Source organism: Bacteroides sp. GD17, assembly GCF_038448625.1.
In the GTDB taxonomy this organism is placed as follows: Bacteria; Bacteroidota; Bacteroidia; order Bacteroidales; family Bacteroidaceae; genus Bacteroides.
Map to the genome: position 1 here is coordinate 346,030 of NZ_JBCEZS010000003.1, position 57,671 is coordinate 403,700.

The 57,671-nt window shown below is 47.2% G+C and carries 40 protein-coding genes (2 of these 40 only partly in view); 22 read left to right on the top strand and 18 right to left on the bottom strand.

Annotated features, from left to right (window positions below; all coding sequences use genetic code 11):
• Positions 1-1,029: the 3' portion of a glycoside hydrolase family 9 protein gene (locus AAE250_RS06925; RefSeq protein ID WP_294598676.1), read on the top strand. 1,365 nt of this gene lie to the left of the window's left edge; the window shows 1,029 of its 2,394 coding nt (coding positions 1,366-2,394); the start codon falls outside the window, past its left edge; the stop codon is at positions 1,027-1,029.
• Between the two features lie 87 nt (positions 1,030-1,116).
• Here the strand turns inward: AAE250_RS06925 and AAE250_RS06930 are convergent, their stop codons facing one another.
• The 4 genes from AAE250_RS06930 to AAE250_RS06945 form a co-directional block, all read right to left on the bottom strand.
• Positions 1,117-3,072 (bottom strand): hypothetical protein, encoded by a 1,956-nt coding sequence (locus AAE250_RS06930; RefSeq protein WP_294598679.1) that lies wholly within the window; start codon positions 3,070-3,072, stop codon positions 1,117-1,119.
• Between the two features lie 13 nt (positions 3,073-3,085).
• Positions 3,086-6,097, bottom strand: coding sequence for a glycosyl hydrolase family 28-related protein (locus AAE250_RS06935; RefSeq protein ID WP_294598682.1), 3,012 nt, complete (start codon positions 6,095-6,097; stop codon positions 3,086-3,088).
• A gap of 265 nt (positions 6,098-6,362) precedes the next feature.
• On the bottom strand, positions 6,363-9,005 hold the full coding sequence (locus tag AAE250_RS06940; RefSeq protein ID WP_294598685.1) for a valine--tRNA ligase: 2,643 nt from the start codon (positions 9,003-9,005) through the stop codon (positions 6,363-6,365).
• Positions 9,006-9,073: 68 nt separating this feature from the next.
• Complete coding sequence (locus AAE250_RS06945) at positions 9,074-9,712, bottom strand: hypothetical protein (protein ID WP_294598688.1); 639 nt, start codon at positions 9,710-9,712, stop codon at positions 9,074-9,076.
• A gap of 143 nt (positions 9,713-9,855) precedes the next feature.
• Here AAE250_RS06945 and AAE250_RS06950 point away from each other — a divergent pair, with 143 nt between their 5' ends.
• Both AAE250_RS06950 and mazG read left to right on the top strand, forming a co-directional pair.
• Complete coding sequence (locus tag AAE250_RS06950) at positions 9,856-10,908, top strand: DUF3810 domain-containing protein (protein ID WP_294598691.1); 1,053 nt, start codon at positions 9,856-9,858, stop codon at positions 10,906-10,908.
• Positions 10,909-10,917: 9 nt separating this feature from the next.
• Entirely contained in the window at positions 10,918-11,712 is a 795-nt protein-coding gene (mazG, locus tag AAE250_RS06955) for a nucleoside triphosphate pyrophosphohydrolase (protein ID WP_294598767.1), read from the top strand.
• A 77-nt stretch (positions 11,713-11,789) separates the two neighbouring features.
• On the opposite strand, the gene AAE250_RS06960 is transcribed toward mazG, so the two are convergent.
• The 5 genes from AAE250_RS06960 to rpsA all read right to left on the bottom strand — a co-directional run bounded on the left by AAE250_RS06960 (position 11,790) and on the right by rpsA (position 16,115).
• Positions 11,790-12,266, bottom strand: a complete 477-nt coding sequence (locus tag AAE250_RS06960) for a hypothetical protein (RefSeq protein ID WP_294598693.1) — start codon at positions 12,264-12,266, stop codon at positions 11,790-11,792.
• 19 nt (positions 12,267-12,285) lie between these two features.
• Complete coding sequence (locus AAE250_RS06965) at positions 12,286-12,654, bottom strand: hypothetical protein (RefSeq protein WP_294598696.1); 369 nt, start codon at positions 12,652-12,654, stop codon at positions 12,286-12,288.
• A 47-nt stretch (positions 12,655-12,701) separates the two neighbouring features.
• Entirely contained in the window at positions 12,702-13,256 is a 555-nt protein-coding gene (locus AAE250_RS06970) for an RNA polymerase sigma factor (protein ID WP_294598699.1), read from the bottom strand.
• 54 nt (positions 13,257-13,310) lie between these two features.
• A complete protein-coding gene (locus tag AAE250_RS06975; protein WP_294598702.1) occupies positions 13,311-14,225 on the bottom strand; it encodes a ribonuclease Z in 915 nt (304 codons plus the stop codon).
• A 93-nt stretch (positions 14,226-14,318) separates the two neighbouring features.
• Entirely contained in the window at positions 14,319-16,115 is a 1,797-nt protein-coding gene (gene rpsA, locus AAE250_RS06980; RefSeq protein ID WP_294598705.1) for a 30S ribosomal protein S1, read from the bottom strand.
• 435 nt (positions 16,116-16,550) lie between these two features.
• Between rpsA and AAE250_RS06985 the strand changes: the two genes are divergently transcribed.
• From AAE250_RS06985 to AAE250_RS07000, 4 genes are all read left to right on the top strand, one after another.
• Positions 16,551-19,511, top strand: coding sequence for a SusC/RagA family TonB-linked outer membrane protein (locus AAE250_RS06985; RefSeq protein ID WP_294598708.1), 2,961 nt, complete (start codon positions 16,551-16,553; stop codon positions 19,509-19,511).
• 13 nt (positions 19,512-19,524) lie between these two features.
• Entirely contained in the window at positions 19,525-21,045 is a 1,521-nt protein-coding gene (locus tag AAE250_RS06990; RefSeq protein WP_294598710.1) for a RagB/SusD family nutrient uptake outer membrane protein, read from the top strand.
• A gap of 106 nt (positions 21,046-21,151) precedes the next feature.
• Positions 21,152-22,822, top strand: coding sequence for a DUF6377 domain-containing protein (locus AAE250_RS06995; protein WP_294598713.1), 1,671 nt, complete (start codon positions 21,152-21,154; stop codon positions 22,820-22,822).
• 27 nt (positions 22,823-22,849) lie between these two features.
• Complete coding sequence (locus tag AAE250_RS07000) at positions 22,850-23,674, top strand: alpha/beta hydrolase (RefSeq protein ID WP_294598715.1); 825 nt, start codon at positions 22,850-22,852, stop codon at positions 23,672-23,674.
• A gap of 3 nt (positions 23,675-23,677) precedes the next feature.
• Here the strand turns inward: AAE250_RS07000 and coaW are convergent, their stop codons facing one another.
• Positions 23,678-24,502, bottom strand: coding sequence for a type II pantothenate kinase (gene coaW / locus AAE250_RS07005; RefSeq protein WP_294598718.1), 825 nt, complete (start codon positions 24,500-24,502; stop codon positions 23,678-23,680).
• Between the two features lie 252 nt (positions 24,503-24,754).
• Positions 24,755-27,055 (bottom strand): DUF5686 family protein, encoded by a 2,301-nt coding sequence (locus tag AAE250_RS07010; protein WP_294598721.1) that lies wholly within the window; start codon positions 27,053-27,055, stop codon positions 24,755-24,757.
• Positions 27,056-27,296: 241 nt separating this feature from the next.
• On the opposite strand from AAE250_RS07010, the gene AAE250_RS07015 reads away from it, so the two are divergent.
• The 3 genes from AAE250_RS07015 (at position 27,297) to AAE250_RS07025 (ending at position 32,929) form a co-directional block, all read left to right on the top strand.
• A complete protein-coding gene (locus tag AAE250_RS07015; RefSeq protein WP_294598724.1) occupies positions 27,297-29,486 on the top strand; it encodes a glutamine synthetase III family protein in 2,190 nt (729 codons plus the stop codon).
• Between the two features lie 210 nt (positions 29,487-29,696).
• On the top strand, positions 29,697-30,398 hold the full coding sequence (locus tag AAE250_RS07020; protein ID WP_294598728.1) for a Crp/Fnr family transcriptional regulator: 702 nt from the start codon (positions 29,697-29,699) through the stop codon (positions 30,396-30,398).
• A 95-nt stretch (positions 30,399-30,493) separates the two neighbouring features.
• Positions 30,494-32,929, top strand: a complete 2,436-nt coding sequence (locus AAE250_RS07025) for a glycoside hydrolase family 20 protein (protein ID WP_294598731.1) — start codon at positions 30,494-30,496, stop codon at positions 32,927-32,929.
• Positions 32,930-32,976: 47 nt separating this feature from the next.
• Here AAE250_RS07025 and trxB read toward each other — a convergent pair whose 3' ends face one another.
• From trxB to AAE250_RS07040, 3 genes are read right to left on the bottom strand one after another with little or no spacing between them, the layout of a single operon-like run.
• Positions 32,977-33,924 (bottom strand): thioredoxin-disulfide reductase, encoded by a 948-nt coding sequence (gene trxB / locus AAE250_RS07030; RefSeq protein WP_294598735.1) that lies wholly within the window; start codon positions 33,922-33,924, stop codon positions 32,977-32,979.
• A gap of 23 nt (positions 33,925-33,947) precedes the next feature.
• A complete protein-coding gene (locus AAE250_RS07035; RefSeq protein ID WP_446715733.1) occupies positions 33,948-34,580 on the bottom strand; it encodes a LolA-like putative outer membrane lipoprotein chaperone in 633 nt (210 codons plus the stop codon).
• Positions 34,581-34,597: 17 nt separating this feature from the next.
• Positions 34,598-37,090: an FtsK/SpoIIIE family DNA translocase gene (locus AAE250_RS07040; protein ID WP_294598740.1), complete on the bottom strand. Its 2,493-nt coding sequence runs from the start codon at positions 37,088-37,090 to the stop codon at positions 34,598-34,600.
• Positions 37,091-37,366: 276 nt separating this feature from the next.
• Between AAE250_RS07040 and AAE250_RS07045 the strand changes: the two genes are divergently transcribed.
• From AAE250_RS07045 to AAE250_RS07090, 10 genes are all read left to right on the top strand, one after another.
• The gene (locus AAE250_RS07045; RefSeq protein WP_294598743.1) at positions 37,367-38,287 is read left to right on the top strand and encodes an Rpn family recombination-promoting nuclease/putative transposase; all 921 of its coding nucleotides are present in this window, start codon (positions 37,367-37,369) and stop codon (positions 38,285-38,287) included.
• Between the two features lie 100 nt (positions 38,288-38,387).
• Complete coding sequence (locus AAE250_RS07050; protein ID WP_294598745.1) at positions 38,388-39,017, top strand: DUF5063 domain-containing protein; 630 nt, start codon at positions 38,388-38,390, stop codon at positions 39,015-39,017.
• 10 nt (positions 39,018-39,027) lie between these two features.
• Positions 39,028-39,666 carry a 3'-5' exonuclease gene (locus AAE250_RS07055; RefSeq protein WP_294598748.1) on the top strand — a complete coding sequence of 213 codons (639 nt, stop codon included), beginning with the start codon at positions 39,028-39,030 and terminating at the stop codon, positions 39,664-39,666.
• 169 nt (positions 39,667-39,835) lie between these two features.
• On the top strand, positions 39,836-41,017 hold the full coding sequence (locus AAE250_RS07060; protein ID WP_294598751.1) for a class I SAM-dependent rRNA methyltransferase: 1,182 nt from the start codon (positions 39,836-39,838) through the stop codon (positions 41,015-41,017).
• A gap of 281 nt (positions 41,018-41,298) precedes the next feature.
• Entirely contained in the window at positions 41,299-42,561 is a 1,263-nt protein-coding gene (locus AAE250_RS07065; protein WP_294598754.1) for a nucleoside permease, read from the top strand.
• A gap of 12 nt (positions 42,562-42,573) precedes the next feature.
• Positions 42,574-43,155 carry a bifunctional nuclease domain-containing protein gene (locus AAE250_RS07070; RefSeq protein ID WP_294598756.1) on the top strand — a complete coding sequence of 194 codons (582 nt, stop codon included), beginning with the start codon at positions 42,574-42,576 and terminating at the stop codon, positions 43,153-43,155.
• A gap of 7 nt (positions 43,156-43,162) precedes the next feature.
• Positions 43,163-43,861, top strand: coding sequence for a 16S rRNA (uracil(1498)-N(3))-methyltransferase (locus tag AAE250_RS07075; protein WP_294598759.1), 699 nt, complete (start codon positions 43,163-43,165; stop codon positions 43,859-43,861).
• A gap of 23 nt (positions 43,862-43,884) precedes the next feature.
• Positions 43,885-45,429: a DUF4836 family protein gene (locus AAE250_RS07080; protein ID WP_294598761.1), complete on the top strand. Its 1,545-nt coding sequence runs from the start codon at positions 43,885-43,887 to the stop codon at positions 45,427-45,429.
• 14 nt (positions 45,430-45,443) lie between these two features.
• Positions 45,444-46,088: an ATP-binding cassette domain-containing protein gene (locus tag AAE250_RS07085; RefSeq protein WP_294598763.1), complete on the top strand. Its 645-nt coding sequence runs from the start codon at positions 45,444-45,446 to the stop codon at positions 46,086-46,088.
• A 219-nt stretch (positions 46,089-46,307) separates the two neighbouring features.
• On the top strand, positions 46,308-47,513 hold the full coding sequence (locus tag AAE250_RS07090) for an ABC transporter permease (RefSeq protein ID WP_294597765.1): 1,206 nt from the start codon (positions 46,308-46,310) through the stop codon (positions 47,511-47,513).
• Positions 47,514-47,552: 39 nt separating this feature from the next.
• Here the strand turns inward: AAE250_RS07090 and AAE250_RS07095 are convergent, their stop codons facing one another.
• The 4 genes from AAE250_RS07095 to AAE250_RS07110 all read right to left on the bottom strand — a co-directional run bounded on the left by AAE250_RS07095 (position 47,553) and on the right by AAE250_RS07110 (position 54,312).
• Positions 47,553-48,773: a glycoside hydrolase family 88 protein gene (locus AAE250_RS07095; protein WP_294597763.1), complete on the bottom strand. Its 1,221-nt coding sequence runs from the start codon at positions 48,771-48,773 to the stop codon at positions 47,553-47,555.
• A gap of 14 nt (positions 48,774-48,787) precedes the next feature.
• Complete coding sequence (locus AAE250_RS07100; RefSeq protein WP_294597760.1) at positions 48,788-50,437, bottom strand: glycoside hydrolase family 43 protein; 1,650 nt, start codon at positions 50,435-50,437, stop codon at positions 48,788-48,790.
• 126 nt (positions 50,438-50,563) lie between these two features.
• Complete coding sequence (locus tag AAE250_RS07105; protein WP_294597757.1) at positions 50,564-52,504, bottom strand: glycoside hydrolase family 97 protein; 1,941 nt, start codon at positions 52,502-52,504, stop codon at positions 50,564-50,566.
• A 206-nt stretch (positions 52,505-52,710) separates the two neighbouring features.
• Positions 52,711-54,312 (bottom strand): alginate lyase family protein, encoded by a 1,602-nt coding sequence (locus AAE250_RS07110; protein WP_294597784.1) that lies wholly within the window; start codon positions 54,310-54,312, stop codon positions 52,711-52,713.
• Between the two features lie 251 nt (positions 54,313-54,563).
• On the opposite strand from AAE250_RS07110, the gene AAE250_RS07115 reads away from it, so the two are divergent.
• Both AAE250_RS07115 and AAE250_RS07120 read left to right on the top strand, forming a co-directional pair.
• On the top strand, positions 54,564-57,377 hold the full coding sequence (locus AAE250_RS07115; protein ID WP_294597754.1) for a ligand-binding sensor domain-containing protein: 2,814 nt from the start codon (positions 54,564-54,566) through the stop codon (positions 57,375-57,377).
• Positions 57,378-57,577: 200 nt separating this feature from the next.
• Positions 57,578-57,671 carry the 5' end (the start) of a glycoside hydrolase family 88 protein gene (locus tag AAE250_RS07120; RefSeq protein WP_294597751.1) on the top strand. The gene runs 1,127 nt beyond the window's last position, so the window shows 94 of its 1,221 coding nt (coding positions 1-94); its start codon is at positions 57,578-57,580; its stop codon lies off the right edge, out of view.

A 57,671-nucleotide genomic window follows, 5' to 3' on the forward strand; every position in this document is an offset into this window, starting at 1 on the left:
AACACGCCTACAGACAACTTGAAAGCCGCCTCTTACTGTGCCCTCGCCGTGCCGCATTTTGAAAAGAAAGACCCGGTATTTGCCCGCTGGTGCCGCAATTGTGCCACGGAAGATTTCCGGTTCGCCATCGACCTGCTCGATACGCAACGGACGGAGAACAATGAGGCAGATTTATATGCCCTGGCAACCGTCACCGCCATGCGCCTGTACCGCCTGACGCAAGACCAGTACTACCTGGACTGGGCTGCCCGACTGGCACGTACCGTCATGGCCTGCCAACAGCTGGAAAAACGTAATGATTGGAAAACTCCCCTCAGGGGATTCTTCTACGAGTCCTCCCGGAAGAAGCGCATCCTTGCCTATTATCACCAAAGCCAGGAACATCTGATGGTCGAAGGACTTTCCATGTTGCTGACCGATGCTCCCACGCATGCCGATGCTCCGTCGTGGCAGGCTGCCTGCGAAGCATACGCGGACTATCTGCGGGACATCGCCCGGATGATTGCTCCTTACGAAGTGTTGCCAAGTGCCGTATACGAAGTGAACAACACGGACTACAGCAATCTGTATCACGAAGGAGATCAAGTAGGCTTGCCCAGTCTGGAAGAATACAATGCACAGGTACGCAACGGCATCCCTCTGTCAAAGGACTTTTATCTGCGCCGCTTCCCCGTTGCCTATCAGTTCAGAGGCTTCCACGCTGTAGTTATGGGAAAGGCAAAAGCCGCCTTTATCCTTGCCCGTCTGCTGGATGACCGACAACTGAAGGATATAGCAACCCGGCAATTGGAATATATCTTAGGATATAACCCATTTGCCATGAGTACGGTTTATGGAGACGGATATGATTATCCCCCACTCTATGGAGCTTACGCAGGAGATGTGGTAGGTGCAGTGCCCGTAGGTATAGAAACTTTCGAGAATGATGACGAGCCTTACTTCCCGATGCAGAATAATTGTACTTACAAGGAGATCTGGACGCATACTACAGCAAGGTTGATGTGGTGCGTGGCAGAGTTATTCAAGTAAGACTTTAGCAATACAAATAAAAAAGGTAATGACTTCACATTTCGTGAATATGTCATTACCTTTTTTGTTTATTACTTATTTAGCAACTTACTCATTCCACAAATCAGGAATAGCTTCATGCCCGCGGGCATTCTCCGGCTTACGGTCTATCGGAGCCTTCGTTCCCGAATGGACGTCATACAAGACCTTGGCTGTTTCCATCATAGCTTCCACTTGTTCTTTGTACGGACGATCAGTCACATCGACCAAACCACAGTTGTAGTTCTCACCGTCACGACGTCCCGTCAGGTCCTGATCGCACCACTGGAAGTAACCGGTACCGATCAGACCCGGATGTGCATAAGCATTTTCGGTATAGTAACGATAAGCCACTCCGCGTTGTTCCTGCGAGTCGACCTGCCACAAAGACTGAGCCATGCCTCTGTCTACCGTACCGAAGTGGTATTCACCGATAATCATCGGCAGTTTGGCTATCTTCAACGCACGGTCCAACATTGCCGGGTTGGGAACCAAATCGTAACAATTAAAGCTCAGTACATCGAACGATTCGCCGCACATCTCAAGGATTTCTTCATCCAATTCGAGGATATTACCGAAACGGATGCCGAGGTTCAGATGGTTCGGGTCATGTTTCTTCAGCAACTGATTGGTAGTGGCCAGGAAAGTGCGGAAAGTGGAAAAGACAAACTCCTTGCGGTTTTCAGCAGTATCGCCATTCTCCTCCAGATATTTCTTCAAGGCAGTTTTAATAGGACGGTCTTTGCCATCGAGGATCAAGCCGCACAGACGGGCTTCTTCGTCCAGCCAGGCAGGTTCGTTGCCAATGAAATAACCGATCAGCCAGGGATTGTTCTTGTAAGGAGCCACGAACTCGGCAAGAGATTTATCGACTTTAGCTTTAAAAACAGGATCATACACATCGCAAAGTCCCATCAAATCGTGCTCTATACCGATATCGCGCAGCGGTATGAGGAATGCCTTCCGGTTCATATTCATCACTTCGCCGCTCGACCAGTTGGCTATTGTATTCAAGCCCCATTTGTCCATACGTTTAAAGATCAGCTCTTTGGACTTCTCTGGGAAGTCATCGCCATAGCGACGGTACTGGTTCCAGAAACCGAAAGAGGCAGAGTTATTGCCGCGATAATTCCGGCCGGAGACTTTCGCCATCAAGTCGGCAGGAGGAAGCTCCTTGTACATGCCGTCACGTTTGTCGATATCGCGCACATTACCGCCACCACCGGGGCTGACGCAGTCTACTCCGACAGAAAGGAACAGATAGCCTTCCGGATCGACAAACCACCAACGGTCGCCAATCTTCTGGGTGTGGAAGAATCCGGTGGCTTTCACACGTTGCTGCTTGTAACCGCCAAACTTGGAGTAATTATAAGCATCGGTGGTCACCACTTCATTGTCTTCTTCTTCCCACTCCTTCTTCAGTTGCTCCAAAGAAGAAACCTTTCCGGCATATTCCACCAGATTGGACTGTCCGAACTCATCTACGGCAGGAATGTCGCCCATGTATACATCACCCGGATCTTCCGTAGCCAGGGTGATGGAACGGATCTCGATCGTGGGGTTGTGAATAGGCTTACGCATGCGGATGCCGATAGAATCAACTCCCTGAAGCGGGCCGCGTTTACCTCCCAGGTTGATCCAGCCGGTGTAGCGGGCATGGTTGAAGGTAGCTGCCAGGTCTACGGCTGCATCGGGCAACTCGGTGAAGTATTTCAATGGAATGGCAAGTTTGTTCCAGGCATTGGGTACATAGCACATGATGCGCAACTCGTTGTAACCGCTATCGGTAGTGAAACCAAGCTGGAAACGCTGGGCAGTGGTACTTTTGTACTCAATGACCACGAATTTATACGCATCCCAATCGGTAGGTAGTTGGGGATTGATGTCTTTCAAGGCAAACTTCTTGCCCGATACTTCTTTCGTACTGTCAAGCTCCACTTTAAACGTCTGTTCAGTCGGTGTACACTGGACGAACAAGGACGCTGCCAAGGCCGACAGGAGGATAGTTTTCACTTTGTTTTTCATTTCTGTAATCTTATTAGGGTTGAATAGTATATCTATATAAGGAGGAACGGGCGGCAATAAATAAGGTATTGCCATCCTTGCCTGCCACAACGATGGAGGTAGGGCGTTCGGGTACGCGAATCAGATTGATCTGTTTGCCTTGAGCATCGAAGACATAAATATGTCCTTCGGCCACGTACACATTTCCCCGTTTATCGACGGCAGAACCAAACTCGCCCTGACGGACGAAGTGGGTCAGATTCTGCAACGAGCCGTCGGGCTTGACGTCCATCCGTGCCAGCAGATGGTTGTACTCGTCCGAAGCATAGAAAGGCTTGCCTGGCACAGCTTCCAGCACAGAAGAGGAACGGGCAAAGTCGTACTGCTCGGGAATAATCGTTACGCCATCCGGAGCAATAAAGCAATACTCGGGCTTACGGACGGAGATTTCATCAAAATCGTGCAAGTCTCTCCAGCGGTGGGCCGGGTAGAGGCTCTTGGCAACAGACGGGACACTGCCCATCGGCACCCGTTGCAGCTTTTGAATCGTTTCTTCGGGATTGTCTGGACGGATGGAATAGACCCAGACGGCAAAACCGTTGTTTCCCCAATAGCTGTAGGTGGTTCCGGCAGCATCGGGCAGTTCGGTGATGGTTTCGGGACGACCATTGACGATATTTCCCGGTTGAGGATAGTATTTGAAAAAGACAAGCAGGTTATCTTGTGTATCGCAAGCAAGGGACAGCGGTTGCCAGGGGAAGTCGGCAACGAGCGATAACTGCTCTGTCTCGACATCCCATTTGTAGACGCGGCGCATCCGCTCTTCGCTGAAATAGACGTTGCCTTTGCTGTCGCGCGTCATACCTTCGGCATACTCAAATCCGGTAGCCAGCATTTCCAGCTTACCCGGTTCGGCCTGCAGGGGAACCAGACGGGGTTCTTTTCCCGTTATGGTCAGGCGGGTAAACTCCCAGGGACGGACGTCCTGACGGGTGTTCATGTCGTAGCAAACCAAGTCGGTAGTGAAACGCATCTGCGTAAAGTTATGAACGTTATAGAATTCGATATCTCGACAGTTCCAGGTTCGTATGGCGTATGGGAACGGAGTATCTACGCGAATCACCCTGAACAGATAAAGATTGGCAAACAGCATGTTACTGCAATCCTGCAATTCTATCTGCTGGCAGTCGGGACTTTCACGGGTTTCCTCTTCCAACTGAAGCGCATAGACCCGCCAGTTGGAAACGTTCTTGAAGCGAACTTCATTACGCACATGGTGCTCCACCGACATAGCGTAAATGCGTCCGGCGGTAGCGGTATTATTCACATAGACGCCATTCGTAGCATAGCTGCTTGCTGTCCAGATGTCCTTGAAGACACCGCCTCCACCATTGGTTATCCACAGGCTCCAATGCTGGTTGTCCCAAGACTTGTCTTTGCCTTGGAAGCATACGGGTTCCTCGGGAGAACTGATCTGCGGAGCGTTGCCGCGTCTCTGTTGCGGCCGGTTCAACGGTCCCTTTTCCATCGTGCCATGAACGCCGAGGAACTTCACATCGTTCATATAAGAATCGGCTCCCGCCATCCACTTACAACCCACTGCGCGGTAGTTGTACGCTCCCGTGTTCAGCCCGATACCGGAAACGAAGTTACTGCCGCCTTGCAGAGTCTCCAACAGAGGTACCGGACTGCCGAAGCCACTGAATGCCGGTGTACTTTCTTTCAGTTTCAGTTGAGTGGAAACGGGGTTCAGCCCAATAAGAGCCGTATTTTTCTTCAGCTTCAAGCTCTGGGAGACGATGTACCAACCTTGCGGCACATAAATCACATCGTATTCCTCTATCGCTCTTCTGAAGACTTCCGTATCGTCGCTCTCTCCGTCTCCCTTCGCTCCCAAATCGCGGATATTCACCCAACGGGAGATAGCGGGAGTAGCAGGAATATCATTTACCGGAGGCGGGGGCATCTTACTCAAGCGTTCCATCGCTATCTCCGTTTTGTATTCCTGAGTGGCGGACATGTCTTTGAGATGCAGTCCGTACGAGAAGTCGTTCACCCGATACAACCGGCCATCACCATCTATCTGCTTGCCTGACTCGCGGAAGCGGACAAACACCGGCACCTGGTTGCAGACCACGCGCTGCATGCTCAACTGGTTCGGGCTCAGGCCTTCGTTGCTGACAATGATTCCGGCGGTCTTCACTCCTTCCCAAACGCAATCTTCCATATAAATCTTGTCCGAGCGGTTCGGATTCAGTTCTATCACTACCGGAACGTTGCGGGCATGCAGGCGTACGATGGTCAGTCCGCCTTCCTGCGTACGGATGGCTGCTTTGCGCTGCCCTTCGAAATAGGTATTTATGATCATCATCTGCCAGCTGGGCGAGGTCTTGGTGGTATAGATACCATAGTCTCCACCGAAGAAGCGGACATCTTCCATTTCATTTCCCACGTCGAACAATCCCGCTTTGCCCTCCCCGATGTGGATATCGACGTGCGATACAAAACTATGCTGGGCAAAGTGCGTGCGCAATGCCACTGCATGCGGATTGCCGGCTTCTATCTTCAGGTCGACGTTGGAGATGGCACTGTAGAATGTTCCGGCTCCTGCATCCCTCGGTTCACTGCCGGGACGCACCAAGCCGCCCGTAAACCAGAACATGTAGTTTGCCCCACCTTTGTCCGTCGCCACTTCCTGCTGATAACCGGGAGAATTCCGGGCCAGAGATATCACCGGGCGATTCTTGCCGTAACCTATCAGGCGCACGGCATTGGGGATGTAGATCGTCTTCGAGATGCGGTAATTCCCTTCGGGCAGGAAGACGATTCCAAAGTTATACTTCTCCTTTACATCATTCAGCGCCCGTTGCAATTCGTCGCTGACGTCCATACTGCCATCCGCCTTTATCTGATAATCCGCGGGGGTAAAGTAAACCGCTTCCGGGTCGGCAGGGCGCTGGGTGTAGACAGATACACTCTTTGTAGTAGCGGCACAGGCGGCCGCTACTACAAACAGCAATAAAAAACAATTTAAAACTCTCTTCATAGGCTTTTCTTGGTAATGATTTATATTATATATCCTTTTCCTAGCATAACACATATTTATGCTAAGGTCTTTATATTAAAGGCAATTAGCTCCGGCGAGTTCCTAAACTAAAAAGAGCTTTTTTTAGCAAAAATAGAAAAATAACCGAGAATTCATTCATGCCCCGGATATAAAAAAGAAACCGGCCCTTGAAACTGCAGATGTTTCAAGAACCGGTTCATTATCATGATTTCTTTGGGAATCAACTCCCCCAGAAAAATTTTATTTATGCCTTTTTCAGTGCTGCAATACTTTCTTTCAGCGACTTGATGATACTTTCGGCATCAGCTTGCTTCTTACGCTCCATTTCAAGGACAGCAGCCGGAGCATTGTTCACAAACTTCTCGTTACTCAGCTTCTTCAATACTCCTTGCAGGAAACCTTCTTTATGCTTCAGTTCGGCTTCCATGCGGGCTATCTCAGCTTCCACATCAATCATATTGCCCAGAGGCACTGCATATTCCGTAGTGCCCACCATGAAAGCAGCAGCACCGTCGGCTTTGGCTGCTACCACCTGGATGGCAGAAAGATTGCACATCTTCATGATTACCGGATTCATACCTTCTACCGGATTGGCACCGACAATCTGAAGCTCGAGCGCCTCTTTCAAAGCGATGTTCTTCTGCGCACGAATCGTACGGACATTACCGATGATTTCCTTTGCCACCTCAAACTCTTGCAGGAGCGGTTCGTTTGCAACATTCGTTTCCACTTTCTCCATCTGATGAACCATCAAGCTCTCGCCCGGCTTGCGTTCACGCAACTGCTGCCAAAGTTCTTCCGTAATGAACGGCATGAAGGGATGCAACAGTTCGAGCAAACGTTCGAAGGAGTCGAGCACCATTCCATAGATAAAACCATTGACAGGTTGTCCGTAGGCAGGTTTTACAATTTCCAGCAACCAGGAAGAGAACTCATCCCAGAAGAGCTTGTAAACCACCATCAATGCTTCGCTCAAACGATACTTGCTGAATAAGTCGGCAATCTCGATAGAAGCAGCATCCAGGCGCAACGCAAACCATTGTACTGCAATATGGGCATCTGCCGGCATTTCTACCGATCCCATACCGTTTGTCCAACCTTTTATCAAGCGGAAAGCATTCCATATCTTATTGTTGAAGTTACGTCCCTGCTCACAAAGTGCATCGTCAAAGAGGATGTCATTTCCGGCAGGAGCCGAAAGCATCATACCCATACGTACACCGTCGGCACCGTACTTTTCAATCAATTCCAGCGGATCGGGAGAATTACCGAGCGACTTGGACATCTTGCGTCCCAACTTGTCGCGAACGATACCCGTGAAGTACACGTTCTTGAACGGCATCTGACCTTCGTACTCATAGCCTGCCATAATCATGCGGGCTACCCAGAAGAAGATGATATCCGGCCCCGTCACCAAGTCACTGGTAGGATAGTAGTATTTGATTTCTTCATTCCCCGGATTGTTGATGCCATCGAACAAAGAGATAGGCCACAACCAAGAAGAGAACCACGTATCCAGACAGTCTTCATCCTGGCGGAGATCTTCCATTTTCAGATCGGCATTGCCCGTCTTTTCTTTAGCCAGTTTCAGTGCTTCTTCGGCAGTAGCAGCTACAACATAACCGCCTTCAGGCAGGAAGTAAGCAGGAATGCGGTGTCCCCACCACAGCTGACGGCTGATACACCAGTCCTTGATATTCTCCAACCAGTTCTTATACGTATTCTTATATTTGGCAGGATAGAACTTCAGTTCATCATTCATTACCGGCGGCAGAGCCATATCGGCAAAGTGCTGCATCTTCAGGAACCATTGCATGGAAAGCTTCGGTTCGATGGCAACATTGGTACGTTCGGAGAAACCTACCTTATTCGTATACGCTTCGGTCTTCTCCATCAGTCCGGCAGCAACGAGGTCCTTCTCTATCTGCTCGCGTACGTCGAAACGATCCATACCTACGTACAGTCCGGCCGCTTCGCTGAGCGTCCCGTTATCATTGAAGATGTCGATGCTCGGCAGATTGTATTTCTCGCCCAGCATGTAGTCGTTCACATCGTGGGCAGGAGTAACCTTCAGACAACCGGTACCGAATTCAATGTCTACATATTCATCTTCGATCACCGGAATGACACGGCCTACCAACGGTACAATCACTTTCTTGCCTTTCAGCCAGGTGTTCTTCGGGTCGTTGGGGTTGATACACATAGCCGTATCACCCATGATGGTTTCGGGACGAGTTGTAGCAACTACGGCATAACGTCCTTCGGGGTCACCCTCTACCATATACTTCAGATAGTACAGCTTGCTGTGCTCTTCCTTGTAGATTACTTCTTCATCGCTAAGGGCAGTCAGCGCCTTCGGATCCCAGTTTACCATACGAACGCCGCGGTAGATCAGACCTTTATTGTACAAGTCTACAAATACTTTGAGTACACTTTCGCTGCGTTTCTCGTCCATAGTGAACGCCGTACGGTCCCAGTCGCAGGAAGCTCCCAGTTTGCGAAGCTGCTTCAAGATAATGCCGCCGTGTTCGTCGGTCCACTCCCAAGCATGCTTCAGGAACTCGTCGCGGGTAAGGTCGGTCTTCTTGATGCCTTGTGCAGCAAGTTTATTCACCACCTTAGCCTCGGTAGCGATGGATGCGTGGTCGGTTCCGGGCACCCAGCAGGCATTCTTGCCTTCCATGCGGGCACGACGCACCAGGATATCTTGAATGGTATTATTAAGCATGTGTCCCATGTGGAGCACGCCGGTGACGTTAGGGGGCGGAATGACGATGGTGTAGGGCTCACGACCATCGGGTTTCGAACTGAATAATTTGTGGTCCAACCAATATTGGTACCACTTTCCCTCCACGTCAGCGGGATTGTACTTACTTGCTAATTCCATGTTGTTTCTTTATCTATATATAATGTTCTTGTTCAAAAAATAACGGCTGCAAAATTAATAATTAAAATTCAAATCTGACCACCCTCGGGCTGATTCTGTGCACGAAAAGACAATTTAAATCCCTCATAAACAGCGATCCCATAGAATAATGCAGTCATGGAAGCCAGATTTTCCAGCATCAGCGAGGCAAGTTCTCCATAATCGGCTTTAAGCAAAACCTCCATATAGCTCACCTCATAATCCTGTGCTATATATCCTACGAAAGAGAAGAAATCTCCTAAAATACAGCTGATTAGTGCCAGAACTGCCCCGATAATACCAAAGACAGGACGTATTCCCTTGCCCTGCCGCATGGCAAAACCAACAAGGAAACCTACCCCGATAGCCATATATCCTATCTGATAGCCCGTAGAGACAGATATCAAAGCCCATGCCGCAGCTCCAAGAATACTGGCACCCACTGCATACAGCACACCTTTAGGAAGATTCTCTTCGGCAAGCAATTCTTCTCTTGTCTTTGTCACCGGAAAATCGTCCGGTTTGGGAGGAGCCATTTTCTCCAACACTTCATCTTTCTCAAAGTTCTCGCATGTTCCCTCAAATGCAGGAAGGTCCCCGGTGCGCTTGCAAATAAGTCCTTTTCCATTCACAAAGTCACGTAGTGCACAGTTCCGGCAATACATTTCAATTTCTTCTACTGTTGCCATATTTTAATCAGTTTATGTTGAACAAATGTTCCTGTTATGACAAACCATCGAGTAGTCATTAACAGTTTTTTTTGCAAATATAAAGGTATTTTTTCGCGTGACGTTTATTAAATGCATATTTTTGTTGGACAAATATTCTACGAATGATGAAACGGAAGCTGAAAGTAAGATACGTAGTGCTGGGAGCGTTGCTGCTCCTTGTATGGGTCACGCAGTGGATCCCTGCTTTGGGAAATATATATTCGCAAACGATTTATCCCGTCATCTCCTACGTACTGTCGTTCTTTTCCAATTTAGTTCCTTTTGCCGTAGGCGATTTGTTTATATTTCTCAGCATTGCGGGGATCATAGTATATCCCATTTACGGCCGCATCCGTAAAAAAACGCCGTGGAAGAAGTTACTGCTGCACGATGTGGAATATCTGCTATGGATATATGTATGGTTCTATCTGGCTTGGGGGCTCAACTATTCTCAAAGCAATTTTTATCAACGAAGCGGGATTCCCTACACGGCCTATACACCAGAGAATTTTCAAGCATTCGTAGACAATTATATTACTCAACTGAACCGTTCGTACACCCCGGTAAGCAGTATCGATAAGGACTTGATATGCAAAGAGACCGTCCGGCTATACAATCAGCTAAGCGACAGCCTCGCTGTGCATCGCCCCCCCCACCCGTCTCCGCGGGCAAAGACAATGCTCTTTACCCCGTTCATCTCAATGGTGGGCGTGACCGGCAGCATGGGACCTTTCTTCTGCGAGTTTACGCTAAACGGGGATTTACTTCCCGCCAATTATCCGGCTACCTATGCTCACGAACTGGCACACCTGCTGGGCATCACCAGCGAAGCGGAGGCCAACTTCTACGCCTATCAGGTTTGCACACGTTCGCAGGCAATGGGCATCCGTTTCAGCGGATACTTTTCTGTTCTCAGCCATGTGCTGGGCAACGCCCGCCGCCTGATGAGCGAAGAAGAATACACGCAGCTCTTCAACCGGATACGTCCCGAAATCATCGAACTGGCAAGGAAAAACCAAGAATACTGGATGGAAAAATACAGCCCGCTCATAGGCGATATTCAAGACTGGATATACGATTTGTACCTGAAAGGAAACAAAATACAAAGCGGGCGGAAAAACTATTCCGAAGTGATAGGGCTGCTCATCTCTTACGAAGAATGGAAAAAGCATTAAACAATTAATATCATGCATACAAGAAAAGAACAAATGGAAGCCTTCGGACGCTTCCTCGACATTCTCGACGAACTCCGCGAGAAATGTCCCTGGGACCGCAAGCAGACGAACGAAAGCCTGCGCCCCAACACCATCGAAGAGACTTATGAACTGTGCGACGCCCTGATGCGCGACGACAAGAAAGACATCTGTAAAGAACTGGGAGACGTACTGCTGCACGTAGCTTTCTATGCCAAGATAGGCTCCGAAACCGGCGATTTTGACATGAAGGATGTATGCGATCATCTCTGCGAGAAACTGATCTTCCGCCATCCTCACGTATTCGGTGATGTAAAAGCCGAAACTGCCGGACAAGTCTCCGAAAACTGGGAACAGCTGAAGCTGAAAGAAAAAGACGGGAACAAAACCGTATTAAGCGGTGTACCTGCCGCCCTCCCCTCGCTTATCAAGGCTTATCGCATCCAGGACAAGGCACGGAATGTTGGTTTCGACTGGGAGGAACGCGAACAAGTCTGGGACAAAGTGAAAGAGGAAATCCAGGAATTTCAGGCAGAAGTAGCCCACATGGACAAAGACAAGGCAGAAGCCGAGTTCGGCGATGTGATGTTCAGCCTCATCAATGCTGCCCGCCTCTACAAAATCAACCCGGACAATGCACTGGAACACACGAACCAGAAGTTCATCCGCCGCTTCAATTATGTGGAAGCACACAGCATCAAAGAAGGAAAAAGTCTCCACGATATGACGCTCGAAGAGATGGACAAACTGTGGAATGAAGCGAAAGCATTGGAACAAAAAAAATAGATCATCTGTTTGGGGTAAACAGATGATCTATCAGGCCTCAACAGATGGTCTGTTTTATGCAAACAGACCATCTGTTTTTATTTCTTCGACGGTTGTTTCTTATCCGGTCCGCCCTTCCCTTTCTGATTCATGCCTTTCAGCAATTCTCGATGGAATCGCATCTCTGCTCTCTGCACCAGATATATCTTTTTGCAAGAGAGAATCTTCTTGAATTTATCAAAGTATGTCTTGTCCAAACGATCGGAAGCAATGCGGGCATCATAAACCCCCTCCATGATTTCGGCATACTGGGCCTCGGTTGTCTTTTCATCTTTTCCTTTCCGAAGCAGATTCCATGCTTCGTCATTGAGTTGCTTCTTCCTGTCTTGCAACTCAAAGTAAAGGGGAAAGAATTTGGTTGCTTCCTCCTTGGTCAATCCGGCTTTTTCTGTGATAAAAGCCTTCTGCTTGGCACGGAACTCATCTTGAGTCAAGTGTTGGTCACATCCGTCGGTAGCCCAAAGCAAAGGCATCATACCGCATATCATCACAAATAAAACGATCAGCTTTTTCATTTTTCAATTAGTTAAGTAGTTATTCTGCTTCAGAATCGGCAAGATAAACATACAGTGAGTAGTCATCCAACATGGAGTTTTCCACAGCCATGTTGATATATTCCATTTCAGTGTCCGTATCATCGGCAGCCAAATTATTGCCGCCCGGTGTAGTACGGTCCGTAGAGGCTACGCGGATAATCAGTGCTGCGCCAATGAACATGGCAGTCATATACAACCAAGGTCTTACCCTCTCCCACATCGTAGATTCTTTCTGTACAACAGCAAGTTTCTCTTTTTCAGGAAGTCGGTTCATTACCTCTGAAGTAAGATTTTCGAAGTAGCCATCGGGGACGCGGAAAGGATTCTCCGTCCCTATCTTATTCTTTATTTTATCTTCTTCTTTCATAAGCTATCTCCTCTCTGTTTTGTTAGACAATGTTTCGTGGCAAAGGTTTAATACTCTTCACCCAAAAACTTTTCTATTTTTTTCACGGCATGATGGTAGGAGGCTTTCAATGCGCCTACAGTGGTACCGAAGATGTCGGACATCTCCTCGTATTTCATTTCCTGATAATATTTCAAGTTGAATACCATCCGTTGCTTTTCGGGCAAGGTGAGCAGGGCTTTCTGAAGCATCATCTGCGCCTTGTCGCCCGAGAAATAAGGGTCGCTTTCCAACTTCTGAAGTGCATCGGCCTCGGGATCATCTAAAGAGACCGTAGCAGTGGCCCGCTGTTTGTTCAGAAAAGTAAGACACTCGTTCAAGGCGATGCGATAGAGCCAAGTGGAGAGTTTGGCTTCGGCCCGGAAATAGTCGATATTCGTCCATGCTTTAATGAAAGTATTCTGAAGCAGATCGTTCGTATCTTCATGAGAGAGCACCATACGACGGATTTGCCAATACAGCTGCTCACTATATTGGGCGACAATCATCTCAAATCCTCGCTTCTGTGTGCTTTCCTTTTGCAAGAGCGTCAACACTTCGCGTTCATTATAGGAAGGAGTCATAAGTTTCTGTTCGCATTTGTTTGTTTAGACTGACAAAGATAGCAAAAGTTTAATTCATACTGACATACAAAGCGTTTCTTTAGCAAGCTGGGTATCGGAAAAAATGGCCGATGCTTCTTGCAACAATACGTTTTCATCTTCATAACGCGCCGAGAAATGGCCGATCAGCAGTTTCTTTACTTCTGCACTCCTGGCTATTTCGGCAGCTTGCGCAGCTGTCGTATGGAATGTTTCTTTGGCGCGTGGTGCATCTTCATTGGCAAAAGTCGCCTCATGGAAAAGCAGGTCGACACCCTTTATCTGCTCCACAATAGAAGGCATGTAAATGGTATCGGAACAATAGGCATAGCTACGGGGCGGTGCAGAAGGACGGGTCAAGAGCGTATTCGCAATGATATCTCCTTCAGGGGTTATATAGTCGGCACCGTTCTTTATGCGGTTCAGTTCATACGTCGGCACTTGGTAGAAATCGATCATCTCACGGATAATATGGTTAGGACGTTGCTTTTCGGCAAACAGAAAACCGCAACATGGCATGCGATGCCGTAAAGGGATAGTGGTCACCGTCAACGAACGGTCTTCGTAAATCACCGCCGGTTCTTTCGTCTCGAATTCATGAAAAAGCACTTTATACGTCATCTGCCGATTAAAGAAATCGAGCATCGGGGCGAGCAAAGCCTCCAGTCCCCAGGGAGAATGGATATGCAGTTCGGCAGTACGCCCCAGCAAGTTGAGCGTAGATATCAGTCCCAGCAACCCGAAACAATGGTCACCATGCAGATGCGAGATGAAGATATGATTCAGTCTCGAAAACTTGAGGCGGGATTTGCGGAACTGCAACTGTGCCCCCTCACCACAATCAATCATAAACAATTTATCGCGCACATTCACCACTTGCGAAGTAGGGAAATGCCGGGTAGTGGGTAGTGCCGATCCACACCCGAGAATATGTAGTTCAAATTTCTCCATGATGATGCAAAGGAACACAAATTACGCAAATTACACAAAAGAAAGGCGCTTGTTTTCACAAGCGCCTTACCTTATTTATATATAGAAAGCTGATTATTTCTTTCCGGCTTCCATCTGCTCTTTCAAAGCAGCCAAAGCATCGATGTCACCCAAAGTAGTAGAAGCAGCCTGGTTTTGGATTGCAGGAGCAGCCTCTTCTCTCTTGTTACCGGTAGTCTTCTTGGCAGCCTTCTTCTCAGCTCTTTCTTCTGCTTTTGCAGCATCTTCGAAGATACGGCTGTGAGAAAGGATGATACGCTTAGCGTCCTTGTTGAACTCGATAACCTTGAATTCCAATTTCTCGTCCATCTGAGCCTGTGAGCCGTCTTCCTTAACGAGGTGTTTCGGAGTAGCGAAACCTTCTACGCCATAAGGCAGAGCAACAACAGCACCCTTATCCAGCATTTCGATGATAGTACCTTCGTGTACTGAACCTACTGTAAATACAGTTTCGAATACATCCCAGGGATTCTCTTCGAGTTGCTTGTGACCAAGGCTCAAGCGACGGTTTTCCTTGTCGATTTCCAAAACCTGTACGTCGATGTCGGCACCAATCTGAGTGAATTCAGAAGGATGTTTAACTTTCTTCGTCCAAGACAGGTCAGAGATATGGATCAAGCCGTCAACGCCTTCTTCGATTTCTACGAATACACCGAAGTTAGTGAAGTTACGAACCTTAGCAGTGTGCTTGCTTCCGATAGGATATTTCTCTTCGATAGTTTCCCAAGGATCAGCTTTCAGCTGCTTGATACCGAGAGACATCTTACGTTCTTCACGATCCAGAGTCAGAACTACAGCTTCTACTTCGTCACCTACCTTCATGAAGTCTTGTGCAGAACGCAAGTGCTGGCTCCAAGACATTTCAGATACGTGGATCAGACCTTCAACACCCGGAGCGATTTCGATGAATGCACCGTAGTCAGCCATAACGACTACTCTACCCTTCACGTGGTCACCCACCTTCAGGTTAGTGTCGAGAGCATCCCAAGGATGAGGAGTAAGTTGTTTCAGACCCAGAGCGATACGCTTCTTCTCGTCGTCGAAATCAAGGATAACAACGTTGAGTTTCTGGTCGAGTTCAACCACCTCTTTCGGATCGCTAACGCGGCCCCAAGAAAGGTCGGTGATGTGAATCAAACCGTCTACGCCACCCAGGTCGATAAATACACCATAGGAAGTGATATTCTTAACGGTACCTTCAAGGACTTGTCCTTTTTCGAGCTTACCGATAATTTCTTTCTTCTGTTGTTCCAGTTCAGCTTCGATAAGAGCCTTGTGAGAAACAACCACATTCTTGAATTCCTGGTTGATCTTAACAACCTTGAATTCCATAGTTTTGCCAACGAATACATCGTAATCGCGGATAGGCTTCACGTCGATCTGAGAACCCGGCAAGAAAGCTTCGATACCGAATACGTCTACGATCATACCACCCTTCGTGCGGCACTTGATGTAACCCTTGATAATTTCTTCGTTTTCCAAAGCAGCATTTACGCGATCCCAAGAACGAGTAGCGCGGGCTTTGCGGTGAGACAGAACGAGCTGTCCTTTTTTGTCTTCCTGATTTTCGATGTATACTTCTACCGTATCACCTACTTTCAGTTCCGGATTGTAACGGAATTCACTCATCGGAATGATACCGTCTGATTTGTAACCGATGTTCACAACTACTTCACGCTTGTTCATTGCAATTACGGTTCCGTCAACTACCTCGCGGTCGTTAACTTTGTTCAGCGTATCGTCATACGCCTTTTCCAAGTCTTCGTGACTTGCACTTGCTACGGATTCACCGTTCTCATAAGCATCCCAGTTGAAGTCTTCAATAGGAGCTACATTCTTCAAATTTTCCATTAATAAATAAATTGTTTAACTCGTTAATTAAGTGAGACTTTATATTGACTCTTTAAAATCGGCGGCAAAGATAGGAGTATTTTCTTGAACTACAAAAAAATAGACAGATAAAAGTTGCCCTATTATAATGGATAGAACAAGGCATTTTATCACGAAAAAACATCTTGATAAGACATGTAATAAGGTATAAAAACACCCTAAATCTCCACTTTTTTCCTTTTACCAACCTATATTCCATCCACTTTTTACAGAGTAGGCATGTTTGAATTACAATCTATATATCAACTACTTATATATTTATACCTAACAAAAAAGTCCACTTCGAAGTCTTGTTTCAAAACAAGCAATATACAATTGCCATACATTTGCACAGCTGAAGTCCCAAAGAGACAAAGCCGAAAGAACATTCAATATTAACTTTAAAATTTGATACGTATGAAAGGACAAAGAATTCGATTTCTTTTTTCGCTATTGATGCTATTCTTATCAATGAGTGCCTTTGCACAGCAAATCACTGTCAGCGGGAAGGTAACAGACTCTGACCAGGAACCCATTATTGGAGCTTCCGTTATAGAAAAAGGAACAAGTAACGGCATGATTACAGACATGGACGGAAACTTCAGTCTGAAAACCTCTCCCAATGCCACCATTACCATATCTTATATCGGATATCAGACGGTAGAAGTAAAAGCTACAGAAAAACCGTTGAGGATTGTATTGAAAGACGACTCCGAACTTCTGGACGAAGTAATAGTCATCGGTTATGGTACCATGCAAAAGAAAGACGTGACTACGTCGGTTGCAACTGTCTCCACCAAAGAACTGAACCAGCGTCCCATCATCTCCACCGGCGCCGCCTTGCAAGGTAAAGCGGCAGGTGTACAAATCACGCAACCCAACGGGCTTCCCGGACAGGAAATGGTGATCCGTGTACGGGGTAACTCCTCCATCAGCGCCAGCAACGACCCGCTGTATGTAGTAGACGGTGTGCCGATGACCGACATCAGCTATCTGTCACCGAACGACATTGAGTCCATGCAAATTCTGAAAGATGCTTCCTCTGCAGCCATCTACGGTTCGCGTGCAGCCAATGGCGTCGTGCTGATCACCACCAAGAGTGGTGCCAAAGGAGAAGCCAAGATCGCCTTCAACACATTCGTCGGTTTTTCGGATGTCATCAAGAGCATGAAGTCATTGAACCACGCGCAATATAAGGAACTTATGGACGAAACCGGAGCCATCAACCTGCCGGACGGACTGAAGGATGAAACCGACTGGTTCAAGGAGACTTTTACAACCGGTGTCAATCAAAACTATCAGTTGTCTTTCTCCAATGGAAACGACAAAATGAGATACTTCATTTCCGGTGGTTACACCCAGGACGACGGAGTTATCAAAGTAGCTTTCTATAAAAGATATAATTTCCGTGCCAATCTGGAGAACCAGATCAGAAACTGGTTCAAGTTATCGTCCAGCGTAGCCTATTCCGATTACAGCAGCAACGGAATCATCTCTGGACAAGGCGCCAACCGTGCCGGTGTGGTTTTATCAGTAATCAACACCCCCACTTATGCCAAAATCTGGGATGAAGAAAACCCGGGACAATATTACAACAACTTCTACGGTGCCAACGTTACCCACCCGGTTTCCAACATGTCGCGTTCTGCCGATAATGAGACCAAAAACAACCGCTTGCTGGGCAATGTTTCCGGCGAAATCACCTTCGCCCCCTTCCTGAAGTTCAAATCCTCTTTTGCCATCGACAGAAAGAGTTATCATTACACTTCTTTCCTCGATCCGAAAAAGACTTCTTACGGTCGCGAACAATTCGGAACAGCTTCCGACAACCGTTCACAAAGCACCGTGCTGGTATTTGACAATACGCTGTCCTTCGACAAGAAATTCAACAAGCACTCACTTTCTGCAGTAGGGGTAAGTTCCTATACCACTTCGGATTACACTAATTCTTACCAAAGTGCCTCCCACTTCTTCTCTTCCGACCTTCATACTCTGAACGCCGGGAATAAGGTTTCTCAAGGCAATGGTACAAATGCTTCCCAATGGGCCATCATGTCCTATGCCTTCCGTGCCGCCTACAATTACGACAGCAAGTACATGCTTACCGCCAATATGCGTGCGGACGGTTCCTCCAAACTGGCTCCCGGAAACCGTTGGGGTGTATTTCCTTCTGTTTCTGCCGGATGGCGCGTGTCTTCCGAAAAGTTCATGCAAAGCCTCCGTTGGATTAACGACTTGAAGATACGTGGTGGTTGGGGACAGACCGGTAACCAATCCGGCATCGGCGACTACGCATACCTCCAACTCTACAACATCACCAGACAGAACTGGTGGGAAGAAGGAAAAGCCAATGCCATGGTTACCCTCAGCCCTGCCAACATGCCCAATCGCGACCTGACTTGGGAAACCACCACGCAGACCAACATCGGTATCGACCTGAGCGTACTCGACAACCGCCTTCAGTTTACTGCCGACGCTTACTACAAGCACACCACCAACCTGCTGATGGATGTTCCCCTGCCATCTACCGCTTCCGTATCATCCGTAACCCGGAATGAAGGTGAAATGAGCAACAAGGGATTAGAGTTCTCCGTCAGTTCCAAAAACTTTGTCGGCCCATTCAAATGGGACACGGACTTCAACATCTCCTTCAACCGCAACAAAGTAACCAAACTGAGCCTGCAAAAGACATATTACTACGGACAGACTTCCGAATCGACCAACGAAAAGGTAGTCCGCATGACCGAAGGCAAACCTTTGGGTATGTTCTGGGGATATATCTGTGACGGCGTCGATCCTCAAACTGGCGACATCATCTATCGCGATATTGACAAGAGCGGCCACATCACTCCCAGTGACAAGACCTACATCGGTGATCCGAATCCTGACTTTACATTCGGACTGACGAATAACTTCTCTTACAAAGGTATCGGCCTGAACATCTTCCTCACCGGTTCGGTAGGCAACGACATCTACAATGCTTCACGCATTGAGACGGAAGGTATGTACAGTTCCAGAAACCAGTCGACAGAAGTCCTCAGACGTTGGAGAAAGCCGGGCGACATCACAGACATGCCAAGAGCCCTGATAGGTACCGAAAATGTAAAAGCATCCAGCCGTTGGATTGAAGATGGCTCCTATCTGAGAGTAAAGAACATTACTCTTTCTTACGAGTTCCCGACACAAATGCTGAAGAAAATCTTCCTGAACCGACTGCAGGTATATGCCTCGGCACAAAACCTGATAACTTTCACCGGTTATAAGGGTTTCGACCCGGAAGTAAACCAATTCGGTAACAGCGCCACCGTACAGGGCATAGACTGGGGTACCTACCCGCAAGTAAAAACATTTGTATTCGGTTTAAATGTTGAATTCTAAAAAAACATCCAATATGAAAAAGATAGTAACAAGTATTTTGTATGCGGCAATATGCATCTCTTACACAGCATGTGATTTAGAGAAAGACCCGGTTTCTTCGTTCAGCGAAATAACCATTGCCAAAGACACAGAAGATAATGACATCAAGTTTGCCACAAAGGAAGAAATGGAGACGCAGTACAATGCCATGTACAAGCTCATCAGCGGTTCGGCACAGCAGGAATGGACACTGGACCTGACCGTGTTTACCGACACCCACTCCGACAATGCCTACAGTGGCGGTTCCAGCAACAATCTGGTGACGTTGGAAAGCATGCGCCAAGATGCAGACAACACCGTCATTGCCAGAAGTTGGGACAAATACCTGAGCTACATCAGCACCGCCAACATCATCATTTCCAATGTCGACAAAGTGCCCGATGCCTCTCTGACCCAAGCAGAGCGCAACCGCTGGAAAGCCGAAGCCAAGATTTTCAGAGCCTGGATACTGTTCGACATGGTCCGCCTCTGGGGAGACATACCGGTACAAACCCAGGAAACACCTGAAATTACCGCCGAAAACGTAGAGGAAATCTATCCGTTACTATATCCGGCAAGAAAGCCTGTGAGCGAAGTCTACGAACAAATCATCCAAGACCTCAACGAAGCCCTGCCCGATGCCCCGAAAGTACAGACCGACAATAAGTTCTTCTTGTCCGCTTCCGTAGCCAAAGCACTCCTGGCAAAAGTTTATGCAGAGATACCGGCAAGAGACTATGCCAAAGTCATCGAATACTGCAACCAGGTAGAAGCCGACGGCTTTGACCTGATGCCGGAATACTCCGACCTGTTTGCCACCAACGATGCCAAGACTGACGTGCGCTACCGCAACACCAAGGAATCCATCTTCGAGATAACCTATACACCGGGAAGCGGACAGTGGCTTTGGTCTATGTACGGCGTCAATGAACTGAATCCGACCTCTACTTACAACTGGGCCAAGTACCTCACCCCGTCCAGAGACTTGATACGCGCTTTCGAAAAGGAAGGAGATAAAGTCAGAATGGGAGAATCCATGATTTTTGCCAAGCCCTCCTGGACCAACCATTATAAACAGGATGATCCCTATTTCTATCCTTTCATGTACAAGCTGCGCAACAATGCCACCAGCATTATGAAAATCAGATTTGCCGACATCCTGCTGCTGAAAGCAGAAGCCCTGGTAGAACAGAACAACCTGCCGGAAGCAGCCAGAGTAGTGAACCGCGTCCGCAACCGCGCCAAGCTGAACGACCTGGCAGCAAGCATCACCTCCTCGCAAGAGCAAATGCGCAACGCCGTTGCCAACGAACGCCGCCTGGAACTGGCCTTTGAAGGACACCGCTGGTTCGACCTGGTGCGCACCGGAAAAGTACTGGAAACCATGAATACGCTTCAGAATCGGGATGAAGGCCGCCGCGTCATGGAAGAACTGACCGAAGAACGCGTACTATTCCCCGTACCCCAGGCACAGATTGATATCAACCCCAATCTGACGCAGAACCCGGGATACTAAATTTTAAGCATTCATAAAATGGAGATATTGGCTTGACAAGGATTTATATTCTGATTAAATTAGCTATTTTTGTAAGCATATTAACCTCTAACGAATCGTTATATCCATGAAAACCATTATCTCCATTTTCTGTTTTCTTTTCACAGCATCAGTCTCTTACGGCATGCCAAGTGAGAATTTGGATTCTCTCTATAAAGTGCTGGACCAGACTATTGAGAAAAGCTACATATACAGTGAAATACGGGAAAACAGAATCAATTATATCAAAACTGAATTAGCAGCCGTCACCGACGATTTGGAGGAAAGATATACGCTGAATAAAGAATTGGCTTTTGAATACAAAGGCTACATGTACGATTCGTGCCTGCACTATATGAACGAGAACCTGAAAATAGCAACCGAACACCGTCTGCAGAAATCAATAGACGAGAGCCGTATACACCTCTCCTACTTTCTGACGCTTGCCGGACTTTACAAAGAGTCGGTCGATGTGCTGGACTTGATAAACCGGACGACTTTATCCCCCGACTTAGTGACCGACTATTATCTGGCCTACGACCGTTCCTACGGAGAACTGGCTTACTATACCAACAGTACAGTCAGCTATCTCTTCTCATATCGTGAAAAGTCAAATGCATACAAGGATTCTTTATTTGCCACACTTCCCACTGAATCAATGGCATATCTCAACCTGAAAGAGAATGACCTGCGGGGAAAGAAACTGTATAAGGAAGCGCTGGAAGTCAATAACGAACGACTGAAGAAAGTGGCAAAGAATACCCCTGAATACTCACTCATCACTTACTACCGCGCCATCGACTACCGTGGACTCAAGAATATTGAGCAAGCCAAGTTCTGGCTTACCGAGTCCTCCATATCCGACATCAAAGCAGCCGTAAAAGACCATGCTTCCCTATGGATGCTGGCAGGAATATTATGCGATGAAGGAGATATCGGGCGGGCTCATAAGTACATCCGCTTTTCCAGGCAAGAAGTCAAAACGTACAATTCTAAAAGACGCAACCAGCAAAGTTCCGCAACCCTGTCCATAATCAACGACAATTACCAGGAGCAGATCAGAGACAGCAATCAGCAGCTGACCCTCTACCTAGTCCTGATCAGTATCTTAACGTTGCTTATGGCAGCCTCAGTTGTGTACGTCAACCATCAGCGGAAAAAATTGTCGAAGGCAAGAAACCTGCTGAAAGAGACCAATGACAAACTGATAAAGCTGAATGTAGAACTTCGCAACGTAAACCACAATTTGGACGACACGAATAAAAAGCTGTCGGAAGCCAATGCCCGCCTGCTGGAAAGTAATCAGATAAAAGAAGAATACATCGGGCGCTTCCTGGGTTTATGTTCCCTCTACATCGACAAGCTGGATAATTTCCGGAAAACCATAAGCAAAAAAATCAGCAACAACCAGATAGGAGACGTATTGAAGTTGACCAAGTCTTTGGAATTCAGGGAAAAAGAATTGAGCGAGCTATACAGCAATTTCGACAGTGCTTTTCTGCATTTATTCCCCAACTTCATCATAGAGTTCAACACCCTGCTGAGAGAAGACGAACAAATCGTTCTTTCCGGCGATGAGATTCTGAACACAGAACTCAGAATATTCGCACTTATCCGCCTGGGAATAGACGACAGTTCCAAGATTGCAGACTTCCTGCATTACTCACCCAACACGATATACAACTATCGTGCACGTGTAAAAAACAAATCGCGCATCCCGCGTGAGGAGTTTGAAGAGAGAATAAAACACATCGGATAATCCATTTAATATTATAATTTAGAAACAATGAAACAGATCGTTACATGCATTTTTATCATTTTACAGACTCTATTATGTTATAGTCAGAATCCAAAAGCCGCAGGCGAGTATCGCATCCAGAAAGACATTTCCTACCTCCACCCCGGAGAGACCGATGCCTACAAGCAGGAGCGTTGCAAACTCGACATCTGCTATCCCACCGACAAGAAAGACTTTGCCACCCTTGTATGGTTTCACGGCGGCGGACTGGAAGCCGGAGAAAAACACTTCCCCAAAGAGCTCATGAAGCAGGGATATGCCGTGATAGCCGTCAATTACCGCCTCAGTCCGCGTGCCACGAATCCGGCTTACACGGAAGATGCGGCCGAAGCCGTTGCCTGGACTTTCGAGAACATCGGGAAGTTTGGTGGAAGTAAAGATAAGATATACATTGCAGGACACTCTGCCGGAGGCTATCTCTGCCTGATGCTCAACCTGGACAAAAGTTATTTAGCCAAATGGGGCGTGGATGCCAATAAGCTGGCAGGCGCTTTCCCCATCAGCGGACAAACCACAACTCATTATACCATCCGCAAAGAGCGCGGATTACCATCCGATGTACCTATTATAGATAAGTATGCTCCTTCTAACAACGTTCGGAAAGACGCCTCTCCCATGATACTCATCACCGGAGACAAAGACCTGGAGATGCTGGCACGTTACGAAGAGAACGCACACTTGTATGCACTGCTCAAAGCATTGGGACAAGACGTCACTCTCTATCAGATGGAAGGCTTTGACCACGGTGCCGTAGCTGCGCCTGCATGCATCCTGATTAACAGACGGATGAAAGAACTGATAAAGGAAAAATAAGATTTATTTCTCCTTTATATATGCCAACGCCGCCCCTATCGCCGTTCTATATTCGGCATAGGGCGGTATGTGGAAATGCACATTATAAATATTCTCCATTTTAGGAAAAACCTCCCGGCACTGCGGAAGCTGTGTCAGATTGCCTATCAGAACAAAATCCCGGATAGGACTATTCAAAGCCGAAAGTACGGCAGCTCCCCCTATTGTTTGAAGAACGGTATATATGATACCGCCGGCTATATCCTCCTGCGAAGCATTACTATCAGCCTTTCCAAACAAAGAAGCTGTTGCACTGACCGGCAAATCCGGTATAGCCGTATTGCAGATATCACCGATTTGCAAGTTGACGCGGGTCACGTCTCCTTTCTCTGCCAGCGCCGCCACCTGATGAATATCATGCGTTTTCAGCAGCAGTCGCGAAAGTCCTTGCAGCGTTCCTCCGCCGATGCCCAATCCTCCGATATGCTGTATATTATCTCCGTCGATCTTCACGAAAGAAGTGCCCGTACCCATGCTGACAACAATCAGCCGGTCTATATCCGTAGCATGACGCGCTCCCAAACCGTTGGCTATAAACTCATCGGCCTTGCGGGTAGGCAGCCCGTACAGAGGGCTATCTACAAAAGCACTTCCCACTCCCGTCAGCATCACCTGCTCCACGTCGGAGAGCTGGATACCATTATCATAAATATACTTGCCGAAGGCTCCAAACAGAGAAGTCACCGGGTCGGCGGCAGTAATAAACATGGGGGACTGTATCTCCTCCCCATCGATTCCAACGATTTTCGTGGTACTTCCACCAACATCTATTCCTATTACAATACCCATAGTTTCAAGTAATTTGCGGCAAAGGTACAAAAATAGTAATTACATGCTTTATAAAGTATGGTTCACTTCTACTAAAAGTTTCTACAGACGTAGCGCAATCTTAGAATCAAAGCTTTATTCTTAAGAATAAAGGCTTGATTCGTAAGAATAAAGCTTTGATTCGTAGGAATACAACCTTTATTCTAACTTTGCGTAGTAACAAGACATAGTTCTCCCGCCAAGGAAAATAAGTTTGAAAGGCAGGTGAAAGAATTACCTATTGAACAGCTCGAAAGTAAACTTACAGCCTATTTCCTGGTACTTCCAATTGGCGAAACTGGCAAACAAACCGAAGTCGAAGATATGCGTACCGATGCCGTAGCCCAACTCCAGATAAGGCTTCAAGTGAGGAACAACTAATGCATTCAGATACAAACGCTCATTCAGAACGTACTGGGTATATTTCATCAGATGGGGAAGAATCAGAAAAGGCGCTTCGTACGTGAGATGGCCGCGCAAGTACTTGCGGGAAGAGTTGTACCAGCGTCCGTCGAGCAATTGGAACACACCGCCTATTTCGTCATTCCACCCCATGGGAAGATTGGAACGGGTAAGGTTGGCAAAATCCACGAAATACAGTTCTTTCTGATTCGTAAACTGTCCCCAGCCCAAACGGAAATAGATGTCGCGCATCAAACCCAAAGGAATCGTATGCTGCAAGTCCAGTTCAATACGCTCGTACGAACCGCTACTTTGCAACACGCCTTTGATTCCACGCTCCCAATCTACCGAGACTGTGGGATATTTGGAATAAAGATTTATTTTTCGCTCCCCGTTCATATAGTAATACTGTCCCGGAGTCCAGGACAGACGGATGCGAGGGGCAAAACTATTATAGGTGTGCCGAAACTTATTCAGAATACTCGGATCGAAGTTGGGGAAAAGCGGTGAACCGCCGGATGCTGCCCTCGTAGCCGACTTTACGGGCGGCATAGTGGGAAAATTCATAATAAACTTGGAGCGGTTGACTTCCGTACGCCTGTGCATGGACACACCCACATCGAGCGACAAACCGTTTACGATCTCCCAACTGTGACGCACGTTCAAATACAAGTCTTTGAAATAATCGAGGTGGATCTGATTGAAGTCGAAAAGGCTGTCCGGAATGGCCTTCAAATCGTCCAGCACATCACTGCTATAGATGCGGTTACCATTACCAAAGTCCACATGAAAAGCTGCCCGCTTACGAGGCCAGTAATCAAAATCGGATCTTACACGCCAATAGAATTCATTCTCTTTAAAGTTGTAACCTACCCTCGGAACGATACGCAACAGGCGGTCGCCCGTAAAAAGGCGGTTGTACTTAAACTCTTGCCGGTACGAAAAGCCATGCTTTCCGCTATAACTTAACAAAAACGGATTGATAAGCGGAGAACAGCGCACACTGCCCATCTTGGCAAGGTCTACGGTATATCGGCTGATCAGGGCATCGCCCAGCTGTCCCCAGAATTCCAGCCTTTCATTCACAGGCTTCCGCTTCCTGGCAAGTGTATCTCGACGCAAGAAGTAGTCTTGATACAACGTTTGCTCATGCGGCGACAAAGGTATGGGGCGCAGGGCATTGAAGTACGTCGTATCCCGTTGGTAAGTATTCGTATCGGTACGCAGGGTGTACGACTCGGACAAATCGTATTTACTTTTCGTCTTCGGTTTCCGGGCACTCGCAGGAAGCTTCTGCATAATATTCTTATAGTCGAGCACCGCCTCGTAACTGCCATCTATCACATTGCCCAGAAAGCGGAAAGTAGCCTCAACATCATATTGCTTCGGAAGGAACTCATCTGCCTCACCCACTTCGCCCATCTTCACCAGGTTGTTGAAGCGCACCACCTCGGAACTTCCTGCAAAACGCATTTCGCGCACACTCCACACATTGTCGCTCACCACCATATATCCGCCCACCAGCTGGAAACTTTTAGTTTTCGGTATAAAGCGTATCTTAAATTGCAGATTATGACGGTCGCCCATCACCGTATCAATGCGATACGTATAGTATTTTTGGGCATTAGAAGCTAATGGCGAAAGTAACTTGTCATGCAATAAGGTAGAAGAGTAGATGTTGATATGGAAATATTCGGGCAGCCGCCCGTCCAGTTCCCAAAACTCGGAAGCAGTGCCGACACTTGCTTTGACCTTCTGGTCGTAGATGTTCGGAGCCGTGAAATGCAGGTCGCTGTATGTCTCCATCATGTATTCCCTGACGCCCTTTTTGGGGCGGAACATGGAGGGAATATAACGCAGGATATGATTCTTTTTGCGGATATTTACCCAACCTTTTATATAGAGTTCGGCCTTGTAGCTTTCCACAATACGCTCATAGAGAGGGGCAAAGAAGATCACCTTTGCCATAATGGAATCTGCCGAACGCGTCCAGTGGTCAGCAGGATAAGCAGCCGGCACAGCCTTTACTTTCTGCAAGCCCGAAAGTAAGATGCAAATGCTAATCCATATAAATAATAAACGTTTCAAGCGCAATATCTCCTTATAGATAGGGGCAAATATAGAAAAAAACATGTGTTTTCGCAGCTTACAACCGACTTATGTTTTACAATATTTGTTTTTATTCATCATTTCTTAAATACCGCGTTCTCCGTTCACATCTATATTTTATCTCTTTTTCCGGGAACACCCACCAATTTCAAGGGGTATATCCCCAAAAAACATATTATTTTTCAAGAATACCCCCTAAAAACAAGGGGTAGTTCAGAAAAAACATGTATTTTTGCAGCCGACAACCAACAAATTACAGACAAGTATGTCAAAAATAAGATTTTTTGCTTTGCAGGAGCTCGCCAATCGGCGTCCTTTGGAAGTTACTATTCCTTCAAACAAATTGTCCGACTACTACGGTAGCCATGTGTTCAACCTCAAAAAGATGCAGGAATATCTGCCTAAGGAGGCTTATAAAGCCGTGACAGATGCCATAGACAAAGGTACTCCCATCAACCGGGAAATGGCCGACCTGATAGCCAACGGCATGAAGAGTTGGGCAAAATCCCTCAACGTGACCCATTACACCCACTGGTTCCAGCCCCTGACGGACGGAACTGCCGAGAAACACGATGGATTCATCGAATTCGGCGAAGGCGCGGAAGTCATCGAACGCTTTTCCGGCAAGTTGCTTGTGCAGCAGGAACCGGATGCTTCTTCTTTCCCGAACGGCGGTATCAGAAATACCTTCGAGGCTCGCGGATATACGGCTTGGGATGTTTCGTCACCGGCTTTTGTGGTAGACACTACGCTTTGTATCCCCACCATCTTCATCTCTTATACCGGCGAAGCACTGGACTACAAAACTCCGCTGCTCAAAGCACTGGCTGCTGTGGATAAAGCCGCAACAGAGGTATGCCAGCTCTTCGACAAGAACATCACACGTGTATATACCAACCTGGGTTGGGAACAGGAATATTTCTTGGTAGACTCCGCCCTCTACAATGCCCGCCCGGACCTCTGCCTGACCGGACGCACCCTGATGGGGCATTCTTCGGCAAAGGACCAGCAACTGGAAGACCACTATTTCGGTTCTATCCCTCCGCGCGTCACTGCCTTTATGAAGGAGTTGGAAATAGAATGCCACAAACTGGGTATTCCGGTAAAAACGCGTCACAACGAGGTAGCTCCCAATCAATTTGAGTTAGCTCCCATCTTTGAGAACGCCAACCTTGCCAACGACCACAACCAGCTGGTCATGGACCTGATGAAACGCATCGCCCGCAAACACAACTTCGCCGTGCTGCTGCACGAGAAACCTTATAGCGGAGTAAACGGTTCGGGCAAGCACAACAACTGGTCGCTCTGTACCGACACCGGCGTCAACCTCTTTGCTCCGGGCAAGAATCCGAAAGGTAACATGCTGTTCCTTACTTTCCTGGTGAATGTGCTGATGATGGTTTATAAGAACCAAGACCTGCTCCGCGCCTCCATCGTCAGTGCCGGAAACAGCCACCGTCTGGGAGCCAACGAAGCACCGCCCGCCATACTGTCCATCTTCCTGGGCAAGCAGTTGTCCGCTATCCTCGACGAAATCACTCGCCAGGTGGGCAACAGCAAAATGACTGCCGAGGAAAAGACCACTCTCAAACTGGGCATCGGACGTATTCCCGAAATCTTGCTGGACACCACCGACCGCAACCGTACTTCTCCGTTTGCCTTCACCGGCAACCGTTTTGAATTCCGTGCCGCCGGTTCCTCTTCCAACTGTGCCGCTGCCATGATTGCCATCAATGCAGCGATGGCCAATCAGTTGAACGAATTCAAAGTCTCCATCGACAAGTTGATGGAAGAAGGTGTAGGCAAGGACGAAGCCATCTTCCGCATTCTGAAAGAAACAATCATTGCGTCCGAACCGATCCGTTTTGAAGGCGACGGCTACTCCGAACAATGGAAACAGGAAGCTGCCCGCCGCGGCCTGACCAACATCTGCCACGTGCCCGAAGCGCTGATGCACTATATGGACAACCAATCCCGTTCCGTCCTCATCGGCGAACGTATATTCAATGAAACAGAACTGGCTTGCCGCCTGGAAGTAGAACTGGAGAAATATACGATGAAGGTGCAGATAGAGAGCCGCGTATTGGGCGACCTTGCCATCAACCACATTGTGCCGACAGCTGTGATTTATCAGAACCGTTTGTTGGAGAATCTGCGCGGTTTACGCGAGACTTTCTCTCCCGAAGAATACGAAGAACTCAGCGCCGACCGCAAGGAACTCGTACGTGACATATCCCACCGGGTGACAGCCATCAAGACCCTGGTACGCGAGATGACCGAAGCCCGGAAAGTAGCCAATCACATGGAGCATTTCAAGGACAAGGCTTTTGCCTACGAAGAGACAGTACGCCCCTATCTGGACAACATCCGCGACCACATTGACCACCTCGAAATGGAAGTTGATGACGAGATATGGCCGCTGCCGAAGTATAGGGAGTTGCTGTTTGCAAAATGATAATCCACCTCATTTACAATGTACAAGTTACAATGTACAATTTATCCGTGCGGCATGATAGCGCAGCCAAATTGTACATTGTAAATTGTACATTGTAAATGTATAAGTTTCCATTTTCTCCCCCTCCTCCTGCATCTTTTTGTCACATTTGTGCAATATTTAATTTTTTCTTTTTACATTTGTGCTGTATAACACAGTTTTGCAGCATTTATGGTGAAAATAAACTTATCTGAAATAAATGTTCCGGAGTTGATAGCCGACATGTGGTCGCCTCTGAACGATGAACAGCGGGAGTTTCTCGCTAATCATTTCACGCTCCAGAATTACAAAAAGAATGAGATTATACATTGTGAAGGCGAGACGCCGACACACCTTATGTGTTTGTTAACTGGCAAGGTCAAAATTTACAAAGACGGTGTAGGCGGCCGAAGCCAAATTATCCGCATGATCAAGCCCGTTGAATATTTCGGTTATCGCGCTTACTTCGCCAAAGAAGACTATGTAACTGCTGCTGCTGCTTTCGAGCCTTCCGTCATCTGCCTTATCCCGATGACTGCCATCATGACTTTAGTCAGCCAAAACAACGATCTCGCCATGTTCTTCATCAAGCAACTGTCCGTTGATCTGGGCATTGCCGACGAACGTACTGTGAACCTGACGCAAAAACACATCCGTGGACGACTGGCCGAATCTCTGATTTTCCTGAAAGAAAGCTATGGTTTGGAAGAAGACAGCTCTACATTGAGCATTTACCTCTCTCGCGAAGACCTGGCCAATTTGTCGAATATGACAACCTCCAATGCCATCCGCACCCTGTCACAGTTCGCCACAGAACGATTAATCACCATTGACGGACGTAAAATCAAAATTATCGACGAAGAAAAGCTGAAAAAGATAAGCAAAATAGGATAAAGATAAACAAAAGCAGGATGACAATTAACAAGCCCCCACGCGTTAATTGAACTCCTTACCACTAATTAATTATTAACTTAACACACATTGAAACCATGAAGAAAGCATTAATGCTCTCTCTTTTAGTCGGTTTGTTGTTCACATCCCCAGGATGCCAACAAGCACTGAAAGAAACCGTGAACGAGTACAGTATCGTTCCTCTCCCCAACCAAATGGCTCCCCAAGAGGGACGTTTCCAACTGACAGACAAGGTATCCGTCGTAACTGCCGGTTGTACTCCAGAGGTACAAACTATTGCGGACAGCCTCATCACTCATCTGCGGAACGTTTCAGGCATCTCCCTGCAAACAGAACAAGCCGTTGCATCCTGCATCCGTTTCGTCACTGCCGAAGGTATGCCGAAAGAAGGATATAAACTCTCTGTCACCCCGGATGAAATTACGTTGACAGCCTCTCAACCGAATGGCTTCTACTATGGCGTGCAAACCATCTATCAGCTTCTCCCCCCTGCCATATACGGCAAGGAGCCGGCTAAGCGTGAAGACTGGTCACTGCCTGCCGTAGAGATAGAAGATGCTCCGCGTTTTCCATACCGCGGTCTGATGCTGGATGTTTGCCGTCATTTCTCCTCCCTCGACTACATCTATAAGTTTATCGACATGCTTGCCATGCATAAGATGAATACTTTCCACTGGCATTTGACGGATGACCAGGGCTGGCGCATCGAAATAAAGAAATATCCGAAGTTGATAGAAGTAGGCTCCAAACGCAAGGAAACCCTGGTAGACTATTACTTCACCAACTGGCCGCAAGTGTTCGACGGCAAAGAACATGGAGGTTACTATACGCAAGAGCAGATAAAGGATGTAGTAGCTTATGCTGCAAGCAAATACATTACGGTTATCCCTGAAATAGAAATGCCGGGACATGCCATAGCCGCCCTCGCCTCCTACCCCGAACTATCATGCAATCCGGACACGACCTACGACGTCACAGGCATCTGGGGAATATTCGAGCAAGTATACTGCCCCACAGAAAAGACTTTCGAATTCCTGGAAGGCGTATTGGATGAAGTTATAAAGCTCTTTCCCAGCTCCTACATCCACATCGGCGGTGACGAGTGCCCCAAGACCGCTTGGAAGAACTGCGCACACTGCCAGGGACTCATCAGGCAACTCGGCTTGAAGGACGACACCACTCCGAATGCCATCGACGGCAAGAAACATACCAAAGAAGAGAAATTGCAAAGTTACTTCGTAACCCGCATGGAGAAATACCTGAACAGCAAAGGGCGCAACATCATCGGATGGGATGAGATCCTGGAAGGCGGACTGGCACCCAATGCAACAGTCATGTCCTGGCGCGGCGTAGCCGGTGGGATAAATGCTGCAAAAGCAGGACACGATGCAATCATGGCACCCTCGCCATACGCTTATCTGGACCAGTATCAGGAAGAACCTTCCATAGCCCCTACTACCATCGGCGGCTATATCACCTTAAAAAAGGCATATAGCTACAACCCCGTTCCGGATGATGCAGACGAGACTTTGAAGCAGCATATCATCGGCGTACAAGGCAATATCTGGACTGAATACATGCAAAACGACGAACGTCGTGACTATCAAGCTTTTCCGCGCGCCGTTGCAATAGCAGAAAACGGATGGACACAGAACAGCAACAAGGATTTCAAGAACTTCTGTCAGCGCATGGTCAAGGATTTCGAACGTATGGATGTAATGGACGTAAAGGCATCCCGCAGCTTCTTCGACGCATCCATCAACACCCACGTATATAATGATACACTGAAAGCGGTGCTGGAATGTTTCTATCCCGATGCCGAAATCAGATATACAACGGACGGAAGTACTCCGACTGCAAAATCTGCATTATACAGCCAGCCTTTCACCTGGCAGGGAAATATCAACTTGAAAGCAGCTGCATTCAAAGAAGGCAAGATGTTGGGTAAGGTCATTGAAAAGCAACTTTACGGTAATCTGATTGCAGGAAAGCGTTACTCTACTACTCCACGCTGCGGATGGATGAACGGCGATATCTTCGGAGAAAATGATGTGTTGGGTGCAGACACTACGACATTAGGACTGACCAACGGAAAACGAGGAAACATCGCCTCCTTCACCCCCTGGGTATCTTTCAAGATAAACGAGAAGTGCAATAACGAACTCGTATTTACTGTCGATCTGGAAAAACCGACTACAATCAGTTCTGTCACTTTCGGCACACTTTACAACCCGGGATTCCGTGTCCTGCCGCCCAGTGCAGCCAGTGTAGAAATCTCGGCCGACGGCAAAGAATACCGTTCAATCGCCCAGGATTCATACACCCGTGATTATCCCGAACGGGGAAGGAAAGCATTTACTGATACATTGAAATTCAATCCGACCGAAGCACGTTATGTAAAGGTCATCTTGAAGAGTGGCGGTACTTTACGCAATGGAATAGATTGCCGTAAAGATTCACCGGAGGAGATTATCCCGTCGGATATATATGTAGATGAAATAGAGGTATATTAAGGTAAATGAAAGTCTGGCGGGGTTTCACCCCGCCAGACTTTCATTTACTAAATCAAGCACTTTGAAGAAAGATATCTCTCCGCCTCTATCGCTGCCTGACAACCTGTTCCGGCTGCCGTAATCGCCTGGCGATAATGAGGATCGGCCACATCTCCTGCAGCAAATACTCCCGGCACTTTGGTGCGCGGTGTACCCGGTTCGGTAAGGATATACCCGACTTCGTCCGTATCCAGATAAGGCTTGAAGATGTCCGAGTTCGGCTTATGACCGATAGCCAGGAAGAAACCGTCGATAGCTACATCATAGCGTTCTTCGTCCGGCTCACCCATACGCTTCACCAGGTGCACGCCTTCTACCCCGTTCTCTCCGAACAAACCTACGGCGTTGTGCTCAAACAACACCTCTATCTTATCATGCTTCATCACACGTTCCTGCATAATCTTGGAAGCACGAAGGAAAGGTTTGCGGACAATCAGATATACTTTGGAAGCCAGTCCGGCAAGGTAAACCGCCTCTTCGCAAGCAGTATCTCCACCACCTACCACGGCTACCGTCTTCTTGCGATAGAAGAAACCGTCGCAAGTAGCACAAGCACTGACGCCCATACCGGCATATTTCTTTTCATCATCCAATCCCAGATACTTGGCTGCAGCACCTGTAGCGATAATCAGTGTATCTGTCTCGATCACCTTCTCTTCATCAATCGTAATCTTATAAGGTGCCTGGCTAAGATCGGCTGCAGTGGCAATACCATTTCGCATATCTGCACCGAAACGCTCGGCCTGCTTACGCAGGTCTTCCATCAAGTCCGGACCGTTGATACCTTCGGGATAACCGGGGAAGTTCTCTACATCCGTAGTTGTTGTCAACTGACCACCAGGCTGCAAACCTGCATAAAGCACCGGTGAAAGATTGGCACGACCGGCATAGATAGCAGCTGTATAGCCAGCAGGACCCGAACCGATAATCAAACATTTTACTTTTTCTGTTTCCATATTCATTCCATTTATAATATTATTCATCTTAAATCAACTTCCTCAGCCGTAGGATAAGCCTTCTTGTCGAACACAAAAAAGCTATCGGAATAGTTCTGCCCGATCTGATAGGAGTTGATTGTCACAACAGCTGTATCTCCACCTCGCTGCGCCATACTGATACGTGAAGGACGGAAAGTATCTTTGTCTACATACAGAATGATGCACAACAAATCCTGCTTCCGGTCCGTAGCAGTCATCACAACTTCATAGAGAGATTTATTTCTGGCACTGTCACTCTTCCCCAACTTCAGCTTATACCCATGTTTATAAAGCGACAACAAAGCATAAGGATTGATGCTTTGCAACTCTTCGGGTGTCGGTTCTGAAATATTAACCTCATCACTCGAAGCGAGATAACTCCACTGCGTACGCCCGTCAAACCAGGTTATCACTCCGTCTGCCTCCAAACGGAACTTCTCTCCCTTCAGGCAGATAACACCGGTAGAGGAACCTTCGGACGTACGGACGGTAAAGGTAGCCTTCACGCCTCCCGCTTTCCGAAATGCTTCGGCTGTACGGTCCAATATATCTTTGGCATCCGGTTGCTGTGCCAGGATGGGCAAAGCAAAGGAAAGCATACACATACATATCAAAAAAGTGCTAATTCTCCGCATACATTACAAACTCATTATTAACCCAAATTGTTCAGTCGCATTTCCAGGTCATTCTCATCCACACAGAACACTTCACGCGCCTTGCTTCCTTGCGCCGCACCTACAATGCCGGCTTTCTCCAACTGATCCATGATGCGTCCGGCACGGTTGTAACCGATGGCAAACTTCCGCTGAATCAGCGAAGTGGAACCTTGCTGATGAATCACCACCAGACGGGCGGCATCTTCGAACAACGGATCCAGACGTCCCATATCCACATCGCCCAAATCTCCGCCTCCATTTTCGTCTACATATTCGGGCAGATAGAAAGCGGTGGGGTATCCTTGCTGGCGGGCGATAAACTTTGTGATTTCCGCTACTTCCGGCGTATCGATAAATGCACACTGCACACGCACCGGATCGGCACCCTGCAGGAAGAGCATATCACCACGACCTATCAGTTGGTTGGCTCCGGGACGGTCGAGAATGGTGCGCGAGTCGACCATTGCCGATACACGGAAGGCGATACGCGCCGGGAAGTTGGCTTTGATCGTACCTGTGATGATGTTGGTCGTCGGGCGCTGGGTGGCAATAATCATGTGGATGCCGACGGCACGCGCCAACTGGGCAATGCGGGCGATAGGCAATTCCACATCCTTACCAGCTGTCATAATCAAGTCACCGAACTCGTCGATGACGACTACAATATACGGCATGAACTTATGTCCCTTTTCCGGATTCAACCGGCGATTAATGAACTTTTCGTTATATTCTTTGATATTGCGCACATGGGCAGCTTTCAGTAAATCATAGCGGGTGTCCATCTCCACACAGATGGAGTTCAGCGTCTGCACTACTTTGGTGACGTCCGTAATGATGGCATCTTCACCATCGGGCAGTTTGGCAAGGAAGTGGTGCTCGATGACGGAGTAGATGCTGAACTCTACCTTCTTCGGGTCTACCAGCACAAACTTCAATTCCGCCGGATGCTTCTTATATAATAAGGAGGTAATGATGGCATTCAATCCCACAGACTTACCCTGACCGGTAGCACCGGCAACGAGCACGTGCGGCATCTTGCAGAGATCCACCATAAACACTTCGTTGGTAATGGTCTTACCCAGTGCGATGGGCAAATCGTAGGTAGACTCCTGGAACTTCTTGCTGCCGATGATGCTCTGACCGGAGACAATCTTCGGATTGGAGTTAGGCACCTCAATACCGATAGTACCTTTTCCGGGGATAGGCGCAATGATACGGATACCCAATGCCGAAAGACTGAGGGCGATATCATCTTCCAATCCACGGATTTTGGAGATGCGCACTCCCTGTTCGGGGGTAATCTCATAAAGCGTCACCGTAGGACCTACGGTCGCCTTGATGGTACTGATTTCGATGCCGAAGCTGCGCAGCGTATTGATAATCTTATCCTTATTGGCATTCTGCTCAGCCATGTCGATGGTAGGCCCGTTGTCATCGTAATGCTTCATCAGGTCTATGCCGGGATAATGATAATTCTCCAAGTCCAGACGAGGATTATACGGTTCTTTCTCTACACCTTGATATTCCTCCTCTTCATTTTTCTCAATCTCGAATGCCGGCTCCTTCATAGCCGGCTGTTCCCGGAAAGGGGGCACAGCATCCGGTTGCGGTGTCTCGATGGTCATTGTTATATCATCATCTCCTTGGCGGGCAGGTTTCACGCTGCTTCCTCCGCCAAGGTCGAGAGTAATTTCGGGGGTAATTTCTTCTTCTTCCTCTTCACCAGCAGTTTCGGGCACGGTTTCTTTTTCGGGTTCCGGTTTGGCTGGTTTCGGGGCAGAGGTCTTTCCTTTTGTCGTCCAGGAGTCGGTAAACTCTTCCGGTGTCTCACCTTTCTCCTTTTCGGCCTTTTCCTTACGCTTCAGGAAGCTGAGAGTAAACAGTCTGCGCAGCCAGATAACAGTACGCGCACTCAGGTAGATAAGAAAGCAGATAGCAGTTACCAGCAACAACATCCACACACCCGGCACTCCGATTTGCGATACGAGCCAGTTGCTGACGTTATATCCGTGCAAACCTCCCAAATAAAGGAAAGAGTCCTTGTACTGGTCTACAAAAGCAAAACCGAAAAAGACCGAGAACCATACCAGCAGCAACGAGCAACCGATGAACCATTTCCACAGACGTACCACACGTACCTTCATCAACTTCAGTCCTGCCACTGCCAGGAACACGAGGATGAAGAACGACGACACGCCGAAGCAGTCATTTATCAGATAGCTTGCCAGTTGTGCGCCGCGGGAACCGGCGTAGTTTTTCACTCCATTTGTAGTAGAAGCCAGCTCTTGCGCTGTGCCTCCGTCAATGATACTCTGGTCCGCCGCTCCCGTGAAGAAGAACGATGAAAAGGCGAGCAACAGGTAAACGGAAAAGATAACGAGGACAAGTCCGATTACAAAATGAATGGTTTCATTCTTGAATATGCCCGTCACTTTTCCGAAGAACGAAAGGGACGTTTCTGTATCTTTAGATGCATTTTTCTTTGCCATTTTCAATATATATGATAGATTGGTGCAAAAGTAATAAAAAAAACACGCTTCAGCATTCTTGGAACGGGGAAAAATAAGAATCTAGGTTAATCTGCATTTGCTACTGGCTGGACGATACCGACAGCCGAAGAAGAAGCCGGAGAACGGAATATCATGTGGCAAGAAACAATATAAGCATGTAGAGAGTGCCAAAACACCCTATTTACAGCCAAATACTTTGCCCAAATCGTTTGCAACACAAAGAAAAGTAGTATCTTTGTAAAAATCAATTTTATTATGGAACAGAAAGACAAATACATACGTTTTGACTGGGCAGTGAAACGCCTGCTGCGCAACAAGGCCAACTTCGACGTACTCGAAGGCTTCCTCACCGTGCTCTTGGGCGAAGCAATCCATATCGTGGAGATTCTAGAAAGCGAAAGCAATCAACAAAGTGAAGAGGATAAGTTCAACCGAGTGGACATCAAAGCCCGGAACAGCAAAGACGAGATAATTATTGTAGAGGTGCAAAATACCCGTGAACTCTATTACCTGGAACGCATCTTATACGGGGTGGCAAAAGCAATTACAGAACATATCGAACTGGGCAGCATCTACTCTGACGTAAAGAAGGTATACTCTATTAGCATACTCTACTTCGACATTGGCCAAGGAACCGACTACCTATATCATGGCCAGAATACCTTTGTGGGCGTACATACAGGAGACTTTCTGCAAGTAACTACCAAAGAGAAAGGAGCCATCGTACGCAAACTTCCGGCTCAAATATTCCCCGAATACTTTCTGATCCGCGTGAACGAGTTCAACAAGGTAGCCGTCACGCCGCTGGAAGAATGGATTGAGTATCTGAAAACCGGTTGTATTCGTCCCGACACCCAAGCCCCCGGACTGGCCGCAGCACGAAAAAAGCTAATTTACTACAATATGGAGCCTGCCGAACGCAATGCTTACGACCGACATATAGATGCTATTATGATACAGAACGATGTACTGGGAACTGCTAAAGAAGAAGGATATGAAGAAGGATTGCAGGAAGGATTGCAGGAAGGAAGACAGGAAGGAAGGCAGGAAGGAAGACAGGAAGGATTGCAAGAAGGGAAAATATCCGTAGCTCGTAACCTGAAAGCTATTGGCTTGTCCATAGAAACAATCGTACAAGCGTCCGGCCTATCCATTGAAGATATAGAGAAACTATAATTAGGAAATACACTTTTTAAGAAAGGCAGTACAGCAAAATGCAAATAAATTTGCTTCGGCTTTCGGTTTACGCTATCTTTGCGTTTCAAATCAAGAAGATATGAAGAAAGAAAGCCAAGTGATATTCGACCGTAATGTAGTGGAATTCGTTACCGTAGCTGCTGAATTCTGCAAGTTTCTGGAACAAGCGGAAGGTATAAAACGTTCTATATTTGTCGATACTTCATTAAAAATACTTCCGCTGCTTTATCTCAAAGCTTCCATGTTGCCCGAATGTGAAACGATAGGAGATGAAGCTCCGGAAACATTCGTAACCGAAGAGACTTACGAAGTGCTCCGCATAAATCTCGCAAATATCCTTGCCGAAAAGGATGACTACTTGGATGTATTTGTGTCGGACATGAAGTACAGCGACCAGCCCATCACGAAAAACATTTCCGAAGATCTGGCCGATATCTATCAGGATATCAGAGACTTCATTTTTGTATTTCAATTGGGACTGAACGAAACGATGAACGACTCCCTTGCCATCTGCCAGGAAAACTTCCGGCTGTATTGGGGACAGAAACTCGTCAACACGCTGCGCGCCCTGCACGATGTAAGGTATGCACAAGGCGAAGACGAAGAAAATGAAGAGGAGGATTGTGACTGTGAAGACGGCTGCGATTGTGGAGACGACTGCCATTGTGATGATGACAATTGCCATTGCCACGAACATCATCACGAATAAACTTTAAATTATGGTTATCAAAAGAACAATAGATAAAGAGGTACTGAAAGAGCTGCCCAAAGCCGCCTTCCCGGGAGAAATACACGTGGTGCAGACGCCGTGGGAAGCCGAGAGAGCAATAACCTACCTGAAGGGATGCACTTTGCTGGGCATTGACAGTGAGACGCGTCCTTCGTTCACAAAAGGACAGTCGCACAAAGTTGCCTTGCTGCAAATCTCATCAGAAGAACATTGCTTTCTGTTCCGCCTTAACCTCACCGGATTGACGTTGCCCATCATCACGCTACTGGAGAGTCCCAGCGTAACGAAAGTAGGGCTTTCACTGCGGGACGACTTCATGATGCTGCACAAGCGTGCCCCCTTTGAGCAACGTGCCTGCATCGAATTGCAGGAATACGTCCGCGCCTTCGGTATCCAGGACAAAAGTCTGCAAAAGATATACGGCATCCTCTTTGGAGAGAAAATATCCAAAAGCCAACGTCTCTCTAATTGGGAAGCCGACACCCTGACTGAATCTCAAAAACAATATGCAGCAACCGACGCCTGGGCATGCCTCAACATCTACAACAAGTTGCAAGAGCTGAAGCGCACCGGAGATTTTGAAATTGCGGCAGAGGAAGAAGAAAAGATTATAGTAACAGATAAATGATAATTTAGAAGCGCTATGGAGTATTTTGAATGATTTCTGAAATCATTGCTACAATGATCTCTGAAATTATTACTGCAATGATTTCTGAAATCATTGTAGTAATAAGATGAAGGGAAAAAACACAAATAGAACTGCGCTAAATTCTCATTTAACAACACATATATATAGTATGTATAAAGTATATCTCAAATCTGGTAAAGAAGAGTCATTGAAGCGTTTTCACCCCTGGGTGTTTTCCGGTGCCATTGCGCACTTCGACGGAGAACCCGAAGAAGGAGAAGTAGTAGAAATCTATACCTCCAAGAAAGAATTCATCGCCAAAGGACATTTCCAAATAGGCAGCATCGCCGTGCGTGTACTGACCTTCCATCAAGACGAAGACATCAATGCCGACTTCTGGAAACGCAAACTCAGTATTGCCTACGACATGCGACGCAGCATCGGCATCGCCGAAAACCCGACGAATAATACCTACCGCCTGATACATGGCGAAGGCGACAACTTGCCGGGCCTCGTCATCGATATTTATGCCCGCACCGCCGTAATGCAGGCACACTCCGCCGGCATGCACCTCGACCGCATGGCCATTGCCGAAGCCCTCAGTGAAGTGATGGGTGACCGGATAGACAACATCTACTACAAATCGGAAACCACCCTCCCTTTCAAAGCCGACCTCTACCCCGAAAACGGTTTCCTGAAAGGCGGAAGTACTGATAACGTTGCCACGGAATATGGCTTGAAGTTCCACATCGACTGGCTGAAGGGACAAAAAACCGGCTTCTTCGTTGATCAGCGCGAGAACCGCTCTCTGCTGGAACGTTATGCCAAAGGGCGCAGTGTACTGAACATGTTCTGCTACACCGGCGGTTTCTCCGTCTATGCCATGCGCGGAGATGCCAAACTGGTACATTCCGTAGACAGTTCCGCCAAAGCCATCGACCTGACCAACAAGAACATCGAGCTGAATTTCCCCGATGATGCCCGTCATGCCGCATACGCCGAAGATGCTTTCAAATACCTGGACCGTATGGGCGACCAATACGACCTTATCGTCCTCGACCCGCCTGCCTTTGCCAAGCACCGTGATGCCCTGCGCAATGCCCTGCAAGGTTACCGCAAACTGAATGTCAAAGCATTCGAGAAAATCAAACCGGGCGGCATACTCTTTACTTTCTCCTGCTCGCAAGCCGTCAGCAAAGAGAATTTCCGTACCGCTGTATTTACCGCTGCCGCCATGTCCGGCCGCAACGTCCGCATCCTGCACCAACTGACGCAGCCTGCCGACCATCCGGTAAGTATCTATCATCCCGAAGGGGAATATTTGAAAGGGTTGGTACTCTATGTAGAATAAGAATCAGGCAAATAACGCCATCAAAGTTTTAAAAGTAGTTAATAAAAAGCAGATTTTCGTCTAATTACTATGTTGTATAACATAAACCCTGTATATTTGCAGTGTGTTTTTCATGGTATTAGATTTAAGGTTAATAAAGATTGGCTGTCTGGGATAGATAGCCTTCTTTTTTTATATACCCCCAGCTCCCTTTTTTAGCCCTCCAGGCATCGCCTTTTCCGAGAAATTCCCTACATTTGCATCAATGTATATATAAGAAAAACACGTAATAAGAAACAATTATGAGTATCAAGGTTCGTTTAGTTATCATGAACTTCCTGCAATTTGCCGTATGGGGAGCGTATCTCACATCAATGGGAAGTTATTTGGTAAATGTAGGTTTGGCAGGACATATCGGTATGTTCTATGCCATGCAAGGCATCGTATCGTTATTTATGCCTGCCATTCTGGGGATTATTGCCGACCGCTGGGTGCCGGCACAAAAATTACTGAGCTTCAGCCACTTCGTTGCAGCCCTGTTTATGGCGTTGACCGGCTATTACGGCATGACCGCCGGAGCGGATGTAGATTTCAGCATTCTCTTTACCTTCTACTCATTAAGCGTTGCATTCTATATGCCCACCCTCGCCCTCTCCAATTCCGTGGCCTATACCGCTTTGGACAAAGCTGGACTGGACACTATCAAGACCTTCCCTCCCATCCGTATCTTCGGAACCATCGGTTTCATCTGCTCCATGTGGATGGTCGATTTGCTGGGATTACAGAATACATACGGACAATTCTTTGCCTGCGCCATCATCGGATTAGTATATGGTGTATATGCCCTGACCTTGCCCGACTGCCCCATCAGCAAGGGCGGACAAACCAAATCACTGGTGGAAGCCTTGGGGCTGCGTGCTTTCGCACTGTTCAAGCAGAAGAAAATGGCAATTTTCTTTATCTTCTCCATGCTGCTCGGCGTGTCGCTGCAAATCACCAACGGGTTTGCCAACCCATATATCAGCAGTTTCGGAAGCATTCCCGAGTATGCCGACACCTTTGGTGTGCAGCATGCCAATATCCTGATTTCGCTGTCGCAGGTGTCCGAGACTCTCTGTATCTTGCTGATCCCCTTCTTCCTGAAGCGTTTCGGCATTAAACAAGTGATGCTGATTGCCATGCTGGCATGGGTACTACGGTTCGGACTGTTCGGAGCCGGTAATCCGGGCAGCGGGGTATGGATGTTTGTACTTTCCATGATTGTTTATGGCGTTGCATTCGATTTTTTCAACATATCCGGCTCTTTATTTGTTGATAGAGAAACGGACAAAGGAATCCGCTCCAGTGCACAAGGCTTGTTCGTCATCATGACCAACGGCTTCGGCGCTACTATTGGTACACTGGGGGCACAAGCTGTAGTAAATCATTTCGTCGATTTCAACAGTGAAGTGCCGCAGATAGCACAATGGCAGTCGGCCTGGTTCACGTTCGCAGCTTATGCGCTGGTCGTAGCGGTAGTGTTTGCACTTGTATTCAAGTACAAGCACCGGCCCGAGAAAAACTAAACTAAGTTTTTTATGAATAAGAAAAAGATAGAACTACAAGTACTTAACATCTCCAACAGCCAGGCGCAGGCAGGTGCCTATGCCCTGGTATTAGGCGAAGTGGACGGTAAACGCCAGCTCCCGGTCATTATCGGTGCATCCGAAGCACAAGCCATGGTCATCGAACTGAAAGGCATTATTCCGCCGCGTCCGCTGACGCACAATCTATTTGCTTCTGTCCTCGAAGTTTTGGGAGTAAAGCTGATGCGGGTCCTCATTTATAAGGTGGATAATGGTGTGTTCTATTCCTATCTTTATATGAAAGCCGAAGAGACCATTCTTCGTATTGACGCACGCACCAGCGACGCGGTAGCCTTGGCCCTGCGCATGAATGCCCCTATCTTCATCTACGAAGATATCCTGAACACAGAGTGCCTGAAAACAGGAGAAACGACCGTAGACCCGATGGAAGGCGGCAGCCCCGACAAAGACGACCTCCTGCAGGAAGATACGCTGGACATGCTGAAAGCCGCCCTGCAAAAAGCCGTAGAAGAGGAAGATTACGAGCACGCTGCACTCCTAAGAGACCAGATTAATCAACGCAAAAACTTATAGAAAATTTATGCACGTATTTTATACCCCCGACATACAAACCCGCAACGAACTGCCCGAAGAGGAAGCCGCACATGCCGTACGTGTCCTGCGCCTGCAAGCGGGCGATGAAGTGACGCTGACCGATGGGCAAGGTAACTTCTACCGTGCTGAAATCAGCACAGCCACCAATAAACGCTGCCTCGTCAACATTCTGGAAACTCTGCCGCAGGAGCCTTTGTGGAGCGGGCATCTGCACATTGCCATGGCTCCCACCAAGAACATGGACCGTACGGAATGGTTTGCCGAAAAAGCCACCGAAATAGGTTTCGACGAGCTGACCTTCCTGAACTGCCGCTTCTCGGAACGGAGAGTCATCAAGACAGAACGCATCACCAAGATACTCGTCTCCGCCATCAAGCAGTCTCTCAAGGCCCGACTGCCCCGACTGAATGAAATGACGGATTTCAACAAGTTCATCACGCAGCCCTTCGCGGGACAGAAGTTCATTGCGCACTGCTACGAAGGCGAGAAACCGCTATTAAGGGAGGTAGTCCGCAAGGGAGAAGACGCCTTGGTGCTGATAGGTCCCGAAGGCGATTTCAGCGAAGAAGAAGTGAAGAAGGCAATAGAAAACGGCTTTACGCCCATCAGCCTGGGCAAGGCACGCCTGCGTACCGAAACTGCCGCACTCGTTGCCTGCCACATTCTGAATCTGCAAAATCAATGATATTCACTAAAAACAAAAACTATATGAAAAAGAATCTATTCCTCCATCTGGCAGTGCTGATTGTATTTGTAAGCGCATGCTCCTCCAAGAAGACGGAATATACCAACGTTATTCCTGCCGACGCTTCGCAAGTTGTTGAACTTAATATGAAATCATTGTCAGACAAAGCCGGCATGAAGGACAAAGAGACCAAAGAAGCTCTGCAAAAGCTGACGGATGCCATGAAGAGCGGCATGAACGCAGCCACTTTCCAACAGTTGGAAGCGGTGCTGAAAGATCCTGCCAAGTCGGGTGTGGATGTGGATGCCCCGATATATATCTTCAACGCTCCGGCATTTCCTTATACCAGCCTGGTGGCCAAAGTGACGAACGAAGATGACCTGCTGAAGTTGCTGGAAGTGATGGAGAAAGAGCAAGTGACTGCCCACGTTGCCGAAGCAGACGGCTACAGCTTTGTAAAGCTCAGCAACCAGGCTTTACTTGCCTTCACCCCGACAACGCTGATGGTAGTCAGCTACAAAGGCAACACGCAGTTGGAAAAAGCCAAAGAAGGTATCACCGCTTTGCTGAAGCAGACCGGCGAGAATAGCATCAACAGCAACGCAGCTTTCAAGAAGATGCAGAAGCAGGGCGGCGACGTCAACATGCTCATTTCCCCCTCCAGCCTGCTGGGCGCTTATGCCAACCAACTGAACTACGGCCTCTCTAAAGAAATCGACTTGAAAGACTTGGTGATGCTGGGAAGCCTCTCCTTCGAAAAAGGCAAAATTGAAATGAAGGTAGAGAACTACACCGAAAATGCCGAACTGAAAGCCATGCTCGAAAAGCAGGTAAAGAGCACGCGCCCCATCGAAAACACATTCCTGAAGTACTTCCCCAAGTCCACACTGGCACTGTTCAGCGTAGGCGTGAATGGAGAAGAATTCTACAACGCATTGCAGGAAAACGAACAGTTCCGCAACAATTTTTCCATCACCAAGGCTGCCGAAGTAAAAGATTTGTTCAGTACTTTCCAGAACGATATCACCTTCGGACTTATCAACGTGACGATGAACAACAATCCTTCGTTCCTGGCATACGCCAGCGTGAAGAACAGCACCCCCCTGAAAGCGCTCTATGAGAAAAAAGGAGAACTGGGACTGAAACGCGGAGAAGACATCGTGAAGCTGAACGAAGACGAATACGTCTACAAATCACGCAACATCAACATCTTCTTCGGAATACGAGACAAGCAAATGTATGCTACCAACGATGAACTGCTGTACAAAAACATCTGCAAGGCAGTGGATCCATCGGCCAAAGACACGAACTATGCTTCCGGACTGAAAGGAAAGCGCGCGGCATTCGTCATCAATGCCGAAGCAGTGCTCGACCTGCCCGTCATCAAGATGCTGGTAGGATTTGGCGGACGCGAGTATGCTACGTATTTCTCACTTCTGGGCAACATCTCTTACCTCGAAGCATCGGGCGACAGCGAAAAATCCATCATCACCCTGCAACTGAAAGACAAGAATGTAAATGCACTGAAACAGATTGTAGACTTCGTCAAGCAGTTTGCAGGCATGTAAATCCAAGAAAGATAATGAACAGCATTCACCTACGGCAAACACTACCCCAAGTGTTTGCCGATCGTGATGCCATCACCTCCGACGTGTGGCATCAAGACATTACATTCTCTAAAGGGAAGCGTTACCTCATAGAAGCTGCCTCGGGCACAGGCAAGTCCTCGCTCGGCAGCTACGTCTACGGTTACCGCCGCGACTATCAGGGTATCATCAATTTCGACGAGCGGAACATCCGTTCGCTCTCCGTCGACGAATGGGTGGAGGTACGCAAGCACTCCCTCAGCATCCTCTTCCAGGAGCTGCGCCTCTTTCCCGAACTGACTGCCCTCGAAAACATTCAGCTCAAGAACCGCCTCACTAACTATAAGAAGAAGAAAGATGTCCTTGCCCTTTTTGCTGTCCTCGGCATTGCCAACAAAGCAGATCAGAAAGCAGGGAAGCTGTCCTTCGGCCAGCAACAGCGCGTTGCCTTCATCCGCAGCCTCTGCCAGCCGTTCGACTTCATCTTCCTGGACGAACCCGTCAGCCATCTGGACGATGACAATGGCGACATCATGAGCCGGATATTGACAGAGGAAGCCGAACGTCAAGGCGCAGGTGTAATTGTGACGTCCATAGGGAAGCATTTGCGATTGGAATATGACAGTGTATATAAACTATAAATGATAATTTAGCGGCGTGTGATAACAAGTGTATCTCAAACTCCTCCGCCTGAAAGGGGAGGTGCCCGTAGGGCGGAGGGGTCTTACATAAATAGAAAGTAACTTTGTACAAGTCCCTTCGGATGTGAAACCCCTCCGCCCTACGGGCACCTCCCCTTTCAGGCGGAGGAATTTAAGATACTCCGCTAAATTATCATTTATAAAAACGAAACCAAAAATATGAACAGACTTGTTTGGAAACTGCTGCGTCAGCATATCAGCGTCGGACAGCTCTCCGGCTTCTTCCTTGCCAACCTTTTCGGCATGATGATTGTACTGCTAAGCGTGCAGTTCTACCGCGACGTGCTCCCCGTCTTTACAGAGGGAGACAGCTTCATGAAGAAGGACTATATCATTGCTACCAAGAAGATAAGTGCCCTCGGCAGCCTAGCAGGGAAAAGCAATACCTTCTCCAAAGACGAAATCAAAGAGCTGGCGGAGCAGCCCTTCACCCAAAGCGTAGGAGCATTCACCCCCACCTTGTTCAAAGTTTCTGCCGGACTGGACATGCAGGAAGCAGGCATCCACCTCTCTACAGAAATGTTCTTCGAAGCCGTCCCCGACGAGTACGTAGACGTCAACCTGGATAAATGGCATTTCGATGAAACAACGCCGGTCATCCCCATCATCATCCCCCGCAACTATCTGAACCTATACAACTTCGGTTTTGCACAAAGCCGTAGTCTGCCCAAACTGTCGGAAGGATTGATGAGCCTGATACAAATGGATATCATGATGCGTGGCAACGGACGTGTAGAGCAATACAAAGGCAACATCGTCGGCTTCTCCAACCGCCTGAACACCATCCTCGTTCCCCAATCCTTCATGGACTGGGCCAACCGGAACTTTGCTCCCGACAAAGAAGCCCAGCCTTCGCGCCTCATCGTAAAAGTGAAGAATCCCACCGATACCGCCATCACCGACTATTTTCAGCAGAAGAACTACGAAACCGAAGGCGACAGCCTGGATGCCGGCAAAACCACCTATTTCCTACGCCTCATCACCGGAATTGTGATGGGCGTAGGTCTGTTCATCAGCATCCTTTCATTCTACATACTGATGCTGAGCATCTTCCTGCTGCTCCAAAAGAATACCGTGAAACTGGAGAATCTGCTGCTGATAGGCTACAGTCCTACGCGAGTGGCTCTTCCTTACTATGTCCTCACCGTCGGTCTGAACATACTCGTTCTGCTCCTTGCCGTCGGCAGTGTGGCATGGATACGCACCTATTATACAGAAGTAGTACAAACCCTTTTCCCACAACTGGAAACCGGTTCCCTACTGCCCTGCATACTGACAGGAGGCATACTGTTCCTAGCGGTGTCTTTGCTGAATATACTGACGATACGCAGAAAGATTATAAGTATCTGGCAAGGGGAAAGATAAAACGAAGCGGGTGGATTTTCTGAATCCACCCGCTTCGTTTTATCCTAACACATTCTTGTTTTCATTCAGCCTCTTCAACCTCAGCAACGCCTCTATATAATAATAATCGGCATAAATAATGGAGGCATCTATCTCCGAGCCCGCAGGCCAGTGTCCGGTAGAATGCAGCAGAAACGATGGCTTCGACTTACCGCTTCGATACTTGTCAGAACTCAGGCTTTTCAGCATCTTTACGGCAGCCTCCTTATATTTCGGCGCCTTCTCAGCCGGCAGGTAAGTGGAAAGCTCCAATAGAGCAGAAGCTACCACAGCAGCCGCCGAAGCATCACGCGGCGCATTCGGGATGGAAGGATCATTGAAGTCCCAATACGGCACATAGTCTTCAGGAAGGTTCCTCAGATACACATCCGCCACTTTTTGAGCAAAGTCCAGATAACGAGCATCTTTTGTCTCGCGATAGATCATAGTATATCCGTAGATACCCCACGACTGCCCACGAGCCCACATACTGTTGTCCGAAAATCCCTGATGAGTACAGCCCCGGATGAAATCACCCGTCAGCGTATCAAAGACCGCCACATGATAGGAAGTATAGTCCGGACGGAACAGATACTTCATAGTCTTGTCGGCATGCGAAACGGCAATATCCGCCAGATACGGGTTACCGCCATTCTTTGCTGCCCAGAAAAGCATTTCCAGATTAATCAGATTATCCATAATCGTATTGTGCCCACCAAACATCTCAACATTTCTGGGCCATGAAAGAATAGTACCGACACGAGGTCTGAACAAGGTTGCCAGAGAGTCTGCCGTATCCAGAATTACCTGCTTGTACCCAGGGTTCCGAGTCAGCCGATACCCGTTTCCGTAGCTGCAAAAGACCAGAAATCCCAAGTCATGGTCAAAAGCAGGCGTCTCGGAAAGGAACTTCAGGGAAGCTGTGAACTTCTCAGCCTCTTCCTTGACCGTTTCATCGCCTGTGTACTCGTAGTCATACCACAGAATCCCCGGCCAGAAGCCACTACACCATTCATTCTTCGTAGCCTTGCGGCAATGCCAGGTGGTAAGACTGTCCATGATGTTACGGGGCATCATGGTGTAATCAATACTACCGTCCTTGCCCTTCAACTCCTCCAAGGTACGGTGTACCTGGCTGTTGCAATAATCAAGAGCCTTGTCTGTATCAAACTCTTCTTTCGAAACAGAACAAGCAGCAAGCAAGCACAATCCTAAGCCTGCCAATAGAGTTTTTGTCTTCATATAAATATATACTTTTATTTTCCTATGCGAAACCAGTCGGCATCTACCCATCCTCTGTCCGAACTGAACGGAGCAGTGCTGAACAAACCTACCTTGGCACCTATCCATTTACCCTGACGGGCAACAAACGGTTCTCCGGCAACTTTATATTTCTTTCCATCCGGGCTGTAATAGAAACGGCAAATGCCATTCTTTCCAACCTTCACCTGCAGGTAGATGTCTCTTTCATAATTGGGATGCAATCCGGCTTCAAGTTTTCGACTCAACGGAAGTTCGGCCAGGCGAACCACTGTTTCCTGATTCTTCCGTTCGGCATCCTTGCACACCACTTGCTTCAGCACAAAGTGATCGCCTTCTTTTTCTACGCCCAGGTAGCAATAATTCCACCCCATCACGATAAGGCCGGATTGCTGTCCATCAGCCTTTGCCACTACTTTCAGTCTGGTGGTTGCTGTGAATGCTTCGGCCGGAAACTTCTGTAACAAGAGATTCGGCACTTCCCAGAAGTTCACAAAGTCTCGGGACAGGAGATGACCATACACCCGCATATAACCTAAATCGGACGTAAAGCCAAAGGTATCCTGATAATTGGCATGCCATTCCCATTGCAGACCCAGTCGGCGGGAATTAAATTCATCGCTTTCCACCGGTGTTTCAACCGGATATGTTTTCCCTACATTCGGTTTCCGATACCGCTTCACCGGTTCTCCACAACCGTCACCATCCTTATCTTCACCTATCACGGGCCAATCGTTAGTCCATGTCATCGGATTCAGATGAATGACACGGCCATACATTGCCTTGTCCTGAAAATGGACAAACCAGCATTCACCCGAATTAGTTTCGACCCAACCTCCCTGGTGAGGGCCGTTTATATCCGTCTTTCCCTGCGCCATAACCATTTTTGCCTCATAAGGACCGTATACGTTCCTGGAACGAAGAACCAATTGCCAGCCGGTAACGACGCCACCTGCCGGAGCCAATATATAGTAATACCCATTACGTTTATAGAATTTAGGTCCTTCAATAGTATGGTTCACCCCATCGTTGCCATCAAAGACAAGCACCGGGTCAGCGATGACCTTTGTACCTTCAGCATTCATCTCACATACGGTTACAACGCTGTTGAAAGCAGCACGACTCCCTGCCCAGGCATGAACCAGATATACCTTTCCGTCATCATCCCACAAAGGTGTCGGGTCTATCATTCCCTTCCCGGCTTTTACCAGTATGGGCTTTTCCCATTCACCCAGCGGGTCTGCGGTCTTCACCATGAAGATACCAAAGTCAGGGTCTCCCCAGTAAATGTAAAACTCACCGTTGTGATGACGGATGGAAGGTGCCCACACTCCTTTGCCATGTTGGGGTTTTGCATAAAAATCCTCCGGTACAAGATTCTTCAAAGCATAATTCACCAGCCGCCAGTTCACCAGATCCCTTGAATGAAGAATCGGCAACCCCGGCGTACAGTTGAAGCTGGAAGCCGTCATGTAGAAGTCATCTCCAACCGCGCAGACATCAGGATCGGAATAATCTGCATGCAGAATGGGGTTGATATAAGTACCGTCCTGCCGGTCGGCAACCCATACATCCGAAACATATTGCCCCCGTATCTCCCGGCAAAAGCCAAAGACTATGATTAGTATAAAAAACAATCTCACCATAATACTACCTGATATTAAATCCCTCAATAAATTATCCCGAAAACATCTTATCACCTCATCAGAAAACGTACCCGATTGAATAACTCCATCATTTATACGTTTAAAGAGAGAATTATACCTAAGCCTTTATAATATTTTCCCTTTATATTTCTGATATTTCTTTGTTTCCGCCTTATCTACAGGTACAAAACGTACAGCTGCACCGCCGCTTGGCTTCAAATCGAACTTTAGGGTCATGGAAGCATCTACCAACAAGTAGTTGCATGCCACTTGAGTACGTGTCTTCACCTTGTCACCACCATCCGTATAGACAGATGCGAGGTAGGTTTTACCACTATCGAGGAAAGAAAGAGAGACCTCTTCTTTAGAACCGTCATTATTAGTCATTGCACCCAGGAACCACTCCTGCCCCTTACGGCGTGCCATGGTTATGTTCTTTCCGGGTGTACCATCCAGCACTTTCGTATCGTCGAACACTGTTTGCAGGTTCTCGAACCATTCTATTTCCGGTTCTCCCTGATAAAGAGAAGGTTTGTCATACCAAAAGATGGTTTGCAGAGGACTGTAGAAGATGAGCGAAGCCGCCAGTTGATGGGCATGCGTTGTCTTCAACCGCTTGTCATAGTAGCAGATTGTATAATCTGCCGCACCGTTTATCATGCGGGTAAACGGCAAAATTGTATTGTGTGTGGCATCCGGAAATTCTTCGTTCCCGCGAATGCCTTCCTGCGTCAATAAGTTCGGATAAGTACGGCTGAAACCGGACGGACGGAACTCATCGTGAATATTCATCATCAGATGATTCTCTGCCGCCAAGCGAACCAAATCGTGCAGCCAGGTGGCCCATCGGTGACTGGCATACTGCACAAAACCGGACTTGACACCCACAATGCCCCATTGGTGTAATATCGGGAAAAGCTCACGCGCCTGCTTCATCAACGCATGCTGGTTGACATACAGCCAAACGCCAACTCCTTTTTCCTTACCATAGGCCACTACACGCGGCATGTCCAGTTTGGCCACAACTTTAGTAGCATCGCCATCGTGCGAAGTGCAAGGCATATACCACTGCCAGTCGAAAAGCATATAAGGAATGTTGTGCGCTGCACAGAAGTCAATCGTAGCAATAGCGCCTTCGGTGGTAATGGTAGTTTCGCGCATAATCTTGCCGGGCTTCACCCAATCGGCAACATCGGTTATCTGGCACGGAAGATTCAGGTTTCCGATAATATCATTGTGCTCCAACAGTTCACCCGGCTTATCGGCAGCCATCACAATCTTCCAGGGAGTAGCATAATAAGTCACCATATCCACAGGACTGTACATGACGGAGGTCAAAGTATTCGGCTTCTTTTCCGAAGCTTGAAATTTGGTCAGGCACCAGTCATCCACATCGGCATCGGCCAGGGTTGCCCAATGTCCGTCGGGCAGTTCTACGGTCAAGGCACGTTCCACCGGATGCTTGATGTCGTTGATGGAAAGACGCTCGAAGGGAGCCTGCGCCCATTGTTCAGTCCACGCCATGGTACCTGCGGGGAACGAATATTCAGTCAAATCGGCCACAACTTTATGGAATATGGCTTGCGGATGTTCGGGGAAGAAGTAACGGAAAGCAATGCCTTCATTGTATGCACGTACTTCGATATTCAGCCGATAGTTGGAACCGTCTTTTTTCGAAAGATACATCGTCGCACTATTATAAGCATCGCGCACCGCATTGCGTTCTCCATAAAACAAATGCCGGATGCTATCTACCGAAGCATGACAAACCACTGAGTCTGCTTCCATATTATCCATCCAGCATTCCGTCTGTTCGATGTGGCGGGCAAGTGCCAATTCCCAAACCCGGTTGTCAAGGTCGAGCCCGGCACAGGACTCTTCAATCACCGGTTGCCCTTTATAGCTGACGCTGTAATACACTTCGTTCACCTGCGGTGCAACTTGTTTCTGTCCGAACACCACCTTGTGCGCGCCATCGGGCGATGCCAAATTCAGTTCCTTGGTGTTTCCTGCAATCAAAGAAACGGTGGAAATGAGTGTTCCTAAAAGGAATACAACTTTCTTCATGTCTATTCTTATTTGTATTTCGTAATAAATAGTCTATATATCATTGCAGCAATGAATTCAGAAATCATTGCAGCAATGATTTCAGAGAACATTGGAGCAATGATTTCTGAAATCATTCAAAATGCCCTGTAGAGATCTTCAACGACTCTTATATAAATACGAAGGAAAAGAACAAAACACTCAAAGAGACTTGTATTCTTCTGAAATTAAAATGCAATATCTTCAATCTTCTCAAACGAGCGAACCCATTCCACGACCACCGGTTCATTCCCCGCATTGCCGAAATTCAAGATTAATGTGATATTTGTCGGTCTCTCCGTAAAACGCGTCCCATTATTGGACAAAGCATCGGTAACCTTAAAAACATAAATATCTTCACCTACCTTTTGAGCCTTATCGGCATCCAGCTTCCAGAATTCAGGAGCACTGGCAACGCTGTAACTTAATTGCAGCCAGTCTTTATTGATTGAAGCCGGAATTCGAGGAGCTTTTACAGCAATATACGGGTAACTGCCCGCCTGATAGGAGATTCTTTTCTTTTGCATGCTTACGCCTGATGAGACAAATGACATCACATTATCTACAGACTTGTACGAACAACCGGCAAAAGTCCAACCTTCATGGCGGGAAAGGTCTTCATCAATCCGCCCGGGTTTCTGCCCTGCATTCAGGTCTTTCCCCAGATAAAACAACAGACTGCCAAAGCCAGGATTATCGCAAGTAAATCCGGGACCTTCCGGGCGTATCATACCCAACACTATCTTCGTGTACGGCATTTCCAAGCCCTTGCGTTCTACATAATGATTATAGGCAATCTCGAATAAAGCACGAAAGCGTCCCATGCCCTCCTCTCCTAAAGTAGTCCAGTTGGAATATTTTCCGGTAATATCCTTCCAGGTAAAGAAAGGAACCTCGTAACCCAAATTCGACTTGGCCAGATACTCATACCCCTTCATCAGACGGTTATCCAAAGCACTATACAGATCCTGTCCCTGCGTCCAGGCCATTTCTGCTATTTCAGACAGACATCCCAGTCCCAACATGGCATGCTGCTGGTCTCGCCCGCTTTCCTGAATCTGCCCGGATTCTGCAACATAGTTGGGAAGAGTGCCATTATCATGTCCTTTCATAAAGAACTCAACAGCATCTTCATATAATTTCCGGTCGTTCATGAATATGCCGAATGCCATTTGGGCTTTAGTCACAGCAATCCCCCAGTTTCCATTGGTATACGGTTTGGTTTTATAGAAGGTGGTAAGTACAGGCTGGAATACGTTTCGGAACATTGATTCTGCTTTTTGTGTATCTTCCGCATTCCATCCGGCTGCATATTTATCCGCAGTATAGGTATATCTCATAACTTCGGCCGCATTTACCAACATAGCCCCTTGAAGGCCGGCACATAGCGGGTCATCCGGTCCTTCTATTTTTTTCAGTGTGCCGGCATACGCTCTGATTATTTCCATCGCTTTGTCTGCATGTGCCTGCTTCCCGGTGATAACCCAAAGAATGGCATTATAGTAAGCAGCATTAAAATCGCGCTCACAAGGATCTTTCGTATAGCCAAATCTACCGGCACGGCTAATGGTCTCAAAAGGCCCTTTCACACAGTAATCGGCCTTTCCTTCAGGAAGTCCCCGCATGATATTGAATGAGCCGTAGGCTGGTTGAGATTCCTTTCGGACAAACTCACGAATCCTGTCCAGTGAAGATTCCGAATGCAGTAACCCCGGGTGAACAAACTCCTGACTGTTTATATCTATCATATAAAACAGGAAAAGAAAAAATAAGGAAATAATCTTTTTCATCATATTCTTCGAATAATAAGGTTTATACATATAGCCGTTAACACTGATATGTATAGCGTATTTACATGTCGGTTTACTCAAAGCAACATGCAGTTTTTAAGCATAATTATAAAAACGGCACCATGCAATTATACATTCATAGAATTAAATAAAGTTTTAGCGCATAAAACTATGCATTTTATTAAATAAATCACTAAGTTTGTCGGACTTCTTAGCCAAAGTAGAACGCAATATTTGATTTTTAGATACTCATGAAGGGCACATATTACTATATAGAAGGAACAACCCGGTATGCTATTCGTTACTTGCTGATAGCAATGATGTCGGCATTACCACTGTCTCTCTATTCTGTCCGGACTCCTCTCACTTTTCGTACGGTAACCGTATCAGAAGGAATATCCCATAATACAATAAATGCTATATATAAAGATACGCGAGGCTTTGTCTGGTTGGGTACACAGACCGGACTTGACCGTTTTGACGGTGTCAATGTAACCAACTTCCCCCAGTTTTCCGGACGGACGATATTCTCCATAGCAGAAACCGATTCCATCAACTTGTGGATTGGTACAGACCAAGGTCTGGTAAAATTCAACCGGAAATTAGAAATTGCCGAACCGATTGCTTTGGATAATAAGGCTATGTTGGTAAAGGCTGTGTTCGTGGATAAAAAAGGGAGATTATTAGTCGGTACTTCGCAAGGGTTATTTCGTGAGGAAAACAACCGTTTCAGAAAAATCCTTCTCGATCCGAATGCACTGTCTGCTACCAATAGCCTGATGGCCATTATAAACGGAGAAGAAGATTACGTCTGGATTGCCTCCAACGGTGGATTGATTCATTATAATATAGCGTCCGGAGAATCTCAAGTATTCAAGAATAACATCAGAAAAGGGATAGATTATTATACCTGCCTGGCCTTAATAGAAAAGACTATTTATTTAGGTACCCCCAATCAGGGGATGTTGAAATTCGATATTGAGCAGTCTGCTTTCTCTGCCTACCCTCCCATCGGGAATGGGTGCATTAAAACCTTGATGCCGACAAGTGGCGATACTTTATATGTAGGAACCAATGGAAGCGGCATCAAAATCATAAAGGCATCTACCGGACAGGAAATCTCATCTATCGAACACTCCATACAAGAAAACGCAATTTGTTCAAACGCCGTTTACTCCCTATTAAAGGATAAAGATATTATTTATGTCGGTACTTATATGAGCGGTTTGAGCTACACACCAACACACGGGGATGTGTTTTCCGTATATTCTTTTGATTCTAAGTTCGACTCCCGTAACCTGAATGTACGTGCTTTCTGGATCGGCAAACAAGGAAGAAAGGTTATCGGCACCAGGGACGGACTTTACTATATCTCCGAAAAAGAGAATATAGTGAGGCACTACATCAGCAAATCATCCATATTACGGTCTGATATTATTTTATCAGTCAAGCCCTTAGAAGAGAATTATCTGATAGGTACATACGGGGGTGGCATGTATCTTCTTCATGCAGAAACAGGGGAGCTTTCCTTTTTCAAGCCGGATGACTGCTTTAAACAGAATTCATTTGTAGGGTGTGAAAGAGACAAGGACGGCAAATACTGGATAGGAAGTTCCAATGGAGTGTACGTATATGACAGTTCCACCGGAAAGTATATAAACTATAATGATAAGAATTCCTCCCTCTCTATTAATTCCATCTTTACGTTGAAGGCCGACTCTAAGGATCGCATTTGGTTGGGAGCAAATGGGGCTGTATTCTTATACGATATGTCGACCGGTACCTTTAAAACGAATATATTCCCCAATAATATAGAACCGTTTACGAAAAGCATACGCTATATTTACGAAGACAAACAAAAGAACTTGTGGTTTTGCGATGACAAGGAAGGGGTTGTAAAAGTAGACGAGCACTTTACTAAATTTGAGCATTTCACGGCAGATGATTTTCTGCCCAACAACTCCGTCATGAGCATCATTGAAGACCCGCATGAAGAAGGATTATGGTTCAGCACCCAGCGGGGACTACTCTATATCGAGGATGATTATCATAAAACGTTCTCACTCTATGACGGTATTCCCGGATATATATTCAACAGTCCCGTACAGATTACAGAAGACAACTCCATTTGGTGGGGCAATGAGAAAGGATTGGTAAAATACACTCCCCGGTCTAAATATCAAGAGTCAGCAGTTTCATTACCTCCGGTCATCACGTCCGTGACCGTTGCAGGCAGAAAACTGCAGACAGGAGAAGATTTAATGCCACTCTCTCCTTCATTTATGGAAAAGATTTCCCTGCCTGTCGATGAAAACAACATTGCATTTACGTTCTCAGCCCTGAACTATGCTGTTGCCAATACAGATATTTATGAGTATTGCCTGGAAGGATACAATGAAGAGTGGATACCTCTATTGACAAGTAACCAGGTTTCTTATACCAACCTTCCCGCCGGTGATTATATCTTTAAGGTAAGAGCAGCATCCAACCCCAATGCCGTTAAGTCAGTGAAAATAGAAGTTGTAAGGGGACTCTCATTCACGTTATGGATGATTATACTTTGCATTTTTGCATGTGCATTTTCTATTTATAGCTATTATATCCTGCTGGGTAAATACAAAAAGATGAAAAAAGGTATGCAGGAGAAAGCGATACAGCCGGAAGAAGTACAGAAAGAAAAGTATCAGAAATCCAAAATAGAAGAAAACGCCGTACTCCGCATAAAGCGTAAATTGACAGAATGCATGGAAAAGGATAAGATGTACCTGAATCCGGATTTGAAACTGCAAGATGTAGCGAATGCCATCGGATGTAGTGCAGGAGATTTGTCTCAGGTACTAAATATACATTTAAAGATTAACTTTACTGATTATATTAACCAATATCGTGTAGAGGAATTCATTCTGCGCGTACAAGACAAATCGGCTTCCAAGTACACTTTAACTTTTCTATCGGAACAATGCGGCTTCAGTTCACGAACATCATTTTTCCGTTCTTTCAAAAAGCTTAAAGACAAATCTCCGGCTGAATATATCAAGGAACATGAGATCATTTTAGATAAATAACCCTCCGAAAGAGTACCATATTTTTTTGGTACTCTTCTTTTCTCACACATATAATAATCTATAAAACAGCACTTTAATTCAAATTTCATTTCACCCTTTAGGTTGGCATTCATCTCAGCGTTTGAAATGCCATAAAATAACTTCAACTTACTAATTTTGCCATTGTCGAAATCAATTTGTTCATTAAAAAGTGCTATACCATGAAAAGCAAAACCATTCTTTTAATTGCCTCCTTATGCTTAATAGGGAGTGCATGTAAACAGCCAACGGAAGGATTTTCAGTAGATACCAATA

What these genes read in the sequence shown, in the direction of transcription:
- AAE250_RS06960 (WP_294598693.1), bottom strand. Translation starts at nt 12,266, where the DNA reads ATGAAAAAGCTGATCGTTTTATTTGTGATGATATGCGGTATGATGCCT.
- AAE250_RS07000 (WP_294598715.1), top strand. Translation starts at nt 22,850, where the DNA reads ATGAAACAGATCGTTACATGCATTTTTATCATTTTACAGACTCTATTA.
- AAE250_RS07105 (WP_294597757.1), bottom strand. Translation starts at nt 52,504, where the DNA reads ATGAAGAAAGTTGTATTCCTTTTAGGAACACTCATTTCCACCGTTTCT.
- AAE250_RS07045 (WP_294598743.1), top strand. Translation starts at nt 37,367, where the DNA reads ATGGAACAGAAAGACAAATACATACGTTTTGACTGGGCAGTGAAACGC.
- AAE250_RS06990 (WP_294598710.1), top strand. Translation starts at nt 19,525, where the DNA reads ATGAAAAAGATAGTAACAAGTATTTTGTATGCGGCAATATGCATCTCT.
- AAE250_RS06995 (WP_294598713.1), top strand. Translation starts at nt 21,152, where the DNA reads ATGAAAACCATTATCTCCATTTTCTGTTTTCTTTTCACAGCATCAGTC.
- AAE250_RS07115 (WP_294597754.1), top strand. Translation starts at nt 54,564, where the DNA reads ATGAAGGGCACATATTACTATATAGAAGGAACAACCCGGTATGCTATT.
- rpsA (WP_294598705.1), bottom strand. Translation starts at nt 16,115, where the DNA reads ATGGAAAATTTGAAGAATGTAGCTCCTATTGAAGACTTCAACTGGGAT.
- AAE250_RS07050 (WP_294598745.1), top strand. Translation starts at nt 38,388, where the DNA reads ATGAAGAAAGAAAGCCAAGTGATATTCGACCGTAATGTAGTGGAATTC.
- AAE250_RS07025 (WP_294598731.1), top strand. Translation starts at nt 30,494, where the DNA reads ATGAAGAAAGCATTAATGCTCTCTCTTTTAGTCGGTTTGTTGTTCACA.
- AAE250_RS07075 (WP_294598759.1), top strand. Translation starts at nt 43,163, where the DNA reads ATGCACGTATTTTATACCCCCGACATACAAACCCGCAACGAACTGCCC.
- AAE250_RS07100 (WP_294597760.1), bottom strand. Translation starts at nt 50,437, where the DNA reads ATGGTGAGATTGTTTTTTATACTAATCATAGTCTTTGGCTTTTGCCGG.
- AAE250_RS06965 (WP_294598696.1), bottom strand. Translation starts at nt 12,654, where the DNA reads ATGAAAGAAGAAGATAAAATAAAGAATAAGATAGGGACGGAGAATCCT.
- AAE250_RS07080 (WP_294598761.1), top strand. Translation starts at nt 43,885, where the DNA reads ATGAAAAAGAATCTATTCCTCCATCTGGCAGTGCTGATTGTATTTGTA.
- AAE250_RS07090 (WP_294597765.1), top strand. Translation starts at nt 46,308, where the DNA reads ATGAACAGACTTGTTTGGAAACTGCTGCGTCAGCATATCAGCGTCGGA.
- AAE250_RS06940 (WP_294598685.1), bottom strand. Translation starts at nt 9,005, where the DNA reads ATGGAATTAGCAAGTAAGTACAATCCCGCTGACGTGGAGGGAAAGTGG.
- AAE250_RS06975 (WP_294598702.1), bottom strand. Translation starts at nt 14,225, where the DNA reads ATGGAGAAATTTGAACTACATATTCTCGGGTGTGGATCGGCACTACCC.
- AAE250_RS07055 (WP_294598748.1), top strand. Translation starts at nt 39,028, where the DNA reads ATGGTTATCAAAAGAACAATAGATAAAGAGGTACTGAAAGAGCTGCCC.
- AAE250_RS07060 (WP_294598751.1), top strand. Translation starts at nt 39,836, where the DNA reads ATGTATAAAGTATATCTCAAATCTGGTAAAGAAGAGTCATTGAAGCGT.
- AAE250_RS06985 (WP_294598708.1), top strand. Translation starts at nt 16,551, where the DNA reads ATGAAAGGACAAAGAATTCGATTTCTTTTTTCGCTATTGATGCTATTC.
- coaW (WP_294598718.1), bottom strand. Translation starts at nt 24,502, where the DNA reads ATGGGTATTGTAATAGGAATAGATGTTGGTGGAAGTACCACGAAAATC.
- trxB (WP_294598735.1), bottom strand. Translation starts at nt 33,924, where the DNA reads ATGGAAACAGAAAAAGTAAAATGTTTGATTATCGGTTCGGGTCCTGCT.
- AAE250_RS07015 (WP_294598724.1), top strand. Translation starts at nt 27,297, where the DNA reads ATGTCAAAAATAAGATTTTTTGCTTTGCAGGAGCTCGCCAATCGGCGT.
- AAE250_RS07110 (WP_294597784.1), bottom strand. Translation starts at nt 54,312, where the DNA reads ATGAAAAAGATTATTTCCTTATTTTTTCTTTTCCTGTTTTATATGATA.
- AAE250_RS06945 (WP_294598688.1), bottom strand. Translation starts at nt 9,712, where the DNA reads ATGGCAACAGTAGAAGAAATTGAAATGTATTGCCGGAACTGTGCACTA.
- AAE250_RS07065 (WP_294598754.1), top strand. Translation starts at nt 41,299, where the DNA reads ATGAGTATCAAGGTTCGTTTAGTTATCATGAACTTCCTGCAATTTGCC.
- AAE250_RS06950 (WP_294598691.1), top strand. Translation starts at nt 9,856, where the DNA reads ATGATGAAACGGAAGCTGAAAGTAAGATACGTAGTGCTGGGAGCGTTG.
- AAE250_RS07070 (WP_294598756.1), top strand. Translation starts at nt 42,574, where the DNA reads ATGAATAAGAAAAAGATAGAACTACAAGTACTTAACATCTCCAACAGC.
- AAE250_RS07035 (WP_446715733.1), bottom strand. Translation starts at nt 34,580, where the DNA reads ATGCGGAGAATTAGCACTTTTTTGATATGTATGTGTATGCTTTCCTTT.
- AAE250_RS07020 (WP_294598728.1), top strand. Translation starts at nt 29,697, where the DNA reads ATGGTGAAAATAAACTTATCTGAAATAAATGTTCCGGAGTTGATAGCC.
- AAE250_RS06970 (WP_294598699.1), bottom strand. Translation starts at nt 13,256, where the DNA reads ATGACTCCTTCCTATAATGAACGCGAAGTGTTGACGCTCTTGCAAAAG.
- AAE250_RS07095 (WP_294597763.1), bottom strand. Translation starts at nt 48,773, where the DNA reads ATGAAGACAAAAACTCTATTGGCAGGCTTAGGATTGTGCTTGCTTGCT.
- AAE250_RS07040 (WP_294598740.1), bottom strand. Translation starts at nt 37,090, where the DNA reads ATGGCAAAGAAAAATGCATCTAAAGATACAGAAACGTCCCTTTCGTTC.
- AAE250_RS07010 (WP_294598721.1), bottom strand. Translation starts at nt 27,055, where the DNA reads ATGTTTTTTTCTATATTTGCCCCTATCTATAAGGAGATATTGCGCTTG.
- AAE250_RS06930 (WP_294598679.1), bottom strand. Translation starts at nt 3,072, where the DNA reads ATGAAAAACAAAGTGAAAACTATCCTCCTGTCGGCCTTGGCAGCGTCC.
- AAE250_RS06935 (WP_294598682.1), bottom strand. Translation starts at nt 6,097, where the DNA reads ATGAAGAGAGTTTTAAATTGTTTTTTATTGCTGTTTGTAGTAGCGGCC.
- AAE250_RS07085 (WP_294598763.1), top strand. Translation starts at nt 45,444, where the DNA reads ATGAACAGCATTCACCTACGGCAAACACTACCCCAAGTGTTTGCCGAT.